Origin of the sequence: Actinoplanes sp. KI2, assembly GCF_025630775.1 — a bacterium.
GTDB lineage: Bacteria > Actinomycetota > Actinomycetes > Mycobacteriales > Micromonosporaceae > Actinoplanes.
Window position 1 is genome coordinate 1 of the sequence record NZ_JAOSZE010000036.1, and the last position, 57,671, is coordinate 57,671.

General features: G+C 71.0%; 48 protein-coding genes and 1 riboswitch (1 of these 49 running past the window's edge). Of the genes, 24 read left to right on the plus strand and 24 right to left on the minus strand.

Features of this window, described 5'->3' with window-relative positions; translation table 11 throughout:
- Positions 1–118: 118 nt before the first annotated feature.
- The 4 genes from ODJ79_RS32825 to ODJ79_RS32840 all read left to right on the plus strand — a co-directional run bounded on the left by ODJ79_RS32825 (position 119) and on the right by ODJ79_RS32840 (position 3,223).
- Complete coding sequence (locus ODJ79_RS32825) at positions 119–508, plus strand: hypothetical protein (protein WP_263027515.1); 390 nt, start codon at positions 119–121, stop codon at positions 506–508.
- A 368-nt stretch (positions 509–876) separates the two neighbouring features.
- A complete protein-coding gene (locus tag ODJ79_RS32830) occupies positions 877–1,302 on the plus strand; it encodes a hypothetical protein (protein WP_263027516.1) in 426 nt (141 codons plus the stop codon).
- A gap of 311 nt (positions 1,303–1,613) precedes the next feature.
- Positions 1,614–2,144, plus strand: a complete 531-nt coding sequence (locus tag ODJ79_RS32835) for a hypothetical protein (protein WP_263027517.1) — start codon at positions 1,614–1,616, stop codon at positions 2,142–2,144.
- A 245-nt stretch (positions 2,145–2,389) separates the two neighbouring features.
- Positions 2,390–3,223: a hypothetical protein gene (locus tag ODJ79_RS32840; RefSeq protein ID WP_263027518.1), complete on the plus strand. Its 834-nt coding sequence runs from the start codon at positions 2,390–2,392 to the stop codon at positions 3,221–3,223.
- A 32-nt stretch (positions 3,224–3,255) separates the two neighbouring features.
- On the opposite strand, the gene ODJ79_RS32845 is transcribed toward ODJ79_RS32840, so the two are convergent.
- Together ODJ79_RS32845 and ODJ79_RS32850 are read right to left on the minus strand one after the other, a co-directional pair.
- Positions 3,256–3,852: a hypothetical protein gene (locus ODJ79_RS32845; RefSeq protein WP_263027519.1), complete on the minus strand. Its 597-nt coding sequence runs from the start codon at positions 3,850–3,852 to the stop codon at positions 3,256–3,258.
- 82 nt (positions 3,853–3,934) lie between these two features.
- Positions 3,935–4,474 (minus strand): hypothetical protein, encoded by a 540-nt coding sequence (locus tag ODJ79_RS32850; RefSeq protein WP_263027520.1) that lies wholly within the window; start codon positions 4,472–4,474, stop codon positions 3,935–3,937.
- Between the two features lie 327 nt (positions 4,475–4,801).
- On the opposite strand from ODJ79_RS32850, the gene ODJ79_RS32855 reads away from it, so the two are divergent.
- Both ODJ79_RS32855 and ODJ79_RS32860 read left to right on the plus strand, forming a co-directional pair.
- On the plus strand, positions 4,802–6,757 hold the full coding sequence (locus ODJ79_RS32855; protein WP_263027521.1) for a protease pro-enzyme activation domain-containing protein: 1,956 nt from the start codon (positions 4,802–4,804) through the stop codon (positions 6,755–6,757).
- A gap of 218 nt (positions 6,758–6,975) precedes the next feature.
- Positions 6,976–7,320, plus strand: a complete 345-nt coding sequence (locus ODJ79_RS32860; protein ID WP_263027522.1) for an Hsp20/alpha crystallin family protein — start codon at positions 6,976–6,978, stop codon at positions 7,318–7,320.
- Here the strand turns inward: ODJ79_RS32860 and ODJ79_RS32865 are convergent.
- The 8 genes from ODJ79_RS32865 to ODJ79_RS32900 all read right to left on the minus strand — a co-directional run bounded on the left by ODJ79_RS32865 (position 7,295) and on the right by ODJ79_RS32900 (position 16,990).
- Positions 7,295–7,918, minus strand: coding sequence for a carbohydrate-binding protein (locus tag ODJ79_RS32865; protein WP_263027523.1), 624 nt, complete (start codon positions 7,916–7,918; stop codon positions 7,295–7,297). The two genes, ODJ79_RS32860 and ODJ79_RS32865, sit on opposite strands and share 26 nt — an antisense overlap.
- Before the next feature lies 1 nt (position 7,919).
- Complete coding sequence (locus ODJ79_RS32870) at positions 7,920–8,978, minus strand: ABC transporter ATP-binding protein (protein WP_263027524.1); 1,059 nt, start codon at positions 8,976–8,978, stop codon at positions 7,920–7,922.
- Positions 8,979–8,992: 14 nt separating this feature from the next.
- A complete protein-coding gene (locus ODJ79_RS32875) occupies positions 8,993–10,078 on the minus strand; it encodes an ABC transporter ATP-binding protein (RefSeq protein WP_263027525.1) in 1,086 nt (361 codons plus the stop codon).
- Positions 10,079–10,149: 71 nt separating this feature from the next.
- Positions 10,150–11,133: an ABC transporter permease gene (locus ODJ79_RS32880; protein WP_263027526.1), complete on the minus strand. Its 984-nt coding sequence runs from the start codon at positions 11,131–11,133 to the stop codon at positions 10,150–10,152.
- Between the two features lie 168 nt (positions 11,134–11,301).
- On the minus strand, positions 11,302–13,041 hold the full coding sequence (locus ODJ79_RS32885) for an ABC transporter substrate-binding protein (RefSeq protein ID WP_263027527.1): 1,740 nt from the start codon (positions 13,039–13,041) through the stop codon (positions 11,302–11,304).
- Between the two features lie 32 nt (positions 13,042–13,073).
- Positions 13,074–14,072: an ABC transporter permease gene (locus ODJ79_RS32890; RefSeq protein ID WP_263027528.1), complete on the minus strand. Its 999-nt coding sequence runs from the start codon at positions 14,070–14,072 to the stop codon at positions 13,074–13,076.
- Between the two features lie 603 nt (positions 14,073–14,675).
- Positions 14,676–15,584: a TIGR03619 family F420-dependent LLM class oxidoreductase gene (locus ODJ79_RS32895; protein WP_263027529.1), complete on the minus strand. Its 909-nt coding sequence runs from the start codon at positions 15,582–15,584 to the stop codon at positions 14,676–14,678.
- A gap of 5 nt (positions 15,585–15,589) precedes the next feature.
- Entirely contained in the window at positions 15,590–16,990 is a 1,401-nt protein-coding gene (locus tag ODJ79_RS32900) for an Hsp70 family protein (protein ID WP_263027530.1), read from the minus strand.
- A 143-nt stretch (positions 16,991–17,133) separates the two neighbouring features.
- On the opposite strand from ODJ79_RS32900, the gene ODJ79_RS32905 reads away from it, so the two are divergent.
- Both ODJ79_RS32905 and cobF read left to right on the plus strand, forming a co-directional pair.
- Positions 17,134–18,069: a GNAT family N-acetyltransferase gene (locus ODJ79_RS32905; protein ID WP_263027531.1), complete on the plus strand. Its 936-nt coding sequence runs from the start codon at positions 17,134–17,136 to the stop codon at positions 18,067–18,069.
- Positions 18,070–18,091: 22 nt separating this feature from the next.
- The gene (cobF, locus tag ODJ79_RS32910) at positions 18,092–18,841 is read left to right on the plus strand and encodes a precorrin-6A synthase (deacetylating) (protein WP_263027532.1); all 750 of its coding nucleotides are present in this window, start codon (positions 18,092–18,094) and stop codon (positions 18,839–18,841) included.
- Here the strand turns inward: cobF and cobN are convergent.
- Positions 18,838–22,368, minus strand: coding sequence for a cobaltochelatase subunit CobN (gene cobN / locus ODJ79_RS32915; protein WP_411267393.1), 3,531 nt, complete (start codon positions 22,366–22,368; stop codon positions 18,838–18,840). The genes cobF and cobN overlap by 4 nt on opposite strands.
- 30 nt (positions 22,369–22,398) lie before the next feature.
- Positions 22,399–22,518, minus strand: a riboswitch (cobalamin riboswitch).
- 102 nt (positions 22,519–22,620) lie between these two features.
- Between cobN and ODJ79_RS32920 the strand changes: the two genes are divergently transcribed.
- The 4 genes from ODJ79_RS32920 (at position 22,621) to ODJ79_RS32935 (ending at position 27,650) form a co-directional block, all read left to right on the plus strand.
- Entirely contained in the window at positions 22,621–23,817 is a 1,197-nt protein-coding gene (locus ODJ79_RS32920; protein WP_263027534.1) for a precorrin-3B synthase, read from the plus strand.
- Entirely contained in the window at positions 23,814–24,434 is a 621-nt protein-coding gene (locus ODJ79_RS32925) for a precorrin-8X methylmutase (protein WP_411267395.1), read from the plus strand. Before ODJ79_RS32920 ends, ODJ79_RS32925 begins: the two co-directional genes overlap by 4 nt.
- Before the next feature lie 5 nt (positions 24,435–24,439).
- Positions 24,440–25,936 carry a precorrin-2 C(20)-methyltransferase gene (locus ODJ79_RS32930; protein ID WP_263027536.1) on the plus strand — a complete coding sequence of 499 codons (1,497 nt, stop codon included), beginning with the start codon at positions 24,440–24,442 and terminating at the stop codon, positions 25,934–25,936.
- 223 nt (positions 25,937–26,159) lie between these two features.
- Positions 26,160–27,650, plus strand: a complete 1,491-nt coding sequence (locus tag ODJ79_RS32935) for a cellulase family glycosylhydrolase (protein WP_263027537.1) — start codon at positions 26,160–26,162, stop codon at positions 27,648–27,650.
- Between the two features lie 61 nt (positions 27,651–27,711).
- Here the strand turns inward: ODJ79_RS32935 and ODJ79_RS32940 are convergent, their stop codons facing one another.
- The 8 genes from ODJ79_RS32940 to ODJ79_RS32975 form a co-directional block, all read right to left on the minus strand.
- Positions 27,712–28,920, minus strand: coding sequence for a glycosyltransferase (locus ODJ79_RS32940; protein WP_263027538.1), 1,209 nt, complete (start codon positions 28,918–28,920; stop codon positions 27,712–27,714).
- Entirely contained in the window at positions 28,904–30,139 is a 1,236-nt protein-coding gene (locus ODJ79_RS32945; RefSeq protein ID WP_263027539.1) for a glycosyltransferase family 4 protein, read from the minus strand. The genes ODJ79_RS32940 and ODJ79_RS32945 overlap by 17 nt, the downstream gene beginning before the upstream one ends.
- A complete protein-coding gene (locus ODJ79_RS32950) occupies positions 30,136–31,548 on the minus strand; it encodes a lipopolysaccharide biosynthesis protein (protein ID WP_263027540.1) in 1,413 nt (470 codons plus the stop codon). The genes ODJ79_RS32945 and ODJ79_RS32950 overlap by 4 nt, the downstream gene beginning before the upstream one ends.
- Positions 31,542–32,411 (minus strand): hypothetical protein, encoded by an 870-nt coding sequence (locus tag ODJ79_RS32955; protein ID WP_263027541.1) that lies wholly within the window; start codon positions 32,409–32,411, stop codon positions 31,542–31,544. The genes ODJ79_RS32950 and ODJ79_RS32955 overlap by 7 nt, the downstream gene beginning before the upstream one ends.
- Positions 32,408–34,204 carry a hypothetical protein gene (locus ODJ79_RS32960; protein WP_263027542.1) on the minus strand — a complete coding sequence of 599 codons (1,797 nt, stop codon included), beginning with the start codon at positions 34,202–34,204 and terminating at the stop codon, positions 32,408–32,410. The genes ODJ79_RS32955 and ODJ79_RS32960 overlap by 4 nt, the downstream gene beginning before the upstream one ends.
- A 65-nt stretch (positions 34,205–34,269) precedes the next feature.
- Positions 34,270–35,385 carry a glycosyltransferase family 4 protein gene (locus tag ODJ79_RS32965; RefSeq protein ID WP_263027543.1) on the minus strand — a complete coding sequence of 372 codons (1,116 nt, stop codon included), beginning with the start codon at positions 35,383–35,385 and terminating at the stop codon, positions 34,270–34,272.
- Entirely contained in the window at positions 35,382–36,119 is a 738-nt protein-coding gene (locus tag ODJ79_RS32970; protein ID WP_263027544.1) for a glycosyltransferase family 2 protein, read from the minus strand. The genes ODJ79_RS32965 and ODJ79_RS32970 overlap by 4 nt, the downstream gene beginning before the upstream one ends.
- A gap of 187 nt (positions 36,120–36,306) precedes the next feature.
- The gene (locus tag ODJ79_RS32975; protein ID WP_263027545.1) at positions 36,307–37,080 is read right to left on the minus strand and encodes an L-type lectin-domain containing protein; all 774 of its coding nucleotides are present in this window, start codon (positions 37,078–37,080) and stop codon (positions 36,307–36,309) included.
- 163 nt (positions 37,081–37,243) lie between these two features.
- On the opposite strand from ODJ79_RS32975, the gene ODJ79_RS32980 reads away from it, so the two are divergent.
- The 4 genes from ODJ79_RS32980 (at position 37,244) to ODJ79_RS32995 (ending at position 42,022) form a co-directional block, all read left to right on the plus strand.
- Entirely contained in the window at positions 37,244–38,011 is a 768-nt protein-coding gene (locus ODJ79_RS32980; protein ID WP_263027546.1) for a glycerophosphodiester phosphodiesterase, read from the plus strand.
- 330 nt (positions 38,012–38,341) lie between these two features.
- The gene (locus tag ODJ79_RS32985) at positions 38,342–39,781 is read left to right on the plus strand and encodes a hypothetical protein (RefSeq protein ID WP_263027547.1); all 1,440 of its coding nucleotides are present in this window, start codon (positions 38,342–38,344) and stop codon (positions 39,779–39,781) included.
- 132 nt (positions 39,782–39,913) lie between these two features.
- Positions 39,914–40,768 carry a siderophore-interacting protein gene (locus ODJ79_RS32990; protein ID WP_263027548.1) on the plus strand — a complete coding sequence of 285 codons (855 nt, stop codon included), beginning with the start codon at positions 39,914–39,916 and terminating at the stop codon, positions 40,766–40,768.
- A 51-nt stretch (positions 40,769–40,819) separates the two neighbouring features.
- Entirely contained in the window at positions 40,820–42,022 is a 1,203-nt protein-coding gene (locus ODJ79_RS32995) for a CynX/NimT family MFS transporter (protein ID WP_263027549.1), read from the plus strand.
- Between the two features lie 114 nt (positions 42,023–42,136).
- Here the strand turns inward: ODJ79_RS32995 and ODJ79_RS33000 are convergent, their stop codons facing one another.
- Positions 42,137–44,743, minus strand: a complete 2,607-nt coding sequence (locus ODJ79_RS33000) for a glycosyl hydrolase (RefSeq protein ID WP_263027550.1) — start codon at positions 44,741–44,743, stop codon at positions 42,137–42,139.
- A 255-nt stretch (positions 44,744–44,998) separates the two neighbouring features.
- On the opposite strand from ODJ79_RS33000, the gene ODJ79_RS33005 reads away from it, so the two are divergent.
- A complete protein-coding gene (locus tag ODJ79_RS33005; protein ID WP_263027551.1) occupies positions 44,999–46,420 on the plus strand; it encodes a sulfatase in 1,422 nt (473 codons plus the stop codon).
- Here ODJ79_RS33005 and ODJ79_RS33010 read toward each other — a convergent pair.
- Complete coding sequence (locus tag ODJ79_RS33010) at positions 46,412–47,239, minus strand: LLM class flavin-dependent oxidoreductase (RefSeq protein ID WP_263027552.1); 828 nt, start codon at positions 47,237–47,239, stop codon at positions 46,412–46,414. The genes ODJ79_RS33005 and ODJ79_RS33010 overlap by 9 nt on opposite strands.
- A gap of 264 nt (positions 47,240–47,503) precedes the next feature.
- Here ODJ79_RS33010 and ODJ79_RS33015 point away from each other — a divergent pair, with 264 nt between their 5' ends.
- Positions 47,504–49,525: a M4 family metallopeptidase gene (locus ODJ79_RS33015; protein ID WP_263027605.1), complete on the plus strand. Its 2,022-nt coding sequence runs from the start codon at positions 47,504–47,506 to the stop codon at positions 49,523–49,525.
- A 69-nt stretch (positions 49,526–49,594) separates the two neighbouring features.
- Here the strand turns inward: ODJ79_RS33015 and ODJ79_RS33020 are convergent, their stop codons facing one another.
- Entirely contained in the window at positions 49,595–51,325 is a 1,731-nt protein-coding gene (locus tag ODJ79_RS33020) for a hypothetical protein (protein ID WP_263027553.1), read from the minus strand.
- Positions 51,326–51,418: 93 nt separating this feature from the next.
- Between ODJ79_RS33020 and ODJ79_RS33025 the strand changes: the two genes are divergently transcribed.
- The 3 genes from ODJ79_RS33025 to ODJ79_RS33035 all read left to right on the plus strand — a co-directional run bounded on the left by ODJ79_RS33025 (position 51,419) and on the right by ODJ79_RS33035 (position 53,687).
- Positions 51,419–51,670, plus strand: coding sequence for a hypothetical protein (locus tag ODJ79_RS33025; RefSeq protein ID WP_263027554.1), 252 nt, complete (start codon positions 51,419–51,421; stop codon positions 51,668–51,670).
- A 17-nt stretch (positions 51,671–51,687) separates the two neighbouring features.
- Complete coding sequence (locus ODJ79_RS33030; protein ID WP_263027555.1) at positions 51,688–52,812, plus strand: flotillin family protein; 1,125 nt, start codon at positions 51,688–51,690, stop codon at positions 52,810–52,812.
- A 92-nt stretch (positions 52,813–52,904) separates the two neighbouring features.
- Entirely contained in the window at positions 52,905–53,687 is a 783-nt protein-coding gene (locus ODJ79_RS33035) for a M23 family metallopeptidase (RefSeq protein ID WP_263027556.1), read from the plus strand.
- 113 nt (positions 53,688–53,800) lie between these two features.
- Here ODJ79_RS33035 and ODJ79_RS33040 read toward each other — a convergent pair whose 3' ends face one another.
- Positions 53,801–55,078 (minus strand): glycosyltransferase, encoded by a 1,278-nt coding sequence (locus ODJ79_RS33040; protein ID WP_263027557.1) that lies wholly within the window; start codon positions 55,076–55,078, stop codon positions 53,801–53,803.
- A gap of 127 nt (positions 55,079–55,205) precedes the next feature.
- Here ODJ79_RS33040 and ODJ79_RS33045 point away from each other — a divergent pair, with 127 nt between their 5' ends.
- From ODJ79_RS33045 to ODJ79_RS33055, 3 genes are all read left to right on the plus strand, one after another.
- Positions 55,206–55,817 (plus strand): TetR/AcrR family transcriptional regulator, encoded by a 612-nt coding sequence (locus tag ODJ79_RS33045; RefSeq protein ID WP_263027558.1) that lies wholly within the window; start codon positions 55,206–55,208, stop codon positions 55,815–55,817.
- The gene (locus tag ODJ79_RS33050) at positions 55,814–56,824 is read left to right on the plus strand and encodes a hypothetical protein (protein ID WP_263027559.1); all 1,011 of its coding nucleotides are present in this window, start codon (positions 55,814–55,816) and stop codon (positions 56,822–56,824) included. The genes ODJ79_RS33045 and ODJ79_RS33050 overlap by 4 nt, the downstream gene beginning before the upstream one ends.
- A 109-nt stretch (positions 56,825–56,933) precedes the next feature.
- Positions 56,934–57,461: a YbhB/YbcL family Raf kinase inhibitor-like protein gene (locus ODJ79_RS33055; RefSeq protein WP_263027560.1), complete on the plus strand. Its 528-nt coding sequence runs from the start codon at positions 56,934–56,936 to the stop codon at positions 57,459–57,461.
- On the opposite strand, the gene ODJ79_RS33060 is transcribed toward ODJ79_RS33055, so the two are convergent.
- A protein-coding gene (locus tag ODJ79_RS33060; RefSeq protein ID WP_263027561.1) for a hypothetical protein crosses the window boundary here: on the minus strand, positions 57,458–57,671 show its final stretch. Its footprint extends 440 nt past the window's final position; the window shows 214 of its 654 coding nt (coding positions 441–654); its start codon lies beyond the right edge, outside the window; it ends in the stop codon at positions 57,458–57,460. The two genes, ODJ79_RS33055 and ODJ79_RS33060, sit on opposite strands and share 4 nt — an antisense overlap.

Consider the following 57,671-nt stretch of genomic DNA (forward strand, 5'->3'; position numbering starts at 1 on the left):
ATATGTGCGGCTCCTCGGCTTTCTGTGGGCAACTTCGGGCGGAGTTGGGGTCTGCCCGCGTGGCGGGCGGAACGTTCCGGGGTCGCGACCGAGGCGGATGGTCCAGCACCATGAAGGCATGCGTAGCGGCTGGTGGCTTCTCGACACAGGGATGTTCGACGGGGCCCTGGCAGGGTTCATCGGCCTGCGCATGCACCGCACGATGGCATCCAGCGCGTTCTGGTCCGCACTCGCCATCCAGGCGCCGGCCGCCGTCTGCTGTATTGCCGGCATGCTCATCAAGGGGTACGACATCCTGCAGATGCTCGTACTGTTCGGGCTCGCCGCAACCGCCGTCGTGCTGTCCACCCTCGGTCGCGTCGAGATCTACTTCAACGCCATCGCCGATACCGACAACTGGCACAGCCGGCACACGACGATGGTCGGCCTCCGGTTCATCGCCGTCGCATTGACCCTGTTCGTCGTAGCGTTACCGCTGCTCTTCAAGATTCACCTAATGCACTCCTGAGATCCAAGCAGCCGGCGATGCCGATGGGCCCAACACGTGAGCTGATCGCTTGGAAGCACAAGGTAACGAGTCCCGGCCGACGGAAGGCCCACGGAAACCCGAGTAGTAGCGACTACGCGACTACTCGGGTTTGCGTGGGCGCTGAATCGCTCTGTTCCCGAGCCCCTGTCGCCGCGGAGTCCCGCTCGACCGGCTTATCAACACCAACCACCAAGTCTGCATCAACGGACCCAGCTACCGACCACAACGACCCGGCTCCGACAGGGTCGACAACCACCCAGACAACCACGTAGAACTACACCCCCAATGTCCACTGGGGATTATGTGAGCCAAACCCCGGGGACTTACCCAAAGCGGGAGGAAACCACGTGCAACGGCGAAAAACACTGATCCGTGCGGTGATGGCAGTGCTGCTGACAGGGGCGCTGGTGGGCCTCGCATCGCCGTCGCCGGCCTCGGCCGCCGCGTCGAGCTTTAACGACGACTGCTTCGGCTACGTCGGCACCTTCAAGGGCGGCACGCAGGTCGTGTGGGCCGACTGGAATAGCGACGACATCACGGACGAGTGCTTCGGCATCGCTCCGAGCCGGACGATCTGGCACGCCTGGCCACAGTCGGGCGGATGGCAGGAAATGCCGAACCACGGCCTGGCCGACAAAGTCGATGGTGCGGGCGTAGACCTGAACGGAACGCACAAGGTCAGGGTCTATGTCAGCGGCAGCCGCCACTACTACGAATCGGAGCTGTGGCCGGGCGTAGGCTGGCAGGGCTGGTACCTCACTGAAGCTGGCTAGCACGATCCGATCGGTACGCCGCAGTCCGTTCCGTGCCGCGGCGTACCGGTCCGCGGGCGCGGCCGAGGAGAGCTCCCTATTCCTTCGAAGATCTCCAGCCTCGTCATGCGCCAGAAGTCGAGCCACCGCGCCGCGGCGGCTGCGGCAATGCCGGCCATCGCCACGGAGCCATTGGGGCATACGGACCACCGCTGCTGGCTCGAAGGTCCATCCACCTACCTCCTGCTCGGTACGCACCCGCGCGGTGAGGGGCCCGCTCGGGATAGTCGGAAGCCCGGGCGGGTGCGACCTGTGCTCCGTAGGGTCATTCCGTGTCCCGGGAATGGCGCGAGGGAATCATCGGGGGTTCGGCCCTCCTGACCCTTCTGAGCGGCTTCTTGCCGTGGTGGGCGATGCGGGTCGGCACCGAGACGTTCGTCGGGTCGGCATGGCGAATGTCCTCTCGATGGACGGTGGCGATCTTGCTTACGGTGGGAGCCGCGGTCGGATGGCTGGCGTGGCGGATGACCCGCGGTCGAGTGCCGGTGGCGATATGGCTCGCGGCCTTGGCTGCGGTTGCGGTCTCGGTGTTGCTGACACTTCAGCAGCGCAGCGATGTTGAGACCTGGCCCCCCGCCGAGGTCAATGCGGCCGGAGTGTCGGAAGTTCACTTGTCGTCAGTAAAGGAGGTGTCCGCTACCGAGTTCGCAGAGTCGCTGATGCCACGTGATCGCCTACGGCGGTACTCCGACCCTGGCATCGAGGCCGGCACGAGTTACGGCTTCTGGGTCGGGCTCGTCGGCATGACCCTGACCGGGCTGTCGTTGGTCGTTGCGGGAAGGGGCGGTCGGAACCCAAGGTGACGCGGACAGCGCCAGATCCGGCGGCCCGGCGAGCGCGAGCATCGACGCAGACACGGACGCAGCCGGCGAGCTACCCATCCTGTGCGAGCTGCTCACCGCCAGCTTCACGACTCGGCCGAGGCCTACACCCACCATCAACCAGGAATAGCGTTTCCAGCCGGGTGGCTGGCGCAGGGCATCGACGAGGGGCCGCGTTCATCGCCACTGATGGTCTGAGATGGACGCCGTCGCCTACCGTGCGACGCATGCTGTGCCGCGACATTTTCCAGGACGGCTGCGATCGGCCCGTAGGAGAACGGCGCTGGGGTTTCGGTCCGTGCGAGTGGATCCACGACAACGAGTGGTATGCCGAAGGCCGGCCGTCGCTGCCGACGTTACGCCCTGACCTGGCCGGCGACCTGTTGCGACAGTTGGCCGAGCAGGGCAACGCCACGGTGCGGCGGATGGTCGCGGAGCATCCGGGAACGCCCCCCGAGGTCGTCGACGCCCTGACCGACGACCCCGAGTCCGAGGTTCGGATGTGGGCGCTTTGGCACACGAGGACGGTGGCGCTGCTACGCGCCGGGTTGCGGGGCGAGGATCGCAAGGGTGCGGCGCACAACCCGCTGTGCCCGCCGCACCTGCTGGCGGAGTGGCGCACCGATCCAGACCCGTCCACTCGATACGCCGTGCTGACCAACCCGGCCACCCCGGCATGGGTGGTGGACGCTGCTGTCAACGACCCGGACGACAGCAATCGAGCCTATGCGGCCGCGAGCGCCCGCAGCCGTGACTCGATCCTCCAGGCGGCGACCAGTCCGGAAACAGTGCTGCGCCGGCGGGCTGCCGTCAACCCGGCCTGTCCACCGGACGTGCTGGAACGGTTGGCGACCGATCCCGACAGCCACGTGCGGTCGGCGCTGGGCCTGAATCAGGTGTGTCCGCCCGACCTGATCCGCCGGCTGGCGACGGACGACGACGCGGACGTTCGACGCACGGTGGCCGGTCGGCCCGACCCGCCGGATGACATCCGCGCCATGCTCAGTCGTGACCCACATCCACAGGTACGGGAGTGGTCGCGCGACCCTTACCGCCGGTAGGCGGGCGACCCAGCGCTACTCCGCCGAGCGGATCACCGTGCCCACCGATCCATTGCCCGAGCCGTCCCGACCAGGCACTCCACCTCGGCCGGGAACCCAGCCAGCGCGAGTGCGGTCAACCGCAGATGGCCCTCCAGGCACACAAGCGTTTCCGGCCGCGTCCCGGCCAGAATGAGCGGGGCGAAGCGCTCTCCCCGCCGAACGGCGCGGGCGGCGGCGATGAACCTGCCGTTCGAGACGCCGAACACTCGTACCCCGGCCCGGATGCGCTCGGCCGCGTCGGCTGGCAACCGGCTGCCGCCGGACAGTTCGTTCCAGTACGAGTACGAGATGTACCGCACCCGGGCCAGTTCGCCCGCTGTCAGCCCCGCCCGGATCCAACGGACCTGGTCGGGAAAGTCCTCGAATACATCACGGTTCTCGCCGTAGCCGCGGGTGGCCGCCAGCAGGGCGCGTCGTGCCCGGTTGTCAGCGGGGTCGGCCAGGTCCGCATCGGTCAGCAGGCGCTCGGACCTCCCCGCCGCGGCCAGCGCACGCCGGAGCCCCGCACCGAACCTTGCACTCGTCAGCTCACCGAGGAGAAAGCACGCGACCATCTCGTCCTCGCTGCAGTCACCGATGATCCGCACGCCGACCATTATCACGGCGGCCTGGAACGGGCTGTCTTCGGCAAACTCTCCACGTAGGACAGCAGTCGTGGTGTAGCCGCGGTCAGGCAAGCAGTGCCGTCACCCGCGCGTCGAGCCGTGTGGTTGCCGCATCGAGCCCCGGGAAGCCGCCGAACGCCACGTCACGTACGTCCCGAGGGAAGATTCGGCGGATGTCCGCCGGATAGACGCCCTCACCGTCCCGGGGCACCTCGAAGCGATCGGGCTGCCCGAGTCGTACCGCGATCGGGACTACTTCCGCCGGCAACTCCTGCGCGGTCCGTCCGGCCCGGTGCTCGGCCGGAGGCAGCCACTTGCAGAAGACCCACGCGTAGACGCTGCGGACCTGACCGACATCGCGGGCGTCGACCGGGTCGAGGCCGAAGACGTCTCCCTCGCAGACCGGCTGATAGCCCGGCTCCATGGTGCTCTCGGTGGCCCATGCCGGGTCAGCTTCCAGGTGTCGGACAACCCGGGCGGTCAGGGCGTCGTGCAGGGCCGCCGGGACCGGCGCGTGCCGCGGGGTCGCGGACCAGACGGCAGCACCGCCGCCCACCGCGACGAGCGCAACGACCGCCGTGGCGGCCCACCATCGCGTACGCATCCTCGCGCCCCCCATCCCACTCGGCCTTGCGCGTCGTCGCCGTCGGCCCGGATGGCGCGAGGCGAGCCTACGGCCTCGAAGCCTCGGCGCCATCGGACATCCGGGCCGCCGGTGGTGGCTCGAAGTTCCCTCGACCTACTGGTTCAGGCCAGACCATCGAGGGCCATCGAACAGATGTCCGATCGATGCCCTCTACCTGCGAAGATATCCATCTAGACAACTACATGAGATCGAGAAAGTTACCTTCGAAGCATTGACCGGCGAACATGTTGGGCGGTTATGTGGGGGCGACCATCCACTTCACTGGCCACTCAATGTGGAGGCAAAGTGATCAAAACGACCATGAGGTCGCGGCTCGCGCTGGTTGTCGCACTCGGCACGGCAGCGGCCTCGGTCCTCGGGGCCGGCCCGGCCACCGCCGCGGCCCGTCCCGGACGGCACGCCCTACCCGGCAGCCAGCCTCGCTGGCTCGGTAAGGCGCGGGCCACCGGCAGCGCTCCCGCCGCCGCCGATCAGATTCAGTTCGGCGTTCTGCTCAAGATGCGCGACTCCGCGGCGGCCGAGGCGAAGCTTGCCTCGATCTCCGACCCGGCCGGCGCCAACTACGGCCGGTGGCTCAGCACCAGCCAGTTCAAGGCGCAGTACGCGCCGGCCTCGGCCGACGTCGACGCGGTCCGCTCCTGGCTCCAGGGCTCGGGCTTCGCGCTGCGCAACACGCTCGGCGGCATGTACGTCGAGGCGTCCGGCACCACCGCCCAGATCGACAAGGTCTTCGGCACCACGCTGAAGAACTACTCATACCAGGGCACCACGGTGCACGCGAACAGCACCGCGCTCTCACTGCCGGAGAACACCCCGGCCTCGGTGATCGGCGTCGTCTCCGGCGTCCTCGGTCTCGATCAGGGACAGGCGCTCAAGAAGCCCGCCGACACCCTCCCCGGCCCGGACACCGGCTTCCGCCCCGGCACGCCGTCCTCGGCGTACTACGGCGAGAAGATCGCGGTGGACCAGCCGGCCGCGAACGGCAAGAAGCAGCCGTACGTGGTCCGCGGTTACGAGCCGAAGCAGTATCAGGCGGCGTACGGGGTCAGCGACCAGCTCCGGCACGGCATCGACGGCCGTGGCGTGACCGTGGCGGTGACCGACGCGTTCGCCTCGCCGACGATCGTGCAGGACACCCGGACCTACAACCGCAAGCACGGCCTGCCGGCTTTCCGGCACAACCAGTTCTCGCAGATCACTCCGGGCCCGGACGGCTACCAGTTCGTCGACGAGTGCGGCGGCGCCGGCTGGTACGGCGAGGAGACGCTGGACATCGAGGCCGTGCACACGATGGCCCCGGGCGCGCGGGTCGTCTACGTGGGCGCCTCGGACTGCGTCACCGGTCTCGACGAGGCCTGGGCGGCGACGATCGACAACCACGTCGCCGACATCGTGACCAACTCCTGGGGCAACGCCACCGACAAGGTGGAGGACCTCGGCCAGGAGGTCATCGACTTCTACCAGCAGTTCTCGCTGGAGGCCGCGCTGACCGGGATCACCGTCGACTTCTCGAGCGGTGACTCGGGCGACGAGACCTCGGGCGGCACCCACCCGGAGAACAAGACGGTCGACTTCCCGGCCGACCTCCCGTACGTGACCGGCGTCGGCGGCACCAGCGTCGGCATCGACAAGCACAACCACCGCGTGTGGGAGCACGGCTGGCAGAACGCCTACTCGGCGCTCTCGGCCGACGGCAAGTCGTGGGGCGCCCCGGCGTACTCGTCCGGTGGCGGCGGCGGCACGAGCATCCTGTTCGCGCAGCCGTTCTACCAGCGCGGCGTCGTTCCGGACTCGATCTCGAAGTACTTCGGGTCGACCCGGATGCGCACCGTGCCGGACATCTCGATGCCGGGCGACCCGAACACGGGCTTCCGGGTCGGGCAGACCCAGGTGTTCCCGGACGGGACGTACTACGACGAGTACCGCATCGGCGGCACGAGCCTGTCGTCCCCGCTGCTGGCCGGCATGCAGGCCGTGCAGAGCCAGAAGCGGCACCACCCGGTCGGCTTCGTCAACCCGTCGTACTACCGCAAGGCGGGCACCGCGGCGATCACCGACATCGTGGCCCCGAAGTCGCCGGTCCTCCAGGTCCGCACCAACTTCGTGAACACGGTGGATGCCTCGGGCGGCCGGTCGTACCAGCTGCAGACGATCGACGTGCAGACGTCGACGATCCACAGCACGCGGGGCTATGACGCCGAGACCGGCGTCGGCGTCCCGGGTCCGGCGTTCTTCAAGTAACACGAGTCCGGCGTTCTTCAAGTAACACCAGTCCGGCATTCGTCAAGTAACACCGGCCCGGCATTCGTCAAGTAACACCAGGTAGTCGCATCGTCTGTGGGGCGGGCCACGATGGCCCGCCCCACGGTCATGTCCAGGGAATTCCCCAGCGAGAATCTCGGTTGTGGACAGAGGTTGAGTCACCCACGCTCAACTCTGATAGCTGGAGGAACCACCCCATGTTGCTACGCAGCGCGCTCGAGGCCCGCGTGTTCGATTCCGCGACCCGCACCTCGGGGGCGCGCCTCGACGCCTACCGGATCGACGAGACCTTCCACATCGATATCGACCTGCCCGGCGTCGACCCGGCCGGCGTCGACATCACCATGGGCGACAAGGCGCTGACCGTACGCGCCGAGCGCAAGCCGGTCACGGGGGAGAAATGCCCGGTCAGCCGCCAGGTGTTCCTCGCCGACCCGCTGGACACCGACCGCTTGGCCGCCAGCTACGAGAACGGCGTACTCACGCTGAGCATCCCGGTCCAGGCAACGGGCGGGCTCAGTGAGCGAACTGCAGCCAGTTGAGGTTGACGAACTCGTCGTCGTCATCGCGGGCGAAGGTCAGGAACACCGTGTGTACGCCGGTGACCGGCCGGAGCGTGACCTCGTCCGTACGCCAGTTCTGCCATCCGCCGGTACGGGTCACCCGCAGCGCACCGATCGGGTCCGCGTCTGGTGAGTCCAGGCGGATGTCCATCCGGCCGCCGTCGGAGTCGGACGCCACCCGCACGTCCAGCTTGGTCGCCGGCACCGGGCCGAAGTCGACGGCGTCGAAGCGCAGCGAGTCGCCGTTGGCGATCCAGCCGACGTTCTGCCCCCCGCCCTCGTCCTCGGTGTCCTGGGTCTGGATGCCGTTCAGCGCGTCGGCCGTCTCGGCCTGCAGCTTGCGGTAGACCGTCGGGGACGGCGGCGGCGTGGTGGTCGGCGGCGCTGACGAGGGCACGGCCGACGCTCCCGCCGTCGCGGCGACCGGCAGCGGGGCGGCCGGGGTGTCCTGCCATCTCCCGATCAGGTAGCCGACCAGCACCAGGCCGACCGCCGCCAGCGCGTACAGGACGCGCCGGCGGGCGGTGTAGGCCCGGGTGCGGTAGACGGACGGACTCGGCGGCGGGGGGACTGCCAAGTCAGACCGCTTCGGCGACGATCGACTCGACCGGCGGCTCGGCGAAGTGGCAGGCCACCGTCTGGTCGGGGGCCTTCTCCAGCAGCTGCGGGTCCTGGGTGGCGCAGATGTCCTGGGCCTTCCAGCAGCGGGTGCGGAACCGGCAGCCGGACGGCGGGTCGACCGGGCTGGGCACGTCGCCGACCAGCCGGATGCGGTTCTTCGGCGGGACGCCGCGGACCACACCGATGTCCGGCACCGCGGAGAGCAGGGCCTGGGTGTACGGGTGCTGCGGCTTCTCGTACAGCGCGTTCCGCGGCGCCTCCTCGACCACCCGTCCCAGGTACATGACCGCGACCCGGTCGCAGAAGTGCCGGACCACGCCGAGGTCGTGCGCGATGAAGACGAACGCGATGCCCAGCTCCTTGCGGAGGTTCTCCAGCAGGTTCATCACCTGGGCCTGGATGGACACGTCGAGCGCGGAGACCGGCTCGTCGGCCACGATGATCTTCGGCCGGGCGGCGAGGGCGCGGGCGATGCCGATGCGCTGACGCTGACCGCCGGAGAACTCGTGCGGGTAGCGGTTGTAGTGCTCCGGGTTGAGGCCGACGAGCTCCAGCAGCTCCTGGACGCGCTTGAGCTCACCGCCCTTGGGCACCATGTCGTGGGTGCGCAGCGCCGTGCCGACGATCGTGCCGACGGTGTGCCGCGGGTTCAGCGACGAGTACGGGTCCTGGAAGATCAGCTGGATCTCCCGGCGGTACGGCCGCAGCTGCCGCTCGGACATGTGGGCGATGTCCACGCCCTGGTACTTGATCGTTCCGGCGGTCGGCTCGAGCAGGCGGGTGATCAGCCGGGCCGTGGTGGACTTGCCACAGCCGGACTCGCCGACCAGGCCGAGGGTCTCGCCCGGGCTGAGGGTGAGGCTCACGCCGTCGACGGCCTGGACCATCACGTTACGGCGGGCCAGCATGCCCTCGCCCTTGATCCGGAAGTGCATCTGCACGTCCTCGAGCTGGAGCAGGGGTGCCCCCTCCACCTTCCGGACGCCCGACTTGGCGGTTGCGCTAGCAGCGGTCATCGTCTTCGTTCCTCTTACAGCCGGGGCAGGACGTCGGTCTCGAACACCTGGTCGGGATTCCGCAGGTGGCACCGGGAGGAGCGGCCCAGGTCGGCCGTCCGCGACACCAGCTCCGGCTTGAGCGTGCGACAGAGGTCGTCGGGCACCCGCTCGCGGAACTCGCAGCGCGGGTGGAAGACGCAGCCGGACGGCACGGCCAGCAGGCTCGGCGGGGTGCCGGGGATCGGGTGCAGCGGGCCCTGCGTGCCGGAGACCGCGGGAATGCTCTCCAGCAGGCCCCAGGTGTACGGATGCAGCGGCGTGCCGAGGATCTTCTCGACCGGGCCGTGCTCGACGGCGTTGCCGGCGTACATGACCATGATGTCGTCGGCGATCTCGGCGACCACGCCCAGGTCGTGCGTGATGAAGACGACCGCCGAGCCGAAGTCGCGCTGCAGGTCGGCGATCAGGTCGAGGATCTGCGCCTGCACGGTGACATCGAGGGCCGTGGTGGGCTCGTCCGCGATCAGCAGCTTCGGGTCGTTCACCAGCGCCATGGCGATCATGGCACGCTGGCGCATGCCGCCGGAGAACTCGTGCGGGTACTGCTCGACCCGGCGCTTGGGGTTGGGGATGCCGACCCGGTTCAGCATGTCGATGGCGCGCTCCTTGGCGGCCCGCTTCGACACCTTGTGATGCGCCCGGTAGCTCTCCATGATCTGGTCGCCGACCGTGAAGAACGGGTGCAGCGAGGACTGCGGATCCTGGAAGATCATGGCGGCCTCGGAACCGCGGACGGCGCGCAGGCCCTCGTCCGACATGCCGATGAGCTCGCGGCCCCCGATCTTGATCGAGCCGGACATCCGGGTGCTCTTGCGGTCGTGCAGACCCATCACGGCCATGCTGGAGACGCTCTTGCCGGAGCCGGACTCGCCGACGATCGCGAGCGTGCGCCCCAGCGGCAGCGAGTAGCTCAGGCCCTGAACCGCCTTGACCAGTCCGTCCGCGGTCGGGAAGTGCACGTGGAGATCGTTGACCTCCAGGTACGCCTCCTCGTTGTCGCCTCGCGGACGGCGGGAGCGCACGACGGTCTGCGGCGCTCGGGTGGTCTGCTCGGTCATATCGCCGCCTTGCTGGTGAAGAGTGCCCGTCTCGATGGTGCTGCCAGTCTCGGTGATGTCGGCCGTCTCGCTCATCCGAGCCGGACTCGCGGATCGAGGAACGTGTAGATGATGTCGACGATCAGGTTCATGCAAACCAGCACGGTCGCACCGACGATCACGCTGCCCAGCAGGACCGGCAGGTCGTACTGGAAGAAGGCGCGCAGCGTCATCACGCCGAGCCCCGGCAACCCGAAGATACTCTCCGTGAACAGCGTGTTCACGAACTGGTACGCGACGTCCAGGCCGAGGATCGTGACGACGGGCGTGAGCGCGGCCCGCACGCCGTGCCGGTAGATGACGCGCCGCTCGCTGATGCCCTTCGAGCGCGCGGTCCGCACGTAGTCCTGGCCCAGCGAATCGATCATGGAGCCCCGCGAGTATCGGGTGTACTGCGCCGCGTTGGTCAGGCCGAGGGTCAGCCAAGCGGCGGTCATGCCCGCCGCCCACATCAACGGATTCTGCAGGAACGGTGTCCATTGCGGGCGCGGCAGGAAGCCGCGGGTGAGATAGAGCGCGACGAGCAGCGCGATCACGAAGTACGGGACCGAGTTGATCAAAAGGCTCGCGCCGACCGTGAAGCGGTCGAGATTCGATGATCTATATCGGGCCGCGACGGTGCCGGCGAAGAGGCCGACGGTGCTGTAGATGATCGCGCCGCCCAGCACGATGGAGAGGGTGACCGGAAGGGCTCGCGCCAGGATGTCGGTGACCGGCTGGCCGGTCGGGAAGGAGTAGCCGAGGCACGGGGCCGCGCAGTGCCGCACCGTGCCGCCGATCTCCATGTCCCGCCCGACGAAGATGCCCTTGAGGTACGCGCCGATCTGCTCGAGCGGCGGGTCGTCGAGGTTGAGGCTCTTGGTGATTTCTTCGATGCGGTCGGGGGTGCACTTGGGTCCGCAGATGGTGGCGGCCGGGTCGGTCGGCGCGAGGAGGAAGAGCGCGTAGCTGGCGACGAGAGTGACGAAGACGACCGAGATCCCACTCGCCAGGCGTCGCAGGATGTAGAACACCACGGCTGTTACTCCTCATGCTTCACGGACCCGGGGCCGGTTGTCCCCGCTTGGAAGGAATGCCCGTGGCGGCGCGATCGCGGCCGGCCCCGGGTGCTGCTGGATGGACGTACCGGGTGGCCCGGCCCGCCGAAACGGACCGGACCACCCGAACGGGAGGTGCGGCGAAAATCAGCTCTTCAGGAACATCGACTGGAAGAGCGGCATGCCCACGGTGGCGTCACCCTGCACGGCGCCGACGTTGGTGCCCTTCACGAGCGCCATCTTCTCGTAGTCCATCGGGATGGCGACGTACATGCCCATGATCTTCTGGTCCAGCGCGCCCCACTTGGCGGACGCCTGGTCGCTCGGCAGTGCGGCGATCGAGTCGATCTCCGCGTCGAGCGCCTTGTCGCTCAGCATGCCCCAGCTCTGGCCGTCGGAGATGCTGTGCGTCTGGAACAGAACCGGGAACCAGCTGTTGCCGGTCGGCCAGTCCGAGCACCAGCCGCGCGGCGACTGGGCGAAGTTCACCGGCGCGTCGTAGTCGCCGGTCTTCTTCCGCAGGTCGGCGGTCGAGACGCCGATCGCCTTGACCTTGAAGCCGGACGCGGTGAGCGAGTTCGAGATCGCCTGGCTGACCTGCTGCGGGATCGGCTTGGTGTTGTCGTAGTAGTAGCTGATCTCGAAGCCCAGCTTGCCGGCGGCCTGCAGCTGCTGCTTGGCGGCAGCCGGGTCGCCCTTGCCGGCACCGGACAGGCCCGGGAGCGCCGGGTACTTGGTGTAGCCCGGGATGCTCGGCGGGATGACCGTGCTCGCGCGCTCGGCGGTGTACGGGTTGAAGCCGTACGCCGTCCACACCGAGTCGTAGTCCCAGCCCGTCGCGAGGGCCTTACGGACCTCCAGCGGGATCTTGCGGGTGTCCATCTGCCAGACCCGGGTGCAGGGGCTCTGGCCCTGGACGAGCTGGTCCTGCTTCGCGGTGATCTGCTGCACCAGCGAGGCGTCGATGTTCATGTAGTTGATCGCGCTGGCGTCCGGGCCCGACGAGTTCAGCACCTGCGTCTGGGTCTTGACGTCGTCCTGGCCCCACTTGAAGTCCCAGGCGTCCACGTACTGGTGCCGAGCCGGGTCGGTGTTCGGGTCCCAGTTCGGGTTCTTCTTGAGCTTGAGCTCGGTACCCGGGGTGAACACGTCGTACATGTACGGACCCGTGATCATCGGGTTGTTCTGGTAGTTCTGCTTGGTGTCCTTCGCCTTGGGAATAGGCGTGAACGCCGGGAAGGTCAGGTAGTACGGCAGGTCCGGGAACGGCTTCGCCAGGTGGATGATCAGGGTGTCGGTGCCCTGGGTCTCCACGCCCGCGTAGGTGTCGCCGCTCTTGTAGGGGCCCTTGTACTTGTCGCCGTCCTTGAAGTAGATCAGCTGGTAGGTCGGGCCGGCGTCGTAGACGTCGTGCGCGAACGACCGCTTCACCGCGTACGCCAGGTCATCGACCGCGACCGGGGTGCCGTCGGCGTACTTGATGTTCGGCTGGAGCTTGAACGTCCAGGTCAGGTTGTCCGAGGACACCGTGCCGAGGTCGGTCAGGTCCGGCACCAGCACCGGCTTGCCCTGGCGCACGTCGTACTGCGTCGGCGTACGGAAGAGCAGCTTGCCGATCTCGTTCGAGTCGACGTAGTAGATGTTGGTGGGGTCGAGGGTGTTCGGCGTCGACTGCGAGTAGACCGTGAGGGTCCCGCCCTTGTGAGCGCCGGCGATCTCGGGAGCCGGTCCCTTGGCGTTTCGGTCGATGCCCTGGACCGCCGTGTTGATGGTCCCGGTGTCGCCCTTGCCTGACTCCTTGTTGTTGGACGACGGGCTGCCACAGCCTGTCAGGCCCAGGGCCACGGCAGCGGTGGCTGCCACAGCCAGTTGAACGCGTCTTGCCATTTCTCCTCTTCTCAATCCGAGATGTACTGCCGTTACCGCCGGGTGCGCGGATCGAATGCGTCGCGGATGGAGTCGCCCAGCAGGGCCAGGGCGAGCACCAGGATGGTGATGCCTGCGACGGGCAGCCACAGATAGAGCGGGTCCGCCCGGTAGTAGTTGGTCGCGGCCGAGATCGTCACACCCCAGGAGGGGGTGGGCTCGGTCAGGCCGACGCCGAGAACGGTGAGCGCGGCCTCGTTGACGATGAAGGCCGGCAGCGCCACCGAGGTCGAGACGACGATCGGCGCGACGAGGTTCGGCAGGAGCTCCTTGAAGAGCACCTTCCTCGTCGGCACGCCGATCACGCGAGCCGCCTGGATGAACTCCCGCTCGCGCAGGGACAGCACCTCGCCGCGGATGAGCCGGGCCAGGTTGGCCCAGCCCAGGAACGACAACACGAAGATCAGCGAGTACAGCCGGACCGTCGCCGTCGTCTGGGCGTCGACGCCCTCGTTGTTGCCGACGAAGATGGTCAGGATCACGGCCGGGACGGCGATCGCGAAGAGGAGGTAGGGCAGGCTCAGGACGAGGTCGATGATCCAGGAGAGGACCCGGTCGATCCATCCGCCGGCGAAGCCCGACACCAGACCGATGACCAGACCGATGAACGTCGAGATGATCGTCGCGATGGTCGCGACGACCAGCGACGGCCGCGCACCGTAGACCCAGCGGGCGAACAGGTCGCGGCCGAGCCGCGGCTCGACGCCGAACCAGTGCTGCGAGTTGGGCCCGATGGTCGGGTAGCCGAAGTCGTCGATCAGATCCTGGTGGAAGGTCGAGACGTCCTGCCCTTCGATCTTGGCCAGCAGGGGCGCGAAGAGCGCGATCAGCACGAAGAAGATCAGGATGCCGAGGCAGATCATCGCCATGCGGTCTTTACGCAGGCGGGCCAGGGCGATACGGGTCGGGGACTTGCCCCGCGTCTCCGCCCTGCGCTTGGGCGAGTCGGCATCGATCTCAGGCTCATCTGAGAGCAGGCCGACTTGAGCCACTTCAGCCTCTTGGGCCAGTGGTTCCACGTGTAGTCACCTCCATCGGACGACACACCTCACATGCGTCGTGCCTGAGAGGTATTTCGGGTGCTGCGTTGGGAAGGTAGTCCGGAACTCGCTCGTAGGAAATGAGTTGACGCATCGAATGAATAACGGCCCGCTGAAAGTCTTGCGTAGGTCAGGTCACCTCCCGTGCACACTCCGTACGTTCTAAACTTGGACTTACGGTGAAAAATCACCCATCTTCGCGAGCCGTGCCGAGCGATATGCCCGAAATCACAACCCAAAGGGCAATCGTACTGTTGCGCAAAGTCATCGAAGTCCTCTTCCCGCGAACCGGATCCGCTGTTTCGCCGACGTTTCGTCGGCGTGTCGATCTTGAACCGCCCCGACCGTCGGATTCTCCGGTGTTGGGCGCTTCCACCGGGAAGATCTACGGCCGAACACCGGCACGGGGGCTGGATCGACGGCGAAGAGGCCCGCGAGGGCATGGTTCTGTGTTGATCTCCGTTACTCTTTGAAGTGGGGGCCCGCGCCATTTCGATTACGAATCGGATGCCATTCCCACGACTTTAGCGACTTCGACGGGCGTCATCCTCGCTGTCAGAAGTCGGCCGGTGCCAGCGCAGTGATGATCTCGTCGGCCCGCTCGGCCGCCGCGGCCGGGTCCGCCTCGGGGTTGCCGATCGCCGGATCCCAGTTCAGGTCGTAGAACAGCTCGGTCACCCCGGCCTCGGCGTAGCGCTGGGCGCCCCCGCGAATCTGCTCCCAGTCCCCCGACAGGGGCACCGCGTCATCCCGCTCGCCGGCCTGCACGTTCCCGCGCACCACGATCCGCGTCAGGTCGGGGTCGCCGCCCGCCTCCTCGGCCGCCCGGCGGACGATCTGCACGCCCCGGGCCACCTCGGCGAGCGAGGTCCGGCTGCTGGTCACCCAGCCCGCGGCGATCCGGCCGGCCCGGCGCAACGCCACGTCCGCGGTGCCGCCCAGCAGCACCGGCGGGCCGCCGGCCTGCACCGGCCGCGGAAGCATCGTGCTGGGCGGCACCCGGTACAGCTCGCCCTCGAACGCCGCCACCTCGTCCGTCCAGAGCGTGCGCAGCACGGCGAGGTACTCCTGCACCCGGCGGCCGCGCGGCTCCGGTGCCGAGCCGGTCGCCTCGAACTCGGGCTCCGACCAGCCGGTGCCCAGGCCGAGGTCGTGCCGGCCGCCGCTGAGCACGTCGAGGGTGGCGGCCTGCTTGGCGAGCAGGGCCGGCGACAGGTACGGCAGGTTGATCACCGAGACGCCGAGCCGGATGCGGGACGTGAGCGCCGCCGCGTAACTCAGCGCGATCATCGGGTCGAGCACGCTGTGGTACACCGGCGCCATCGGCTGTCCCTGGCCGACCAGCAGCCGCTGGAACGACCACAGACCGTGATAGCCGAGCTCCTCGGCGCGGGATGCGAAACGGGCGATCGAGGCGGGGCTCGCCCAGGCGCCGGAGACCGGCAGGCCGCAGCTGATCAGCATAGGGCTCACCCTAGGCGGCCGTACTCGTCGCTCAACTCCTTCCCCAGCTCCGCGAGTCGGCTGTCCGGCGCGGCGGCCTGGATCGCGGCGACAAAGGCCTGGTACGCCGCGCGCAGGCCCGGCCGGGCACCCTCCGGCGTCCTGGCCAGTGCCCGGTGGCTCGCGTCGGCGACCGGCCGGAAGTCGGCCGGCGTCTCGGCGGGCACGCCGGGCAGCAGGTCCGGCGGGCCGCCGTCGGCCGCGGGCGCGGCCGGGCTGGGATCGGCCATCTCGGCGCGCAGCCGCAGATTGGCCCCGAGCAGGCCGGGCCGGGCTCCCTCGAAGATCATCGCCGGCTCGAACTCGCGGGCGATCAGGCCGGCCCCGCGCGCGTTCAGCTCGCCCGGGTCGAGGTCGGCGCGGAGGTCGTCGGGCCCGAGCCCGAAGTACCCGGCCAGCCGGGCCCGCACAGCCGGGATCCGGGTGGCGGCGCCGGCCAGCATCACCCGGTCGACCCCCCGGCGGCCGACACCGTGCTCGGCGCGGGCGGCCGCCAGCGCCGCGGCCAGGTGGCCGAGCGAGGTGGTCACGTCCGGCTCGATCATCGCCTCGAACGCCCGGCGGGACAGCGGCACGCTCGCGCTCACCGTCGCGGTCAGCAGCGGCAGGTCGAGCACGGTGGTCTCGGCGGTGGACAGCTCGCGCTTGCGGCGCTCGGCCTCGCGCCGGATCCGGGTTCGCACGTGCTCGTCCCGGCTGAGGTCGACGTGGTGCCGCTCGCGGATCTGGCGCAGCGCGTACCCCACGATGTGCTCGTCGAAGTCATCGCCGCCCAGCTGGGGATCGCCGGCCGCGCCGAGCACCGCCACCCCCTCCGGCCCGACCCGCACGATCGCCGTGTCGAAGGTGCCGCCGCCGAGGTCGTAGATCGCGTAGGTGCTCTCCTGGTCGTCCGTGCCGAGCGCCACGGCGGCCGCCACCGGGTCGTCGAGCAGCCGGCGCACGTTGAGCTGGGCCAGGCCCGCCGCCTCCCGGATGGCCCGCCGCTGCGGCTCGCCGGCCGAGCCGGAGACGGTGATCACCGCGTCGTGCACCGGCCCGCCGAGGAACGCCTCGGCCCGGCGCTTCAGCTCGATCAGCAGGAAGGCGCAGATCTCCGGCGGCCGGTACTGCCGGCCACGCAGCCGCAGCCGCTCCTCGGAGCCGAGCTCGCGCTTGATGCCGGTGATCACCGGCTGGGCGTCGTCGTCGGGCGGACGGCCGACGACGATCTGACCGGCCGGGTTCTGGGTGACCACCGAGGGCAGCGGGCCGGGGAGGACGACCGGCTCACGGCCGTCCCAGACCGACATCGTGCAGGTGGTCGTGCCGAGGTCGATCCCGATCACGGGGTGATGGGCGGGGGACGCGTCATCATGCTCGGTCAAGGCCACTCCCTGTGACCAGCGGTCTGCGGCCAAAGTACACCGTCCGAACTGACAGGAATCGATCCGTCGGACATCCGACGAACGGTGGACAGTCGAGTCGCCGACCGGCCCGGGACGTGAAAGAGTTCACGACCGTGGGAGTAGTGCTGATCTCCTTGAGCGAGGCCGAGCTCGAGGCCCGGCTGCCCGGCATGGCCGCCGATTTCGCCCACGCCGTCACCCTGGACTTCGGGGTCGAGCCCGAGCTGGCACTGGCGCAGTCCACCGAACAGTTGAACGCGGGACTCCCCGACGGGGTGACGACCCCGGGGCAGTTGTTCTTCAAGGCGATGGACGGCGCCGACGAGGTGGGCTTCCTCTGGCTGTCCCTGCCCGGGACGGTCTTCCCGGACGTGGCCTGGCTGTCCCAGATCACCGTGGTCGCCGACCGGCGTGGCCGCGGCTACGGTCATCAGATCATGGCGGCCGCCGAGGCCGAGCTGACCCGCCGCGGCGTGGGCCGGATCGGGTTGCACGTCTTCGGCCACAACGTCGGCGCCCGGCGTCTCTACCTGCGGCTCGGCTACCGCATCGGCGCCCAGGCGCGGACCCGGCCGATCGACCCCGAGCCGGCGCCGGACGCCACCGGGGACCTCACGCTGGCGCCGATGACCCCGACGAGGTACGCCGAACGCCTCGCCGACCTGATCGAGAACGACCCGTTCGCCGTGGTCCGCCGGCCGGAGGCGACCGCGGCCGGCGCCCGGCGCACGGTGGCCCGGCTGCTACCGGAGGGGCCGGCCACCGCGGGCACCCTGCTGCGGACGGCGCACGCCGGCGGCCGGGAGGTCGGCTGGCTCTGGCTCTCGCTGCCCACCGCCGAGCGCCCCACCACCGGGTTGATCGCGTACGTCGGGGTCGACCCGGCCGAGCGGCGCAAGGGCCACGGCCGCCGGATCTTCGCCGCCGTCGAGGCCGAGCTGGCCCGGTTCGGCGTGCCCCGGATCGGTCTGATGGTTCCCGGCCGCGCCGAGGCGCTGGCCTTCGCCGACACCCTGGATCTCGCGGTCGCGTCGGAGCAGTTGTACAAGGGCCTGTAGGCGCGGACTAACCTGCACAATCGTGCGAAAGATCTACGTGATCGGGATCGGCGCGGGCGACCCGGACCACCTCACCCTGCAAGCCGCGAAGGCGATCGGCCGGACCGACGTGTTCTTCCTGCTCGACAAGGGCGAGGCGAAGGAGAGCATGATCGAGCTGCGGCGGCGCCTGATGAAGGCGTACGGCCGGCCCAGCCGGCGCGTCGCCGAGGGGCGCGACCCCGAGCGCGACCGCACGCCGGCCGATTACCAGGGCACCGTCGCCGACTGGCGCAGCCGCCGCTCGGCGGTCACCGAGGCGCTGATCAGCGAGCACCTGCTCGACGGCGAGACCGGATCGTTCCTGGTCTGGGGCGACCCCTCGCTCTACGACTCGACCATCGCCATCCTCGAGGAGATTCTGGCGCGAGGTCAAACCCTTTTCGAGTACGAGGTGATCCCCGGCATCAGCAGCGTGTCGACGCTGGCCGCCAAGCACCGGATCGGGCTGAACCGGGTCGGGCAGCCGTTCCAGGTGACCACCGGCCGGCGGCTGGCCGAGGGCTGGCCGGCCGGCGTGGACGACGTGGTGGTCATGCTCGACGCCCAGCAGGCGTTCATCGCCCATCCCGACGCGTACGTCTACTGGGGTGCCTACCTCGGCACGGCGGACGAGATCCTGCGCGAGGGCCGCGTCTCCGAGGTCGCGGACGAGATCCTGAAGACCCGGGCCGAGGCGCGCGAGCGGCACGGCTGGATCATGGATACCTACCTGCTGCGCCGCGACTCCTAGCCCTCTTCGAGGTCGCCCTCGGTGGCCAGGTAGATCTGCTGCAGGGCGGTCAGCGTCTCCGGCGCCGGGGACTCCCACAGCTTGCGCTCGGCCGCCTCCAGCAGCCGCTCGGCGATGCCGTGCAGCGCCCACGGGTTGGACTGCTGGAAGAACTTCTGGTTCTCCGGGTCGAGCACGTACGCCCCGGCCAGTTGCTCGTACATCCAGTCGGTGACCACGCCGGCCGTCGCGTCGTACCCGAACAGGTAGTCGACGGTGGCGGCCAGCTCGAACGCGCCCTTGTAGCCGTGCCGGCGCATGGCGGCGATCCAGCGCGGGTTCACCACCCGGGCCCGGAAGATCCGCGCGGTCTCCTCGGTCAGGCTGCGGGTCCGGGCCGCGTCCGGGTTGGTGGAGTCGCCGACGTACGCCGCGGGCGCCTTGCCGGTCAGCGCGCGGACGGTGGCGATCATCCCGCCGTGGTACTGGAAGTAGTCGTCCGAGTCGGCGATGTCGTGCTCGCGGGTGTCGATGTTCTTGGCGGCCACGTCGATCCGGCGGTACGCGTCCTCCATGTCCGGCCGGGCCGGCACGCCGTCCAGCCCCCGGCCGTAGGCGAAGCCGCCCCAGACCGCGTACACCTCGGCCAGGTCGGCGTCGCCGCGCCAGTTCCGGCTGTCGATCAGCGGGAGGATGCCGGCGCCGTACGCACCCGGCCGCGACCCGAAGATCCGCATGGTCGCCCGGCGCCAGTCGCCGTGCCGGTCCCGGTCGGCAAGCGCGTGCTCGCGGACGTAGTTGTCCGGCTCGTCCAGCTCGGCGATCATCCCGAAGGCGTCGTCGAGCAGCGCCACCACGTGCGGGAACGCGTCCCGGAAGAAGCCCGAAATGCGGACCGTGACGTCGATCCGGGGACGGCCCAGCTCGTCCCGCGGGATCGGCTCGAGCCCGGTGACCCGGCGGGAGGCGGGGTCCCAGAGCGGACGCACGCCGATCAGCGCGAGGATCTCGGCGATGTCGTCGCCGGCCGTGCGCATCGCGCTGGTACCCCACGCGGAGAGGCCGACCGAGCGGGGCCAGCCGCCGTGGTCGGCCCGGTAGCGCGCGAGCAGCGAGTCGGCCATCGCCTGGCCGGTCTCCCAGGCCAGCGCGCTGGGGATCGCCTTGGGGTCGACCGAGTAGAAGTTGCGGCCGGTGGGCAGCACGTTGATCAGACCGCGAAGCGGGGAGCCGCTCGGCCCGGCCGGGACGTAGCCGCCGTTCAGCGCGTGCAGCACGTTGCCGATCTCATCGGTGGTCCGCTCCAGCCGCGGCACGATCTCAGTGGCGGCAAAGGCCAACACCTCGCTCACCTTTTCGGGCACTTCAGGAATGTCGGTCGGGGTGGTCGGCCAGCCTGCGGCCTCCATCGCGGTGACCAAGGCGCGAGCTTGCTCTTCGATCCGGTCGGTCTCGGCGGTCGACGCCCCCTCGGACAAACCGAGCGCTTCCCGCAGACCGGGCAGCGCGGCGACCTTCCCCGCCCACATCTGCCGGGCCCGCAACATGGACAGCACCAGGTTGATCCGGGTCTCCCCGACCGGTGCCGCGCCCAGCACGTGCAGCCCGTCCCGGATCTGCGCGTCCTTCACCTCGCACAGCCACCCGTCGATGTGCAGGATGAACTCGTCGAACTCCTCGTCGCCCGGCCGCGCGGCCTGCCCGAGATCATGGTCCATCTTGGCGGCCTGGATCAGCGTCCAGATCTGCGCCCGGATCGCCGGCAGCTTCGCCGGGTCCAGCGTCGCGATCGACGCGTGCTCGTCGAGCAGCTGCTCCAGCCGGGCGATGTCCCCGTACGACTCGGCCCGCGCCATCGGCGGGATCAGGTGGTCGACCAGCGTCGCGTGCGCCCGCCGCTTGGCCTGGGTGCCCTCGCCCGGGTCGTTCACCAGGAACGGGTAGATCAACGGCAGGTCGCCCAGCGCCGCGTCCACGCCGTCCGAGGCGGACATGCCCACGTTCTTGCCCGGCAGCCACTCCAGGTTGCCGTGCTTGCCGACGTGCACCACCGCGTCGGCCCGGAACGAGTCGGCCACCCAGCGGTATGCGGCCAGGTAGTGATGCGAGGGCGGCAGGTCGGGGTCGTGGTAGATGGCGACCGGGTTGGCCCCGAACCCGCGCGGCGGCTGCACCATCACCACCACGTTCTCGTCGCGCAGCGCGGCCAGCACGATGTCGCCGTCGTCCACGTAGAGCTCGCCGGGCGGCGGTCCCCAGTGCTCGGTCACGCTCTCCCGCAGATCGGCGGGCAACCCCGAGAACCACGCGGTGTAGTCAGCGCCCGGGATCCGCACCGGGTTGCCGCTCAACTGCTCCTCGGTCAGCCAGTCCGGATCCTGGCCGCCGGCCGCGATCAGCGCGTGGATCAGCCCGTCCCCGTCGTACTCGCCGAACGACCCGATCCGGTAGCCGGCGTCGGCGAGCGCCGCGAGCAGCGCCACCGTGGACGCCGGTGTGTCCAGCCCGACCGCGTTGCCGATCCGCGAATGCTTGGTGGGATAGGCCGACAGCATCAGCACCACGCGGCGCGAAGCCGGCGGGATGTGCCGCAGCCGGGCGTGCGCCACCGCGATGCCGGCCACCCGGGCCGCCCGCTCGTCGTCGGCGACGTAGACCGACAGCCCGTCCTCGTCGAGCTCCTTGAACGAGAACGGCACCGTGATGAGCCGCCCGTCGAACTCGGGGATCGCCACCTGGGTCGCCGCGTCCAGCGGGGAGAGCCCGTCGTCGCTCGCCTCCCACTGGGCCCGCCCGCTGGTCAGGCACAGCCCCTGCAGGATCGGCACGTCCAGGTCGGCGAGCACGCCCACGTCCCACGCCTCGTCGTCGCCGCCCGCGCCGACCGTGGCCGGCTTGGTGCCGCCGGCCGCGAGCACGGTCACGATCAGCGCGTCCGCCTTGCGCAGCTCGGCGAACAGCTCCGCCGACGCCGTACGCAGGGAGGCCGTGAACAACGGCAGCGGCCGGGCGCCCTTCGCCTCGATCTGCCGGCACAATGCCTCGACGAAGGCCGTGTTGCCGGCCATGTGGTGCGCCCGGTAGTAGAGCACCCCGACCACCGGCCCGTCGGCGTTCGCGGCCGTGCGCGGCAACGGCCCCCAGTCCGGCGAGACCACCGGCGCCGCGAAGCCGTGCCCGGTGAGCAGCACCGTGTCGGAGAGGAAGTCGTGCAGCGCGGCGAGGTTCGCCGAGCCGCCGTGCGCCAGGTATTGATGCGCGTCGGCGGCCACACCGGACGGCACGGTGGAGAGCTTCATCAGGTCGGCGTCGGGCGCCTGCTCGCCGCCGAGCACCACGACCGGCACGCCGGCGGCCAGCAGCACGTCGATCCCCTCGGCCCATGCCCGCCGCCCGCCGAGGATGCGCACCACCACCAGGTCGGCGCCGTCGAGCAGGGCGGGCAGGTCGCCGACGGCCGTGCGGGCCGGGTTGGCCAGGCGCCAGGCGCGGCCACCGGCGCGGGCGCTGAGCAGGTCGGTGTCGGACGTCGACAGCAGCAGGAACACGCGCACTCCCCACCGGGGTCCGCGCCCCGGATAGTGTCGGAAAACGGCGACCGGAGTTCCTGGCTCCCCGGGCGAACCCTGGTGACAGTGGCGGGACCGCGCCGGACTCGCACCGGCTTCCTCCGCGGCGTCGCCGCACATGGCCTTTCGACCTTCCGGCACAGGATAGCGGGCGCCGAGCCGGGGCCGGCGGTGTGACGCTGCCGACCCGAGGCTGCGCGGTCGCCACCCCGCCTCCGTAATATCCGGGCCGTGCCCCGTCCCATTCGGCAGTCCGCGACCGACGCGTGCCCCGGCGCGTTGCGCCTGCACGCCGCGGCCGACGGCCCGCTCGCCCGAGTCCGCCTGCCCGGCGGCCTGCTCACCGGCTCCCAACTGGCCGAACTGTCCGCCATCGCGGCGGAGTGGGGCGACGGCGGCCTGGAGCTGACCTCCCGGGCGAACCTCCAGCTTAGAGCGCTGACCAGGGCGAACCCCGCGACCCTTGCGGCCCGCCTGCACGCCGCCGGCCTGCTGCCGTCCTCAACCCACGAGGTGGTACGCAACATCGCCGCGCCGCCGCTGGCCGACGAGCCACAGCGAGCCCTGGTCCGCTCCCTGGACGAGTCGCTGTGCGCCGACCCCGCCCTGGCGGCGTTGCCGGGTCGCTTCCTGTTCGCGATCGGCCGGGTCCCGCTCGCCGCCGACCTGGCGGCGACGCCGGCCCCCGACGGGTTCGCGATCCTGTTCGCCGGCCGGGACGAGGGCCTGCGGGTCGAGGCCGGCCGGGTCGTCGAGGCCCTGCTGGCCGGCGCGCACGCGTTCCTCGCCGAGCGCGGCACCGGCGGCGCCGACGCCGAAGCCGGCGAGGGCAAGGCCTGGCGTCTCGCGGAGATCACCGACGGCCCGCGCCGGATCGCCGCGCGGGTCGGCACGGCGCTGGGCGTGCCGGTCCGGCCCGGCAGATCCGAAATGTCCGATGAACCGTCGCCGTCGCCGGTCGGGGTGATCGAGCAGGCGGACGGGCGGGTCGCGGTGGGTGCGATCGTTCCGCTGGGGCGGCTCACCGGCGTACCGGCGAAGGTCTTGGTCGAAGCACCCCGGCTGGTGCTGACGACGGCGCGTGGGGTCGTGCTTCCCGATCTGGCGCCGGAGGCGGCGGACGGTTGGCTCGCCGCGCTGGCGGCGGCCGGGCTCGCGGTCGAGGCGGAGTCGCGCTGGACGGGCGTGACCGCGTGCGCCGGGCGGCCCGGGTGCGCCAAGTCCCTCGCCGACGTGCGTGCGGACGCTCTCGCCGCCACCCGGCGCGGCGACGGCCTGCCGGTGCACTGGGTCGGCTGCGGGCGCGGGTGCGGCTCGCCCGCCGGGCCGCACGTCCGGGTCGAGGCGACCGCCGGCGGCTACGTCGTGCACGGCAAGCTCGTCGCCGGCGATCTCGGCGATGCCATCTCAGCAGCGAGGAGACCCTGATGGAGTACGAGCGGGACGGCGCGGAGATCTACCGGCGGTCGTTCGCCACCATCCGGGCCGAGGCGGACCTGTCCGGCCTGCCGAGCGACCTCTCGCGGGTGGTGGTCCGGATGATCCACGCGTGCGGGATGGTCGACCTGGCGGGCGACGTCGGGTTCAGCCCCGCGGTCGCCACGGTGGCGCGCAAGGCGCTGCTGGACGGCGCGCCGATCCTCTGCGACGCCGAGATGGTCGCCTCCGGGATCACCCGCAAGCGGCTCCCGGCGGACAACGAGGTGATCTGCACGCTGCGCGACCCGGCCGTGCCCGCGCTGGCCGCGAAGCTGTCGACCACGCGCAGCGCGGCCGCCCTCGACCTGTGGCTCGACCGGCTGGACGGTGCCGTCGTGGCGATCGGGAACGCGCCGACCGCGCTGTTCCGGCTGCTCGAGATGGTCGCGGCGGGCGCTCCCCGGCCGGCCGCGGTGCTCGGCATCCCGGTCGGCTTCATCGGGGCGGCCGAGTCCAAGGAGGCGCTCGCCGCCTCCGACCTGGAACACCTGATCGTGCGGGGGCGGCGGGGCGGCAGCGCCATCACGGCCGCCGCGGTCAACGCCCTGGCCTCGGAAGCGGAGTGACACGCGTGGCGGGAAGACTCTTCGGTGTTGGCGTAGGCCCCGGCGACCCCGAGTTGGTGACGGTCAAGGCCGCCCGGCTCATCGGGGACGCCGACGTCGTGGCCTATCACGCGGCGCGGCACGGGCGGAGCAACGCGCGGGCGATCGCCGAGGCCTACCTGCGGCCCGGCCAGCTCGAAGAGGCACTGATCTACCCGGTCACCACCGAGACGACCGACCACCCGGGCGGATACCAGGGGGCGATCGACGAGTTCTACGCCGAGTCGGCGGCCCGGCTCGCCGCGCACCTCGACGCCGGCCGGGACGTGGTGGTGCTGGCCGAGGGCGATCCTTTCTTCTACGGGTCGTACATGCACATGCACAAGCGCCTCGCCGACCGCTACGAGACCACCGTCGTCCCGGGCGTCACATCGGTGAGCGCCGCCTCGGCCGCGCTCGGCCGGCCGCTGATGGAGCGCGACGAGGTGCTGACCGTCCTGCCCGGCACCCTGCCCGCGGCCGACCTGACCGCGCGGCTGACCGGCACCGAGTCCGCCGCGATCATGAAGCTGGGCCGCACGTTCCCGCACGTACGCGAGGCGCTGGAGCGGTCAGGCCGGCTCGGCGACGCCTGGTATGTGGAGCGGGCCACCACCGCCGGGGAGCGCACCGCCCCGCTGGCCGAGGTCGACCCGGAGACGGTTCCGTACTTCTCGCTCGCCCTGCTCCCGAGCCCGGCCGCCGCCGCGTTCGGGGAGCAGCCCAGGCCCGCCGACGGCGGCGTCGCCGTGGTCGGGCTCGGCCCGGGCGACCCGCGCTGGCTCACCCCGGAGGCGCGCGCCGCGATCGCCGAGGCCGACGACCTGGTCGGCTACGGCCCGTACCTCGACCGGGTGGCGGCGCGTGCCGGGCAGCGCCGGCACCCCTCGGACAACCGGGTGGAGGCCGAGCGGGCCGCGTTCGCGCTGGACCTGGCCAAGCGCGGCCGGCGGGTCGCGGTGATCTCGGCCGGCGACCCGGGCGTCTTCGCGATGGCCGCCGCCGTGCTGGAGGTGGCCGAGGACCCGGCGTGGAAGGACGTCCCGGTGCGGATCGTCCCGGGGCTCACCGCGGCGCAGGCGGTCGCCGCCCGGGCCGGCGCGCCGCTCGGCCACGACTTCTGCGTGCTGTCGCTCTCCGACCGGCTCAAGCCCTGGTCGGTGATCGAGGGCCGGCTCGCCGCGGCCGCCGCGGCCGACCTGGTCATCGCGATCTACAACCCGGCGTCGAAGTCGCGTACCGAGCAGTTGGTCCGGGCCCGGGCGCTCCTGCTCGAACACCGCGACCCGGGGACGGTGGTGGTCATCGGCCGGGATGTCGGCGGGCCCACCGAGTCGATGCGGGTCACCACCCTCGAGGGGCTGGACCCGGCGGCCGTCGACATGCGCTGCCTGCTGCTGATCGGCTCGACCCAGACCCGCGCGGTGGTCGCCGGCGACGGCAGCACCCGGGTCTTCACGCCCCGAACTTATCCGCACAGCTGAGGCATTTCCCCAGCTCAGAGCCTATTTTTCATCGACCGCCCCGCGCGCTGCGCGGGGCGGCAACCGTCGTGCGACCCAAGGGCACCGCCGATGCAATCGGGATTGTTGAATTCCCGAATGTCGAGCGCCGATAAGTGAGAGCCGGACCGCCCTGTTCAACGACGAAAGGCCACGCCAGGTGAAGTTTTCCCGCCGCCGCGCCGCACTCATCGCTTCGACGATCATGGTTGGTCTAGCACTCCCGACCACCCCCGCGTTCGCCACGACGAAGGCCGGCACGGCAAAGACCGCGGCCGCGAGGAAGACCACCACCGCCAAGAAGACCACGGCCGCGACCGCGACGGTCCCGACCAAGTCGAGCCGACTGGCCGCGGTCAAGGCCGCCAAGGCGATCAACTACTACCCGTCCACGGCCGGCTGGTCGAAGATGTGGAGCAGCTTCGACGCCACCAAGGTCGACGCCGATTTCGCGAAGGCGCAGGCGCTCGGCGCCACCAGCGTCCGGGCGATCGTCTTCCCGACGACCTTCGGCTACCCGACGCCGAACCCGAGCTACACCGCCAAGCTCGACACCTTCGTCAAGCTGGCCAACACGCACGGCATGACCGTGAAGCTCTCCCTCTTCGACTGGTGGGACGGCTACTCGGACGTGGCCGGCAGCAAGGTCTGGGCCACCTCGCTCCTCAAGCCGTACAAGGACGACCCGCGGATCATCTCGGTCGAGCTGCAGAACGAGATCGACCCGACCAACACCACCGCCGTCACCTGGGCGAAGCAGATGATCCCGGCGCTGCGGACCGCGTTCCCGACGATGCCGCTGACCCTCTCGAACGACGGCGAGTCCGGCCCGGCCGGGCTGGCGCGGATCAAGGCGGCGCTGGGCTCGATCCCGCTCGACTACTACGACTACCACTTCTACGGCAACGCCGAGCGGGCGCTGCCGACGATCCGCCAGGCCCAGGCCGCGGTCGCGCCGGCCCCGATCGTGATCGGCGAGACCGGCATGAACACGCTGGAGAACACCGAGGGCGAGCAGGCCGCGTTCCTGGCCCGGGTCTTCGAGGCGGCCAAGGCGGCCGGCGTGAACTCGGTCTCCCCGTGGACGCTGAACGACTTCGCCTCCGGCGCCATCCCGAACTCGATCGTGTCCAAGCGCCCGCCGCAGTACAGCTACGGCATGTACCGCACCAACGGCGTCGCGAAGCCGGCCGCGGCCGTGGTCAAGGCCGAGTTCACCGGTACGGCCCTGCCCGCCTCGCTGACCGACAACGGCTTCGAGAACGCGGCCGGGCAGACCCCGTGGCGCCCGTTCATGCCGGAGCTCGGCATGGCCACCAAGACCACGACGGCGGCGCACACCGGTAAGTGGTCGGTCAGCCTCTCCAACACCGGCAAGACCTCGGCCGGCACGCCGTCCTACCGGGTCGCCCCGATCCAGCCCGTCCAGCCCGGCCAGAAGTGGCACGGCGAGGTGTGGGCCAAGGGCAACGCCACCACCGGCACCACGCAGATCGCGGTCAGCTGGTTCGACGTCAAGGACAAGTGGCTCGGCGGCATCAACTCGGCGTCGCTCCCGACCGGCACGGTCAACTGGACCAAGCTCACGGTCGACGGTGTCGCCCCGGCCGGCACGGCCAGCATGCAGGTCCACCTGAAGTCCGGCGCCAACACCGGCACCGTCTGGTTCGACGACGTGGTGATCCGCCAGGCCTGATCACCGCGGGAACGACGCCGCCGCCTCCGAGTCCGGGGGCGGCGGCGTCGCGTTTCTCCGGCTATTTCGCCGCACCGTCGCGCGCGGGTGCGGCGCCGGGCCACACGGCCTGCGCGGGCACCGCCGGCGAGTGCACGCCGATCTGGGTGAGCAGATCCTCGTACGCCCGGACGGTCTGCTCCCAGGAGGACGGGTCGGCATGCCGGCAACCGATCAGCGGCGCCGCGTCCCGGATCGCGCCGGCCAGCGCGGACGGGTCGGCCGGCGGGGCGAACCGCACCCCCGGGTAGTCGCCGGCCGCCTCGACCAGCCCGCCCACCGCGGTCACCACCACCGGCAGGCCATGGCTCATCGCGATGTGCAGCGGACCGCTCGCCGAGCTGCGCCGATAGGGCAGCACGACCAGGTCGGCGCCGGCGAAGTACTCGTTCACCTCGGCGTCGGTGACGTACCGGTTGACGAACTCGATCCGCTCCCGGGCCGGCGAGGCGGCGATCAGCTCGGCCGGCCGCGTCCAACCCTCCCAGGTCTCCCCCACCACGGTCAGCCGCCAGTCCCCGGGCAGCCGGCCGAACGCCTCGACCAGATCCTCGAGCCCCTTGTACGGCCGGATCGTCCCGAAGAACAGGATCGTGCGGGACTCGCCCGGCACGGCCGGCTGCCGGTCCGCGTCCTGGTGATGGTCGTACGGGCCGTGGCGCGCGACGACCTGGGGAACGGTGCTCAACGCGTACGCCCGCCGCAGCGCCTCCTGATCGAAGCGCGAGTGAACGACGATGCCGGCGGCGGCACCCAGCAGTGGTTTGATGCCGGCGCGCACGTAGCGCGTGGCCCAGCGCAGCCGAGCCTCGCCGGTGTCCTGCACCTCGTGGAACTCGATCACCACCCGCACCCCGGCCATCCGCGCGGCGAGAACGAGGATCAGGTACGAGTGCAGCACCGCGCCGGTCCACCACTGCAACACCAGCACGTCCGGCCGGAAGCGGCGCAGGAAGCGCACGGCCCGGGTCAGGCTGGGCAGCCCCCACCAGTCGATCCCGTCGAACACCTCGACCCCGTCGTGGTAGCGAAGGTCGTTGACCGGCCGGCCGACCCGCTCGCGCCCGGGGTAGAGCCGGGTCGGCAGCAACTGCCGCATGAGGATCGCCCCGACCGCATAATCGCTGTTCAGCGCGTTGGCGAGCCGGCAGGTGTAGTAGCTGATCCCGGAGGTGAACCGCCATCCCGAGCCGACCACCAGAACCCGCTTGCGGTCAGGCGAGACAGTCACGGTAGACCTCCTCGATCTGCGGAACGACCCGGGCCGCCGTGTAGTCGAGCCCCCGCCGATACCCCTGGGTGCGCAGCCGCTCGGCGAGGGCCCGGTCGGCGAGCAGGCGGTCGAGGGCCGCGTGCAGGGCCGGGACGTCGCCCGGCGGCACCAGCAGCCCGTTCTCGCCGTCGGTGATCATGTCGGCCAGGCCGCCGGTGCGCGAGACGATCAGCGGCGTACGGGCCAGCAGCGCCTCGACCGCCACCTGCCCCATCGCCTCCATGATGGACGGCACCACCCCGGCCACCGCGCCGTGCCAGGCGGCCATCACCTCCGGATGCGGCACGTCGTGCCGCACGTGCACGCCCGGCGGGATCGGCGGGGTGTCCGGCCGCGGCGTGCCCACGCAGACCAGATCCGGCGGCGGCTGGCTGCCCCGCCAGCCGTCCACCAGCCTGCGATACGCATCGAACAGCACATCCACCCCCTTGTGCGGCCCGAGCGCCCCGACGAACAGCAGGTACGGCCGGTCGGGCAGCCACTCCGGCCGGGGCGTGTCCCGGGCCAGCGCGTCCAGCCCGTCCGGGACCAGGCTGGACACCACCCGGACCGGAAGCCCGGCCGGCAGCCGCGCGGTGTCGAGCGCCCGGGCGACCGCCGGCGAGATCACGGTGAGCGCGTCGATCCCGCGGTGCCGGTGTGTGCGCAGCGCCGTGGTCAGTGCCAGCGAGCGCGCCCGGCCGTACTGCCGGCTCGCGCAGGGCAGGCAGCGGTTCAGCCGGGGCCCGGTCGGGCAGTGCCGCCCGTCCGCGGAGAAGGTCTTCTTCACACAGGTCAGGCCGTAGTCGTGGGCGGTGTGCACGTGCGGCACACCGTCCCGGCCGTGCCGCAGCGGCAGGTACGAGTACATCAGCCAGTCGTGGCTGTGCACCACGTCGTACCGGCCGGCCCGCAGTTCGGCCCGGATGTCCACGGTGGTCAGCGGGTCGGGCGCGGTCGGGTGGAACGGCTTGGCCGGGTTCTGGTTCATCCGGGGCAGCAGGGTGTTGGCGACGCTGCGGACCCGGCGCACGCGCACCCCGTTGCGGGTCTCCGACCGCGGCGCCTGCGGTGTGGCGAGCGTCAGCACGGTGACCTCGTGCCCGCGGCGTACCAACTCCTCGCTGCTGGTGGCGATGCTGCGCTCCAGCCCGCCGATGACGGGCGCGTAGAGGTTGGCCAACTGCAGAATCCTCACGGTGCTCTCCAGGATCGCGTACGGGGGCGGGAGTGCGGGGAGGGGCGGGTCCGGGCGCGGAACCGCATGGCGGGCCGGGCGCGGACGATCGAGTGCGGCGGCTGCGCGGCCGTCGGCTGCCGGGGATGCGGCGCCGGCCGCGGCGAGGCCGGGCCGGCCGCGGACCGGCTGTGGTACATCGCGTGGACGGCCACGGTCAGCGCCCCCAGTGCCTGCCCGACCAGCCAGGCGTACCCGGTGGCCTCGATGCCGTAGGCGGGCAGCCACAGCCAGGTCAGGGAGAGGCAGCAGGCGGCCATCAGCAGGTTCAGGCGCAGGCAGCGGTGCAGCGCGCCGACCGACCGCCAGTGCGCGACCGCCAGGTTGGTGATCGCGTCCGGGATCGCGGCCAGCACGAGGATCTTCAACAGGGCCGCGCCGGCGACCGCGTAGGCCGGGCTGAACAGGGTGAGGATCCACCCGCCGGCCAGGAACAGCCCGGTCGCCGGGGCGCCGATCACGGCCAGCACCACCAGCGCGGCCCGAGGCAGCGACGCCGAGCGACCGGCCTCGTTGGTGCGCTCGGCGTACAGCGCGGAGGCGACCGCCGGCGAGACCATGAACAGCACCGAGGCGGTCATCCAGGCCATGTAGAAATGGGCGTTCGCGTCGGCCCCGAGGCGCGCGGTGACCAGCACCGGGAGCAGCGCGCTCGGGCCGGCCTGGGCCAGGTTGATCAGGTGGTGCCCGGTCAGCGAGCCGCGCACGTACGGCAGCTCGGCCCCCAGCCCGGCCCCGGCCAGCCGGCAGCCCGGCCGCAGCCGGGGCAGGCTGCGGCGCAGCGTGTACCCGGTGACCGCGATCGACGGCAGCGTCCAGGCCAGCACCACCGTCCACGCCGAGCCGAAGCCGGTCGCGGTCAGCCCGGCCAGCGTCAGCACCTTGCCGCCGGCCAGCGTCAGGCTCCGCCACAGCATGCCCTGGCTCGCCCGGTGCGCGACGAAGACGTAGTCGAGCAACATCGAAGCGGTCTGCGCGACCGCGGTGGCGACCAGCGCGACCACACCGGCCGGCGCGTCGAGGAAGTCGAAGTTGCCGGCCATCCGGGGCAGCACCAGCGCCGCGGCCAGCGCCGCCGCCGCGGTGGCCGCACAGCCGAGCAGCAGGCCGGCGCTGACGATCCGGGACCAGACGCGGGCCGGCGCCCCGGGCAGCCGCTGGATGAACATGTGGCCGAGGCCGAGGTTGGCGACCATGCTGACCACGGTGGCCGCGGAGATCAGCGCGGTCGCCGTGCCGATCGCCGGGCGGGGCAGCTCGCGGGCCGCGACCATCCAGTAGAGATAGCCGAGCCCGCTGGCGCCGACCGTACTCGCCATGATCAGGACGCTGTTGCGGGCCAGCGAGTCGCGGCCGACCCTGGCTAGCACCGGGCCGGCCCACGGCCGTAGAAGACCGTGCTCTTGGTGCCCAGGCTGATCTCGATGCGGTGCAGGCAACCGTTCGGCAGCGCGGGCACGTGCACGTAGACCGAGCTCGTGCTGTCCGCCGCGATCGATACCGGGAGCGGCGGCGCGGCGCGGAAGGAGTCGACGATCACCGACAGCGTCGCGACGGCGGCCGACGTCCCGGAGCTGCTCACCCGGATCGGCACGTTCAGGCCGTCGGCGGGGACCGCGACCGGACCGTTGATGCCCGCGGCCCAGCCGCCGAGGGCCACGCTGGTGTATCCCTGCTGCGGTGGGTGCGGCAGCCGGACGTACGCGAGAACCGCCGTTCCCCCGACGACCAGCGCGACCGTCGCGGGAACGACGATCGCCGCGACCGTGCGCAGCACCCGCCGGTCGGCCTCGGCCGGTCCGACGCGCTCCCACCGCAGCTCGCGGTCGACCTCGTCGGCAGCCTCCGCCTCGGCTTCAGCTTGGCCGGAGCGCTCGTACCGAAGCTCGGAGCGCTCTTTCCGAAGCTGCCGGCCGGAGCGCTCCCGCCGCAGCACCGCTCCGCCGAGCACGAGGGCCAGCAAAAACAGCCCGCCGGCGAGCGAACGCGCCCGAATCAGCACGCCGATCACGTGCAGCACGAGCGCGATCAGCGGCAGGCTGACCAGCCCGCAGACCACGCCCAGCCCGATCCGGCCGGTCGCCGGTTCGAGGTCCAGCCGCAGCGCCCGCAGCCACAACTCGCCCACGGCGAGCAGCGCGACCAGCGCGGCGAGCGGCAGCACCCCGGGCAGGCCGAGGGCGAGCACGGCGATCGCGAGCAGCGCCGCGGCGAGCACCCGGATCGTGGTCATTGCGGACCACCCAGGAAGGTGAAGTCGAAGCGATAGATCGCGATGTCCTCACTGTCGTAGATCTTGATGGTCCCGGGCGTGTGGTCGAACTTGGTCAGCTGGCCGAGCGTGAACGCCGGCCGGCCCTCGTGCGGGATCGGCTCGTCGACCTGGAAGTAGATGCCGATCTCCGGCACCTGCTCGGCCATCCGCCGGTCCACGATCAGGTAGCCGAAGTTCCAGTCGCTGAGCTGCCGGATGAGCGCCGGCCGCGGCGGCCGGCCGGGCTGGGTCAGGTACAGGTCGTAGGTGGGGAAGGCGCCCGACCCGGTGACCGGGAACTGGCCGCCCAGCGAGCCGAAGACCAGCCCGGAGTAGCGGTCGGCGACGATGCGCAGATTGCGGCCCTGGGTGGCGCGCAGCCAGTCCGCGGCGGCGAGCACCTCGGGGGTGACCGAGCGGGTGTCCGAGCCGTACACGGCCGGGCCGGGGAACCGGTACGACGGGTTCATCCCGGCCGCCGTGTTGCCGACCAGCGCCACCGTGAACACGGCGGCCAGCGCCGGGCCGGCCAGCCGGGCCCGCCGATCGAGCATGGCCACCACCAGCGGCGCCACCACCAGGGCGAGGCCCAGATAGGTGAATGCCCAGGTCCGGCGCGCGCCCTCGGCCCCGGACGGTGCGAAGATCAGCAGCGTGGCCGGGAAGTAGCAGCCGCCGATCAGCAGCGCGGCGACGGCGCTGCCGCGGTCGACCGGGTCGGCGCCGCGAGCCGAGCGCATCCGCCAGGCCGCCGCCAGGGTCGCGACGACCGCGAGCGCCGGCGCGACGAACGCGGCCTTCTGCTCGTACCAGGGCGCGATCGACCCGTGGAACAGCGAGCGCGAGCCCTCGCCGTTTTCGTTGACCATCCCGGCCATCTGCGTCAGTGCACTGCCGAGATACGGGTCGAGATAGCCGGCCGTCTTGGGGGCCACCCACCACAACCAAGCGGCGACCAGGGCTGCCGCCGCCAGGGTGAGCAGCCAGGCGGTCGTCGCGGCCGCCCGGCAGCCGCGGCGGCAGGTCAGCGCGGCCGCGAAGACCAGCATGATGGCGAGCATGCCGAGCGCGGTCAGGTGGTGGGTGACGACGGTCGCGCCGGCCAGCAGCACGGTGGCGGCCGACCAGCCGGCCCGTCCCGGTCCGCGGATGGCCCGGTGCATCGCGATGAGCGTCCAGATCATCAGGGCGATGGCCAGCGACTCGTACCCGAACTGCGTGTCGAAGTACAGGAACGAGCTGTTCAGACCGTAGATGAGAGCCGCCACCGCGGCCGTGCGCCCGTCCCGCCAGATCTGCTCGGCGAGCACCGCCACGCCCAGCACGACCAGCAGATGCGCGACGATCAGCACGACCAGCCCGGCGTGCCAGATCGAGACGTCGGTCAGCGCCGAGATCGCGGCGACCGCCGAGTGCAGGCCGGGGAAGTCGCCGATCACCCGGACGATCGGGTTGGCCTCGAAGAGCCGGCCGTCGAGGAGGATCTCGTGGCTCTGCCGCCAGTGCGCGAACTCGTCGTGGTAGAGCGGGCCGGTGGGGTTGCGCAGGAGCTTCGGCAGGTAGGTGAAGCAGCCGTACGCGACCAGCACGGCGACGCGCAGCGTCGGGCCGGTCTCGGCACGGCAAGCCCAATAGGCGGCCGGGAGGGTGAAGACCAGCATGCCCAGCCAGAAAAGGGCGAAGGCGCCCGGGCGCTGCCACTCGGCGGCGCGGTCGGCGGCGACCAGGGCGGTCGCGCCGGCCGCGCCGGCGAGCGTCAGCGTGACGGCCACCTGGACGACTGGTACGGATTGTTTCGGTTTTTCGATATTTCTCAGTGCGACCGGGGTTGTCAGGGTCATCGGTCGGCGGCTCCACTCTGCTGGGTGAGTCGCGCCTGGGGCGCGACGCTCGCATACACCTCCCGGGTGGACAGCACGACGTCGCTCCAGGTGGGCAACGCGTTGCTGCCGTGGGTGACCCGCCGGGTCTCGGCGGCCACCCGGAGCGCCTCGGCCAGCGCCACCTCGTCGTCCGGGTTGACCAGCCACAGCGGAACTCCGTCGCCGGCCATCACGGCCAGCTCGCGGTGCGCCGGGATGAACGACGCGACGGCCGGGATGCCCGCGGTCAGCGCGTCGGCCACCGCCATCCCGAACGCCTCCTGCGTGGACACCGAGACGGCCGCCGAGGCCGCCGCCATCCGGGCCGCGAACGCGTCGTCGGAGAGCCGGCCGTGGAACACCACCCGCCGCCCGGCCAGGCCGAGCCGCCCGGCCAGCTGCTCCAGCTCCTCCCGGGCCGGTCCGGCGCCGATCACGTCGAGCCGGTGGTCGGCGGGCAGGTGGACCATGGCCCGGATGACCCGGTCGACCCGCTTGTACCGCTCGAGCCGGCCCACGCAGAGGATGCTGCGGCCCGGCTCCTCCCCGGTCGCCTCGACGACCCGGATCGGGTCGGTCCCGTTTGGGATGACCACGGTGCGCTCGGCGGCCGCCGGGAAATGCCGGACGACGAGCTCCCGCTCGGCGTGGGTGACACAGATGATCCGATCGGCGCGCGCGACGATTCGCCGGCCCAACGGCCGGTAGATCGGGTGCAGTGCCGAACGCAGCAGGCTGTGTCCCGTGCCGTGGTAGTGCGGCGTGAACACCAGCGGGGTGTCGTTGCTGAGCGCGGCCGCCAACGCCGCGAGCGCGTGATAGCTGTGCGCGTGCAGCAGGTCGTACTGGCCGGCGTGGGTGCGCAGCCAGCGCCAGAGGGCGGCGGAGAAGCGGTAGTTGGCGGCCGGCACGGTGAGCGGGAAGCGCCGGACCAGCACCCCGTCCATCGTCTCCTCGGCCGCGACGGTGTGCTGGGTGAGCACCTCGACCTGGTCGCCGGCCGCGGCCAGCGCCGCGCACAGCCGACGGCAGTGGGTCTCCACCCCGCCGACGTCGGGGTGATAGGCGCTGGTGACGAATCCGACCCTCACCGGGCGTGCTCCGCCACACGCCGGCGCGCCCGGTAGCGGCCCGGCCATTCCCGGGCGATGGTCCGCAGCACGCGTACCCCGTCGGTCATCGCGTTCAGGTTGCTCTCGCCGTGGATGCGGGCCTGCTCGAAGCTCGCCACCTCGACGATCCGCAGCCCGGCCCGGGCCGCGCGCAGGTTGAGCAGGGTCTCGATCTCGAAGCCGTCACCCCACAGCCGCCCGTCGCCACGGGTCGGCGCCGGCGTGGTGCTGTCCAGCCCGAACACGTCGAGGTGCCGGGCCCAGAAGGCGTTGTAGCCGTAGCAGAGGTCGCTGTACCGGGTGCGGAACAGTGTGTTGACCAGCACGCTGAGGCACTTGTTGCCGGCCCGGCGCAGGCGGGTGATGTCCGCGCTGCCGCCGGACCCGCGGAACCGGGAGCCTTTGGCGAAGTCGGCGCCACCCCGCAGCGCCGAGATGAAGCTGGGGATCTCCTTCGGGTCGGTCGACCCGTCGGCGTCGATCATCACCAGGATGTCGCCGGTCGCGGCCGCGAAGCCACAGGCCAGCGCGTTGCCCTTGCCCCGGCGATTCTGGGTGACGACGCGGATGCCGGGCATCAGGCGGCGAGCGACGCCGACCGTGTCGTCGGTGGACCCGCCGTCGACCAGGATCACCTCGTCGACCGCCGGGAGCCGGGCCAGCACGTACGGGAGGTTCCGCGCCTCGTTGAGGGCGGGGACGATGACGCTCACCAGGGGCTGCCCCGACGGGGCAGCCCCTGGTGGCAGTGCGGTCTCCGGGCCGGCCGGCCGGGTCTCCGTTCCGGCGGATCGGCGAACGTAGGGGACCGTGGACATATGAATGTTCTCCAAGGATCGGTTGTGCTGCGGGCGGATGCGGCCGGCCGCCACGAGTACGGCGCCGGCCGCGAACGGGCGATCAGGCGCCGGGCGCCTCGACCATCCAGGAGTAGATGTCCTGCTTCGTGAAGGCGCCGCCGGTCGCGGCGGTGAAGCCGACCCAGGCCGAGCTCGCGCCGACCTCGGCGGCCAGATCGACCGTGGCCTCCAGGGCCAGTTCCTCCTCGGCGCCGGCCTGCAGCGACCGCACGTAGATCCGCACGTCGTGGTTGGCCGCGTCGTAGTTCACCCGAGCCCAGAACGGTTGACCGAAGAGCGGGATCGACGGCTCGCCGATGGCCGCGTGGAAGTCCGGGTTGCCACGCAGCACGACGGCCACGTGGTTGTTGCTCGGGTCGGTGGCGTTGCGGAACGTGTCGAACTCGACCGCGACGCTGTTGCGGATGCCGCGGAAGCCGAGGCCGCCGCCCCAGCCGCCGAGGGCCCGCGGGCCGTCGCTCTGCACGAGGAACGCGATGCCGTCGGCGGTGGGCTCACCGTGGTGCAGGTAGACCTTGAACCGCGACTCGAACGACCGGGTCAGGTCGAGCTTGGGCTTGGCCCAGGCCGAGCCGGCCTGGCGGAACCCGCCCGGGGTCAGCCGCAGGATGCGCTGGCCGTCGGGTGCGGTGATGATGTCGGCGGATCCGTTGCGGTCGAGCATCGTCGAGGCCCCGGCGAACGTCGGGAAGTCGATCAGATTCTCGCCGCCGTCGGCGGAAGCTCGGGTGGGCGTCGCGCCCATGGTTATCGAGAAGGCGAAGGCGGCAACCAGGCCACCGCGCGCCAGACGCGATGAACGTGAGAAGAACACGGTTCTGCGCTCCATTCGGGATAATTCGCCCTACTTGGACGTGCCTCAACGTAGGACAGCGCACAGAGCCGCGTTGGCGAGTCCGGGTTATTTACCCCAAATTGGACTTCGGCGACGATCCAGCATCGTCGCAGCGGTCGTGTTCTCGCCGTACGATCCCCGCGTGTTTCCCTATCTCGACGCGCCCAAGCCGCTGGCCTTCGCCCACCGCGGCGGCGCCGCCACCGGCGACGAGAACACCGCCGAGGCCTTCGAGCGGGCGGTCAAGCTGGGTTTCCGCTACGTGGAGACGGATGTGCACGCCACCTCCGACGGCGTGCCGGTGGTCTTCCACGACGACACCCTGACGCGGCTGACCGGGCAGGCCGGCCGGGTCGCCGACCTGCGCTGGGCCGACCTCGCCACCCTCCGGATCAACGGCGCCGCGGCGATTCCCCGGCTCGACGAGACCCTCGACGCGTGGCCCGAGATCCGGTTCAACATCGACGTCAAGGCGGACAACGGCGCGGCCCCGGCGGTCGAGGCGATCCGGCGGGCCGGCGCGGCCGACCGGGTGCTGCTCGCCTCGTTCAGCGACGCGCGGCTGGCCCGGCTGCGGACGCTGGCCGGCCCCGCCGTCGCCACCTCGCTCGGCATGCGCTCGGTGACGCTGCTGCGCCTGTCCTCGCTGGCCCGGCTGCCGCTACGGCTGCCGCCGACGGCGGTGGCCGCCCAGGTCCCGGTGCGACACGCCGGGCTCACCGTGGTCGACCGCCGGTTCGTCGCGCACTGCCACCGGCTCGGCCTCCAGGTGCACGTGTGGACGGTCGACGACCCGGCCGAGATGGAGCGCCTGCTGGAGCTGGGCGTGGACGGCATCATGACCGACGACCTGCCCGCGCTGCGCGCCGTTTACGAATCGCGCGGCCACTGGCCGGGAAATGGCGCGTAAATAGCATTCCCAGGTGTTTCATAGCTTCCTGCGCCCGATCATGGTTTACCGTTGGTGCGGCGACGATGCGTGCCCGACCCCGCGACAGGCTGTAGATAGGCAGGCATGCATGTCTGCTGGTCAGCGAAATTTTCCGTGATCTTGTTGAACTCCAGACATCGTCCGTTCGGAGGATGCTCGGGGTTCGGGCCTACCGGCATATCTTTTCTTTAAGTTTGGGCCAAGAATTCATCAATTTCGCAGTCTCAATTGCTATTTCGCGGCGCGACTCTTACCGTTCGGGGGCCGGTTGTGGGGCCGGAACGAATTCTTCGAAGGCAGGTATCGCGCATGCGTAGGTCGGCTTACCGCCGTGCGGCCGCACCATCCGGCGGCAACCGGCGGCTTCTCGCGGTCGGTGCGGTCATCGCCGCCCTGGGCGCGGTCGTCGCATTCACCACGATCTCCAACGCCGCCACCAACGACACGCCCGCGGGCAGCGGTGCCGGCAAGGTGGTCAACGGGCAGGTGATCCTCACCGACACCTGCGTGGACAGCAAGCTTCCGCTCCACGACGGCTTCCAGAACGGCAACCGCTGCGTCGCGACCGAGTTCGGCGAGGTCGCCTCCGAGAACAACAACACCACGCTGCTGATCACCTCGGCGCCCCGGCAGGTCACGGTCAACACGCCGTTCACCCTCAAGGTCAGCACCCGCAACCTGATCCGCGACCGCTTCCTCGCGGCCGGCAAGGGCGGGTACTACGTGGAGAGCTCGGTGCTGCAGGACGGCATCGAGCGCGGCCACTTCCACACCGCGTGCCGCATGCTGACCAGCACCAAGGAGGCGCCCGACCCCGCTCCGGTCCCGGCCTTCTTCGTGGCGACCGAGGACCAGAAGGGTGGCAAGACGCCCGACGTCGTGACCATCCAGGTGCCGGGCATGCCGACCATCGGCACCGCGCAGTGCGCCTCGTGGGCCGGTGACGGCTCGCACCGGGTGCCGATGATGCAGCGCGCCAACCAGACCCCGGCCATCGACGCCGTGCGGATCCAGGTGCGGGCGGCCGGCGGCAACAACGGTGGCGGCGGCAACACCGGTGGCGGCAACAACGGTGGCGGCGGCAACACCGGTGGCGGCAACAACGGTGGCGGCGGCAACACCGGTGGCGGCAACACCGGCGGTGGCAACACCGGCGGTGGCAACAACAACGGCGGCGGGGCGACCACGCCGCCCACCACCGCCCCGACCACTGCGGCGACGACCGCACCCGCCAACCCCGCGACGACCAAGCCCACCCAGCCGACGGTGAAGGACGTCATCACGCCGAAGGCGACCCCGACCACCCAGAAGCCGGCCACGACCACCACCAAGAAGGCCGAGACCGCGCCGAAGACCACCGCGCCGAAGGAGACCGAGAAGCCGGCCTCGACGAACACCGAGGACAGCGACTCGACCACGACCGACTCGTCCTCGAGCGACGACGCGACCGACAACACTCAGAGTGACGACACCCCGGCCGCTAAGCCGAAGGCAAGCAAGAGCACGGAGGCCGCCGCCGCGGGCGACTACACCTACACCAACGACGACGGCGTGGTGAACTCCGGCGAAAAGCCGCCGACCAAGGACCAGGTGGCCGCGCAGACCACCAACGAGAAGAGCAGCGGAGTGCTGGCGCTGACCGGCAACAACACGGTCGCCTTCCTCGGCGGCGCGGTGGTGCTGATGCTGGCCGGCCTCGTGGTGATGGCGTTCACCCGCCGACGCCGCCCGGGCACCCCCTGGGAGTAACACGCAGTAGGCACACGAGGGCCGGTCCGCTTGCCAGCGGGCTGGCCCTTCGCATGCGCCATGAATGAACTGGATGAGTGAGGGTAGCCTTACCCGCGGCGAAGCGGATTGTCGAAGCGGAAGAGGATCAGCATGCCGAACAGACCGGCGCGGCCGGCCCACCGGGCGACCGTCACCCGAGTCGAGCAACTCACCCCACACATGGTGCGCGTGGTCGTCGGCGGCGAGGGACTCCGCGCGATCACCGCGGGCGAGTTCACCGACCACTACATCAAGGTGCAGTTCCCGAGGCCGGGCGTGGTCTACCCCGAGCCGTTCGACCTCGGCGTGATCCGCGAGACCATGCCTCCGGAGACCTGGCCGGTCACGCGCACGTACACGGTGCGCAAGTGGCTGCCGGAGATCCCCGAGATGTGGCTCGACTTCGTGGTGCACGGCGATGAGGGCATCGCGGGCCCGTGGGCGGCCACCGCCCAGCCCGGCGACCAGATCCTGTTCATGGGTCCCGGCGGCGCGTACCGGCCGAGCCCCGACGCCGCGTGGCACCTGCTGGCCGGCGACGAGAGCGCGCTGCCGGCGATCGGCGCGGCGCTGGCGGAGATGCCCGCGGGCGCGGTCGTGCGCGCGTACCTGGAGGTCGCCGGCCCCGACGAGGAGCAGAAGCTGGAGGCCCCCGCGGACGCCGAGATCGTCTGGCTGCATCGGGGCGACCGCCGGGTGGGTGAGCTGCTGGCCGAGACCGTACGAGCGAGCCAGTTCCCGCCCGGCAAGGTGCACGCCTTCGTGCACGGCGAGGCGGGCCTCGTGAAGGACCTGCGCGGCTTCCTCCGCAAGGACTGCTCGATCCCGCTCGACCAGCTCTCGATCTCCGGCTACTGGCGGCTCGGGATGAACGAGGACGGCTGGCAGTCCTCGAAGCGCGAGTGGAACCAGCAGGTGGAACGCGAGCAGGAAGCGAGCGTCCAGGCAGCGCCGGCCGGACTGTGAAGGCGGGCACTCCGCCGCACGTTTCGGTCCGGTAACGCCGATGATGTGTAAGTGGTGACTGCCGAAGAGGAGCTGACCAAGACCCGCCCGTCCCGAACCAGGGCGGCGGCTGTCGCCGTGGCCGCGCTGCTTCTCGCCGCGGTCAATCTCCGCCTCGCGGTGACCAGCATCGGCCCGGTGCTCAGCGAGATCCGCTCCGGGCTCGGGATGAGCTCCACGGTCGCCGGCCTGCTCACCTCGATCCCGGCGTTCTGCTTCGCCCTGCTCGGGCTGGCCGCACCCAGGCTGGCCCGCCGCTTCGGCCCCGCCCGGGTCATCATCGTCGGCCTGGCCGTGCTCGCGGGCGGCCTGGCGCTGCGCGCGTACGCCGGCAACACGGTGTTGTTCCTGCTGCTCACCGTGGTGTCCTTGGCCGGCATCGCGGTGGTCAACGTGCTGCTGCCGATGGTCGTCAAGCAGGAGTTCCCCACCCAGGTCGGCACGATGACCGGCCTTTACACGGTGGCGCTGAACCTCGGCGCGACCCTGGCGGCGGCCGCCACCGTCCCGCTGACCAACGCGTTCGGCGGCGACTGGCGGCTCGGCCTGGCCTGCTGGGCGGTGCTCGCGGTGATCGCGCTGCCGGCCTGGATCCCGCTGGCCCGCGAACACCACGACGCCGCCGCCCAGCCGGCCCGCCACACCCTGGTCCGGGTGAGCCGGCACCCGGTGGCGTGGGCGCTGGCCGTGTACTTCGGGCTGCAATCCACCTCGGCGTACGTGATCATCGGCTGGCTCCCGCAGATCTACCGGGACGCGGGCCTCTCCGCCGACGAGGCCGGCCTGCTGTTCGCCTCCACCTCGCTGCTCGGGGTGCCGCTCGGCTTCGCGCTCTCCGCGGTCGCCGGCCGGCTGCGAAGCCAGAGCATGATCGCGGCCGTGCTCGCCGTCTTCGGCGTGGCGGGCTACCTGGGCCTGTGGTGGGATCCGGCCGCCGCGCCGTGGCTGTGGGCCATCCTGCTGGGCGTCGTCAACACGGCGTTCCCGCTGGTCCTGACCATGATCGGCCTGCGCGGCAGCACGCCCGCGACGGTGGTGCGGCTGTCGGCGTTCGCCCAGGGTGTCGGCTATCTGATCGCCATCCCGGGCCCGATCCTGGTCGGCGTCCTGCACGACCACACCGACGGCTGGCGGGCCCCGCTGGCCCTGATGATCGCCCTGATGATCCCCCAGGGCATCGCCGGCGTGGCGGCCGGCCGCAACCGCCAGGTCTGACCCCGCCGTCGACCGGGCCGGCGACCGGGACGCCCGAGACGCCGGCGCGCGGTGACTGAGCCGGGCCGGGTGGCCGGGACGTTCAGCGTCCCGGCCACCGGCCCGGCGGCTACCTCACAGTCGGAAGGACCACTGGCCGCGCCCGTGCGTGGCCACGTACACCTTGCCGTCCGGTCCGACCTTGACCTGGAGGGTGACCGTGGTCGGCAGGCCATGGCCGAGAATCGACCAGCCGGAGCAGCGCGGCGCCCGGTAGAAGACGCCGGTGTCGGTGCCGAGCACCAGCCCGCCGCCGGGCACCATCCGCACCGAGTTGGCCGGCACGTCCGGCAGGTTCGCCGAGATGTCGGTCCAGCTGTTGCCCGCGTTCCAGGACTCGAAGACGTGGCCGACGCCCGCGCCGGGGCCCTCGGTCCACTTCCGGGAGAACCCGTTGACCGCGATGATCACGTGCTGCGGGTTCTTCCGGTCGACGTCCATGCCGCTGATGTAGCGGTTCGGCACCGTGCCGTCGACCGGCAGGTTCAGCTGGTGCCAGCCGGTCCCGTCGGTGCGGCCGACCGCGATGCCGCGCGCGTACCCCTGGTTGTTGCACGGCCCGCACCACGCGGCGTAGACCATGCCGCCCGCGGTGGTCACGGCCGTCGCGACGTGCCCGGCGCCGAGATCGTAGAGGCTGGTCCACTGCTCGCCGCTGCGGATCGCGTAGCCGACCGTGTTGAGCCAGACGTGCCGGCCGCCGGCGATCCAGGTCTTGCTGTCGCGCGGGTCCTGGGTGATCGGCGCGATGAACCGGGCGAGCCCGTTGTCGGAGTCCTCGGGCGCGACCTCGTAGCTGGTGGCCTTGGCCGGGTCGGTGGTCCACGCGCCGTCGTTGACCGCGCAGTTGTTGGTCACCCAGACGTCCAGGTACACGTACTCCTCGGCGATGTTGCAGCCGTTCGCCGGGTCGACGATCGTGTCGCCGCCGTCGCCGCCGAAGTTGGAGCCCATGACCCGGTCGCCCGGCCGCAGCACCGACTGGCCGTTGTCCTGCAGGCCGCCGGAGATGGCCAGCCCGCCGCGGTCCCGGCCGGCATCGACCGAGTAGTACTGCAGCACGTCCATGCTGCCGTCGTTGAGCGAGGACCAGTCGAGGGCGTGCCCGTACTGGTCGAGGTTGCCGCGGACCGGCCGGCGGTACATGCCGCCGTCGTCGCCGACCACCACGTACGACTTGCCGTGGCGGCTGCCGACCGCGATCGAGTGCTGGTCGGCGTGCACGGTCTGGTGACAGTCACCGGTCTGCTTGGACGGGTCGATGCTCCAGCAGGGGAACCCGAAGTTCCAGTACGGTCCGGGCGTGGTCCAGGTGTCGCCGCTGTCGGTCGACTCGAAGACCTCCTCGAGACCGGCCCACACGTGCGTACCGTCGGTCGGGTCGACCTGCAGGAACTGGTTGTACCAGGCCTGGATGCCCGGCATGTAGCCCGGATCGGTCAGCGCCGAGCCGGAGGCGGCCAGCTTGTGGTAGTCGGCCGCGAGCGTCCACGGCCCGAACGGCGAGCCGCTCTTCGAGACGAAGAAGCCGCCGAGCGCGCTGTCCGGGTTGGTGGCGAGCTGGGTCGGCGACTGCTCGATCGCGTAGTAGCGGGAGCCGTCGGCCGCCGCCGCGAAGGTGACCAGTCCGACGTCTCCCGACGTCGAGGGAAGCCCGGCCAGCGTCGTTTGCTGCCAGCTGCCGGTGGCCGTACGCGTGTAGAAGCCGTTGTACGTGTCGCCGCTGCGCCACCCGGCCGCGATGATCACGTTGCCCGGGTTCTTCGGGTCGACCGCGAAGTCGTTGACGATGTTCTTGTACGGCGCGCTCGGGTCGGCGGCGCTCGCCCCGCCGGCCAGGTAGGCGGGGTTCGGCGCGAACACCCGGGTCCACGGCCCTTGCAGGTTGGTCAGCGAGTGGGTCCAGGCGCCGCTGCTGGTCGCGGCCCACACGGTGGTGCCGATGAACCGGAGCTTGCGGATGATCGTGCTCTCCAGCTCGGTCCCGCCGACCCGGTCGGCCGGGGTGAAGGATCCGCTGCGGGGGTTGCCGAGCACGTAGACGCCGGTGCCGACGAACGACGTGGCGCCGGTGTTGGCCTCGCCGGTCGCCAGCCAGAGCCGGCCCCGCGAGTCGAGCCGCAGGTCGCCGGTGGACGGCGTGGGCAGCTTCTCGGAGATCGGCGTCCAGTGGCCGCCGCCGCTGGTCGAGCGCCAGACGCCACCGTTGGCCGCGCCGGCGTACACGTCGCCGTAGTTGTCGGCGGCGAGGCCGGTGACGCGACCGGTGACCAGACCGGCGCCGCCGGAGGAGTTGCTCTCGATGTCGCGGTAGCGCGGGTCGTCCGAGTTGTACGGCCGGTTGGTGACGTGGGTCCAGCTGCCGCCGGTGTGTGGCAGGCTCTGCTGTTGCTGCCAGGCCGCGGAGTATGCGCCCGGCGCGACGATGCCGGGCGCCGACCGCGCCTCGGCCCACTGCTCGGCCTGTTCGGCTATCTCCTCCGGGTCCTCGCCGCCCTCGTCGCTGTCGGCCGCCTGGGCCTTGAACGTCTTGGCGTGTGCCGCCCGTTCGGCGGCCAGCTGTTTGAGGTGGCGGTACTGCATCGGCCGGGCGGATCCGTCGGTTCCGGCGGCGGCCGCGGCGACCGGCGAGATGACCAGGGTCAATGCCGTGGCGGCCACGGCGACGAGACGAAGCTGCATTGCTTCTCCTTGGCTACGCTGCGCTTTGGGCTGTTCACCTCGCGCACGCGCGCATGCTGGTCGATCTCGCCCACGTGATCAATAGCTCCTACGAGATGTAGGGAAAACCCTGCACTCAAATCGCCACGAAGCCTCCGTTACCCGCCTCCACATAGGAGCTCGACGGGCGTGGCGGGTGCTCACGATGTGTAGGCTGACCCAACTCTTACGTCGCCCGAACGCTCGGTCGGATACGCGCGCCCTAGCGTCCGGCACATGATCCGTCGAACCCTGACCGCACTCCTGTCGCTCGCGATGGTCGGCGCGTGCGGCTCGACCGGCGCTCGCTCCACCGTGGACCGGCCGTCGGCCGCCGACCGGCCGAACGTCGTGCTGGTGCTCACCGACGACCTGTCCATGAACCTGCTGCCCTACCTGCCGCAGGTGCAGGCGCTCGCCCGCGAGGGCACCACGTTCGCGAACTACACCGTCACCGACTCGCTCTGCTGCCCGTCCCGCTCGTCGCTGTTCACCGGCGAACTCCCGCACGACACGGGCATCTTCACCAACGGCGGTTCGGACGGCGGGTTCGCCACATTCCACCGGCGCGGCGAGGAGAGCTCCACGTTCGCCACCGACCTGCACGCGGCCGGGTACCGCACCGCGATGCTGGGCAAATATCTCAACGGGTACCTGCCGAAGGACGGGTTCGTGCCGCCGGGCTGGGACGAGTGGGACGTCGCCGGCAACGGATACCCGGAGTACGACTACAACCTGCTGGAGAACGGCAAGGTCGTGCACTACGGCCACCAGTACCTGACCGACGTGCTCAGCGCGAAGGCGACCGGCTTCATCACCGCGTCGGCCAAGGCCGGCAAGCCGTTCCTGGTCGAGGTGGCCACCTTCGCGCCACACGCCCCGTACACCCCCGACGACCAGGACCGGAACGCCTTTCCCGGGCGGCGCGCGCCGCGTACCGCCGGTTACGACACCCTGCCGTCCGCCGCGCCGCCGTGGCTGGCCGCCCGTGCGCCGCTGACCGCCGCCGAGAAGCAGCAGATCGATGTGGACTTCCGCAAGCGGGCGCAGGCCGTGCAGGCGGTGGACCGGATGATCGGCTCGGTGCGCAGGACGGTCGAGGCGGCCGGCGTCGCGAACCGCACAATGATCGTCTTCACCTCGGACAACGGTTACCACATGGGTGAGCACCGGCTGAACCCCGGCAAGATGACCGCCTACGACACCGACGTCCGGGTGCCGCTGGTCGTGGCCGGTCCGGGCGTGCGGGCCGGCGCGACGGTGACCGCGCCGGCCGAGAACATCGACCTGCGTCCCACCGTCGGCGAGCTGGCCGGGGCGGCGACGCCGCCCACCGACGGCCGCAGCCTCGTGCCGCTGCTACGCGGGCAGGCGCCGGCCGGCTGGCGAACCGCCGCGCTGGTCGAGCACCACGGGCCGGACAACGACCCGGCCGACCCGGACCACCCGGCGAAGAACAGCGGCAACCCGCCGACCTACGCGGCAATCCGGACCACGCAGTACACGTACGTCGAATACTCGGACGGCAGCAAGGAATACTACGACCACGGGCACGACCCCGATCAGCTGCACAACACGGTCGCCTCGCTGACGCCGGCCGCCGCGGCGGCGCTGCACGACGCGCTCAGCGCCCTGGTGAACTGCCACCGGTCATGCTGATCTGAGCAGCGCGAGCACCGGGGCGAACTGCTCCATGAACAGGCCGCTCACCCCGATGTAGGAGATGCCGAGCTCGGCCCGGCGCCGGCGGAGCCGCTCGGCGATCTCCGCCGGCGAGCCGATCAGGAAGGCGATGCCGCCGGCCGCCGCCATCGCCCGCGGGTCACCGCCGACCATCCGGGACAACCAGGGCGGCAGATCGTCCGGGGTGGACACCACGGCGGCCGTGTTCAGATGCACCTCGAGCCCGTCGAAGCGATCGCCCGCGGCGGACCGCAGTTGCGACACCGCAGCGGCCAGCTCGGCCTCGGTGGACTGCGGCGGGAGCCCGAGGGCCACGATGTCGGCCTGCTCGGCGGCGAGCCGCAGCATCCGCGGGCGACTGGCGGCGACCAGCACGGGCGGCGCCGGGGTGAGCTTGCGGACCGCGGCGATCGTCTCGGCCACCCGCGCCAGCCGCTGGGCCGGGGTGCCGAAGTCGCCGCCCAGCGCCTCGGCGTCGCGCTCGGCGCCCGGCCGGCCGCCGCCGAGGCCCAGTTCGAAGCGGCCGTCGCTGAGCTGCTGAAGGGTCTCGGCCTCCCACGCGACCAGACCGGGCGGGCGGTTCGGCGCGCTCAGCACGTACGTACCGAGGCGGAGGTCGCGGGTCACCGCGGCGGCCGCGGCCAGCCCCGCGAACGGCGCGTAGGTGTGCACCGTGTCGGGGATCAGCAGGATGTCGTAACCCAGCTCCTCGGCCCGCCGCGCGGTGGCGGCCCACTCCGCGCCCGAAGGCGCCCTACCGGCGACGACACCGAAGCGGAAAGCACGCTGACTCATGACGGACATCCTGCTCGGGCCCCGCGGCGAGCACATCCGACCACGGTGTTACGTCGCTCGTACGACCTAAGTCGTATGCCCGGAAAACGTTCTCTGGGCGGGAGCAAGGGTTTTCCCTATTTCGAAAGACTCTCATCAATGCCTAGCGTCACAGTTCAAGTCGTCCAGGCGTGGCCCATCGTCACACCGGACCTTGAGCCTGCCCAAACCCCCGGGCAGGAAAGGAGCACCCGCGTGAAACGTCGAACCCCCCTGATCATCGCGATGGCGGCCGGCACCGCGGCCGCGTCTGCGCTGGTCGCGATGGCCCAGCCGGCCACCGCCCAACCGGCCGACCCGGCCGCCGCCGCCAAGCTGGCGGCCGCCAAGGCGGACGCGCTCGTCGCGAGCAACCCGGCGCTGCTGAAGGCCAGCAAGTACGACACCTTCCGGCAGCACCCGGTGATCTCGTCGCACGGCCTCAACTACGTCCCCTACACCCGCACCTACAAGGGCCTTCCGGTCCTGGGCGGCGACCTCGTCGTGATGAGCGACGCCAGCGGGGCGACCAAGTACACCTCGGTCGCGCAGTCCAGCCCGATCGGCGAGCTGTCCGTCACCCCGAAGGTGACCGACACCGCGGCCGCGGCCACCGCCAAGAAGCAGCTGAAGTCGGTGTCCCGGGTGGAAGGCACCTCGCTCGTCGTGGTCGCCGCCGAGGGCGCGCCGGCGAGGCTGGCCTGGCAGACGACGGTCGACGGCCGAGGCGCCGAGGGCGCGAGCCGGCTCACCGTGAACGTCGACGCCATCACCGGCAAGGTGCTCAGCACCAAGGAGCACGTGACCGAGGTGACCGGCTCGGGCACCGGCTGGATCAACGGCTCGGTCTCGATCGACACGACCCTCTCCGGTTCGACGTACTCGATGAAGTCCTCGACCCAGCCGACGATGCAGTGCCAGGACGCGTCGAACAACACGACGTTCTCCGGCACCGACAACGTCTGGGGCAACGGCACCGGCACCAACCGGGAGACCGGCTGCGTCGACGCCCTCTACGTGGGTGAGAAGCAGACCGCGATGCTCTCCGCGTGGCTGGGCCGTAGCGGCCAGAACGGCTCCAACGGCGCGTGGCCGCTGCGGGTCGGCCTGAACGACCAGAACGCGTACTACGACGGCACCCAGGTGCAGATCGGCAAGAACACCGCCGGTCAGTGGATCGCCTCGGCGGACGTGGTGGGCCACGAGCTCGGCCACGGCATCGACGACAACACCCCGGGCGGCATCTCCGGCGGCAACACCCAGGAGTTCGTGGCCGACACCTTCGGCGCGGCGACCGAGTGGTACATCAACAACCCGAACGACCCGCCGGACTTCCTGGTCGGCGAGGAGGTCAACCTGGTCGGCAGCGGCCCGATCCGCAACATGTACAACCCGTCGGCGCTGGGTGACGACAACTGCTACTCCTCGAGCATCCCGTCCGAGGAGGTGCACGCCGCGGCCGGCCCCGGCAACCACTGGTTCTACCTGCTGTCCCAGGGCACCAGCGGCAACGGCCAGCCGTCCAGCGCGACCTGCAACAGCAGCACGGTGACCGGCCTGGGCATCCAGAAGGCCATCACGATCATGTACAACGCGATGCTGCTGAAGACGTCGAGCTCGTCGTACCTGAAGTACCGGACCTGGACGCTCACCGCGGCCAAGAGCCTGTACCCGGGCAGCTGCACCGAGTTCAACACGGTCAAGGCGGCCTGGGACGCGGTCAGCGTGCCGGCCCAGTCCGGCGACCCGACGTGCTCCGGCAGCACCACGCCGCCGACCACGCCGCCGACCACCGGTCCGACCACCACCCCGCCGACCGGCTCCAACCTGCTCGGCAACCCGGGCTTCGAGAGCGGCGCCACCACCTGGTCGCAGACCTCGGGCGTCATCTCCACGGCGTCGGGCACCAACACTCCGCGGACCGGCACGTACTTCGCCTGGCTGGACGGCTACGGCTCCTCCCACACCGACACGCTGTCCCAGTCGGTGACGATCCCGTCCTCCGCTTCGAGCGCGACGCTGAGCTTCTACCTGAAGATCACGACCGCGGAGACCACCACGTCGACCGCGTACGACAAGCTGACCGTCAAGGCCGGCTCGACGACCCTGGCGACGTACTCCAACCTCAACAAGGCCGGCTACACGCTGCGGACGTTCGACCTGTCCAGCCTCAAGGGACAGACCGTGTCCATCTCCTTCAGCGGCGTGGAGGACTCCTCCCTCCAGACGTCCTTCCAGATCGACGACACCTCGCTCACCGTGAGCTGAGCTGGTAGCACCAAACGGAGGGCCGGCGCCCGTCGCCGGCCCTCCGCCTGTGAGTCGCCGGCCCTCCGTCTATGAGCCGAGCGGGCTCTTGCCGCCGGTCTTCAGGAACTTGCGTCCCTCGGCCAGCTCGAAGTGCATCGGGTCGGAGCCGCCACGCCAGGCCATCCCGGCCTCGAAGCCGTGGCTCACCATGCTCTTGATGAAGGCCAGCCCGTAGCCGTGCTCGCCGCTGAACTGGCCGGCGTTGGCCTCGGCCGCACCGCCCGCCACGTCCGGCGTGAAGAAGCCGCCGCGGTTCTCCGGCATCAGCCCGAGCAGCTGGTCGATCGCCGGGTCGTCGGTGGCCAGCTTGGTCCGGAAGACGAAGCCGTTCGCGTTGGTGATCAGGCCCTCCTTCAGCCCGCGCAGCGTGATCAGCTTGAACTTCTCGTCGATCAGCGCCTGGACCTTCTTGGCGCCGAGGGCGGTGGTGGTGTCCGCCTTGTACTTGCGGCGCTTCGCGATGTCCTCGTCCATCTCCAGCGCCCGCTGGTGCAGCTGCGCCACCTTCGCCTCGTCCTTGATCTTCGCTTTGGCCAGCGTCGCCTCGTCCTTGCGCACCTGCCGGGCCTTCGACTCCCGGTCCTTGAGGCCGTAGTCGCTGGTGAGCAGCTCCTCGTCGACGTGGGCGTCGGCGAACTCCTGGTCGATGACGGCGATCCGCTCGTCGATCTTCTTGGTCCACGGCTCGAAGAGCTTCGGCAGATCCGGCACGACCGCGGCGACCAGCTTGTCGTAGTGCTCCTGGGCGTCGGCGACCGCCTTCTCCGCGGCCGCGATCTCGTCCGCGGTGGCCGCCTTCGGCTTCTTCCGGGCCTTCAGCCGGGCCAGCGCCTTCCGGGCGGTACCCACCGCGAACCGGGCCTGCTCCACCTCGCCGAGCCGGTCCAGGGTCTCCTTGGGCAGATCGGTCTTGAACGTCTCGGAGGCCTGGGTCAGCCGGGTGTACTCGGCGTCGACGGAGTCCAGCAGCTTCTTGGCCTGCACCGGGTCGGCCTTGCCCTGGCCCATCTTGATCTCGAGGTCGATCCGGGTGTCGCCCTCGACGCTGGTCTTCATGTCCGGCCGGCCACCGGTCACGACGTCGAACAGCGTGATCAGCTTGTCGTCGGTGATCCGCGGCGTCTGGTAGGCCCGCCAGTCCACCGCGAAGCCGACCGCGTGCGTGAACCAGGTGCGCCCCTTGGTGCCCCGGCTCAGGTGGTCGCCGCGCATGCCCAGGCCGACCGTGGTCTGCGGCATCGGGATGCCCTGCGCCTCCAGTTCCGCCTTCACCGCCGCCAGCCGCTCCCGGGTCGACGAGTGCGCCCACAGCTCCTCTCCGCCGCCCACGTCGATCGGCGCGATGGCCTGGAAGTGCTGCTGGATCACCGAGTCGTCGTCGCCCATCGCCCACCGCATGGTGTCCATGAACGTGTGCCGGTTGCGGGTGCGCGCGTCCGCGAGCTTCTCGTTCCCGGTGTCGGCCGCCTTCTCCTGCGCCGCGCTGAAGTTGTCGATCTGCTGCTTGATGTGCGCGGGCAGGCTCTCGATCCAGTCGATCGCCGGGTCACCCGGCCCGGGGCTCAGCAGCTGGGTCACCGCGCGGTTCCCGGCCGGGCCGGCCAGGACCGCGACGTCGCCACGGCGGGCGCCCTCCGGGCCCGGGCCGCCCAGCAGCTCCGCCGACTCCCGGTTGCTCGGCGCCGGGGCCGGCCGGACGATCACCGGCGCGGCCTTCTCCTCGGTGCTCTTCCGCTCCGCACGGACCCGATCTCCCACCAGACGACCCTAGATCGGGGCGTTCCGCCATGGTGTCGGGTACCCGTCCGCCCGGGGCGGCCGGGGCTCGCCAGGCAGGTGCACAATGCAGGCGTGGTGAGTCGGAAGCTGATCGGCAAGGTGGGCACGGTGATCACCGCGATCCGCGGCGGCGAGCGCGCGGGGGAGGTGCGCCTGCTGGTGGAGGGCATAGCGCACTACTACCTGGCGTACGCGATCGAGCCCGTTCCGGCCGGTCGGGAGGTACTCGTCATCAACAACCGTGGCGCGCGCCAGATCGACGTCGAGCCATGGCCCAGTGTGCCGTCCGGCGAGATCGCCGGCGGCGTCGAAGAAGGGCAGTAAAAGTGTTCGGTTATCGGGTGCCCGCCCCCAACGAGGCTCTGTTGATCAGCGGCCGGAAGCAGCGGGGTGCGGACGCGTTACCGTTCAAGATCGTCACCGGGCACGGCGTCTTCGTCGTGCCCGTCTTCTCCCGGGCCACCCGTCTCACGCTGGCGATGCAGGAGGCCGAGGTGATCGAGGACTGCTACACCAAGCAGGGCCTCACCCTCTCGGTCCAGGCGATCATCGCCTTCAAGGTCGGCGACGACCACGAGTCGATCGCCGCGGCGGCCCGCCGCTTCCAGGGCGACCAGGGCCAGATGCCCACCCTGGTCGGCCGGATCTTCTCGGGTCACCTGCGCAGCATCATCGGCAGCATGACCGTCGAGTCGATCATCCGGGAGCAGCAGACCCTCGCCGACGCGATCGTCGATGCCAGCAAGACCGAGATGGCCCGGATCGGTCTCGCCGTCGACTCCCTGCAGATCAGCAGCATCGACGACAAGGGCGTCGGCTACATCCGCGCGCTGGCCGCACCGCACCAGGCCAAGGTCAACCAGGACGCGAAGGTCGCGCAGGCCGCCGCCGACCGGGAGAGCGCGATGGCCCAGCAGGAGAGCATGCGCCACCAGGCCGAGTACGCCCGGCAGACGGCGATCGCCCAGGCGCAGTACCAGGCGGAGATCGACCAGGCCCAGCAGACCGCCGCCCAGGCCGGCCCGCTCGCCGCCGCCCGCGCCGCGCAGGACGTCCTCGCCGAGCAGGCGCTGGTCGCCGCGAAGAACGCGCAGCTGCGCGAGGCCCAGCTGATCGCCGAGGTGATCCGCCCCGCCGAGGCCGAGGCCGAGCGGATCCGGGCCCTGGCCAAGGCCGAGGCGGACGCCACCAAGCTCTCCGCCGAGGCCGCCGCGGCGCAGAACCGGATCGCCCTCGACCAGGCCATCATCGAGAAGCTGCCGGACATGCTGCGGGCCGCCGCCGAGGGCCTGCAGGGCGCGAACGTGACGGTGCTCGACGGCGCCGAGGGCCTCAACAGCGTGGTCGCGTCGCTGGCCGCACAGGGCATGACCATGCTCGACACGCTGCGTAAGGGCCTGCACCCCGAGCCCGTCGGCCAGCCGGGCAACTCGGTCGCGCCGATCGTTCCGAAATCCGTGGCCTGACGATCAGTGGCACACGGCCGGGCCGCAAGATCGCGGCCCGGCCGTTATATTGGCCGTCTGTCCCCCGGCCCCGAACAGGAAAGATCGAGCTTTTGCTGACCTCCATCCGGAAAGTCGTCCTTGTCGGCCTGAGCGTCGCCGCGATCGCGGCCTGCTCCTCCCAGCCGAAGGCCGATCCGGTCTGGGCCGGTTCGACGCAGGGCCTGGACAGCAGCGCGACCCCCACCCCCGAGGCGACCGGCGACGCCGCGGCCGCCGCGCCCCTCGTCACGCCCTCGGCCTCGGCCTCGGCCTCGCCGTCCGCCAAGCGCAGCACGCCGGCCACCGCCCCCACCACCAAGACCGTCACGAACGCGAAGTACACGTTCCCGGTCACCGGCGGCAAGAGCTCGTACGCGCACACCCACCACGACTACCCGGCCACCGATGTGATCACCGCCTGCGGCCACACCTTCGTCGCGGTGACCAACGGCGTGGTTCTGTACACGAAGACCAGCGACACCTGGACCGCCAAGGCCAACCTGGGCGCCACCCGGGGTGGTCTGTCGGTCGCGATCCTCGGCGACGACGGCGTCCGGTACTACGGCTCGCACCTCGCCTCGATCGCCTCCGGCATCAAGCCCGGCGTCCGGGTCAAGGTGGGCCAGACCCTGGCCAAGACCGGCGACACCGGCGACGCGAGCGCCTGCCACCTGCACTTCGGCATCTCGCCGCCGTGCGCCAAGGGCAGCGACTGGTGGAACCAGCGCGGCACCGTCTACCCGTGGCCCTACCTCGACTCGTGGAAGGCCGGCGGCAACAAGTCCCCTGTCGCCGCGGTCAAGGCGTGGAAGGCGGCGCACGGCTGCCCCACCGCCCCGACCGTCGACAAGTAGCCGGCAAACCCGCCAAAGGCCTCGCGAGGTCGGAAACCGGCTTTCGCTACGTCCGCGACGCGCTGTCGGTGACCATATTCAGCCGTACGCCGGTGGCCGGGCTCACCGCTCGGTCACTTGGCGGCCGAGCCGAGCCGTTCGATGGCGTCCGCCGCGACGCGCAGCCCGTCGGCCGCCCGGATCTCCGCGGCGTCCTTGGCCAGCCGGTCGCGCAGCCCCGCATCACCGAGGAGCCGCTCGATCGCCGCGTGCAGCTGCTCGTCGGTGAACCCGTACGCGTCCAGCCGCACCCCGTAACCCCGCTCGTGCACCCGCTGCGCGTTGTCGTACTGGTCCCAGAACAGCGGCAGCACGATCATCGGCTTGCCGAAGTGCATGGCCTCGGTGGTGGTGTTGTTCCCGCCGTGCGTGATCACCAGATCGACCAGCGGCATGATCGTGGTCTGCGGCAGGAACTCCGCCCCGATCATGTTGTCGGGCAGCGTGATCTCCTCGTGCAGCGGCCCCTTCGAGACGATGTACCGGTGGTCGGTCCTGGCCAGGGCCGCGATCACCCGGCGCATCAGCTCGACGTCGGCCGAGCCGAGCGAGCCGAGGCTGAAATAGATGAGGCGGCGGCCGTCGGCGAACCCCGACGGCGGCTCCCACTTGGCGTCGGTCTCGCGCACCGACGACTCCAGCCGCTTCCAGGCCGGCGCGAGGCGGCGCCGATCGGTGTAGTCGAGCACCCGCGGGTAGACGTACAGGTTGAGCGCGCCCTCGTGGATGAACTCCAGGTCGGGCAGCGCGGCCGCGCCCTGCGCCACCACCCAGTCGTTGAACTGCTCCCACATCGGCCGGTGTGTCCGGTCGTACTCGGCCAGGAAGTCCGCCCAGCCCTCCCGCGAGGCGGCCGGGTAGCCGGAGAAGACCGGCGGGATGTCCGGGCCCTTCATCTCGAGCGGGTTGCACGAGGCGATCCGCACGAACGGCACGCCGGCCGTGGTCAGCGCCGGGAAGGCGACCACATTGTCCTCGACGATCACGTCCGGCCGGACCCGCTCGATGATCTCCAGCAGCTGAGGCTGGCAGAACTTGGCGCCGTCGATCAGCTCCTGCCAGACCGGCTTCACCCAGGTCTCGAGCTGCTCGACGGTCGGCTTGCGGAACTCCGGCGCGGTGTCCCGAATGAAGTCCTTCCAGAACTGCCCGGCAGTTTGCGGCTCGTCCGGTGCCGGGGCGAGGGTGACCAGGTCTTCCTCGAAGCCGAGCGCGGTCAGCTTGCCGGCCCAGGACGCCTCGGCCGCGAACGCCACCCGATGCCCGCGCCGGCGCAGCACGTCACCGATGCCGATGCAGTTGTTGGTCGGCCCGTAGGCGCTCTCCGGCATGAACAGAACCGTCAGCGACATCGACTCTCCCGCGGGGAAGGCTTGTTACTGAGCCAGCTTGTTGAAGGCAAATTCAACAAGCGCCCTTGCGGACAGTCAATATGCAGAGCCTATGGTTAGGCCGCCGATGTTGACGGGGAGGTGAACGATGGCAACCCGGAAGTCGCGGACCGAGCGACGAGCCGACCTGATCGAGGCGGCCCGGCGCGCGATGCTCCGGCACGGCCCCGACGGCGTGCTGCTCAACCAGGTCGCCGAGCAGGCCGGGCTCACCTCGGGCGCGGTCCTCTACCACTACCCCGACCTCTCCGACCTGCTGCTGGAGGCGAACCAGGCCGGGATGGAGCGCTTCTACGCGGCGCGGATGCGCCGGGTCGCCGGGCTCGCCGACCCGGTGGAGAAGCTGGTGGTCACGATTCGCTCGGGCCTGCCGGTCGACGCCGACGACGCGGACGTGCGCCTGCTCTGCGAGCTGGGCGGCTCGGCCGGCCGCAACCGGGTCTACGCCGCCCTGCTGACCTCGCTCTACGACCGCCAGGTGTCGATGTACCAAATCATCCTGGAGACCGGCGCGGCGCACGGCGCCTTCACCCTGGCCGGCGATTCCCTCACCATCGCGCGGAACCTGGTGGCGCTTGAGGACGCATACGGCTACCGCATAGTCGCCCGCCATCCCTCCCTGACCACCGACACCGCGGCGGAACTGATCCTCGCGTATGCCCGCCAGGCGACCGCCAACCCGCTGCGAGTGCCCGCGTGAGGGTTGACCCCGGGTCGTCCGCCGCCCTGGTGGACGCGATCGTCGCCGGCCGCTCGCCGGACGACCTCGACCTGCGGGTCTTCGTCCCGCTCGCGGCCGGCGACCGCACCGAGCGGCCGATCACCGTCGACCAGACCAACGTGTCGGTGGTCGTCGGCGAGCGCGCGGTCGTCAAGTGGATGCGCACGCCCGGCGACGCCCGTGCCCCGCGCCTGCTCGCCCACCTGGCCGCCGCCGGCTTCGCCCGGACGCCCACCCCGCACGCCGCCGCTTTCCGCGACGGCCGGCTGGTCGCGCTGGTCACCGCGTTCCTCCCGGAGGCGCAGGACGGCTGGGACTGGTGCACCGACGACCTCCTGTCCTGGCTGGACGGCGGCCCGCCGGCCGACTTCGCCCCCGCCCTCGGCACGCTCGCCGCCGACCTGCACGCGGCCCTCGCCGACTACGAACCCACGGCGTCGGTGCCGCCATCGACCGCCGCCGACACCCTCGCGGAGGCGCTGGCCTGCGACGACGATGCCTGGGTCCGCTCGATAGCCCCGCTCATCGAAGCCGATGTCGCCGTCCTGTCGGCCTACCGCTCGCCGTCGCCGTCCCTTCATCTGCACGGCGACCTGCACGTCGGCCAGATCCTGCGCTACCGCGGTGGCCGGCTGGCCGTGACCGACTTCGACGGCAATCCGACCGCCACCGCCCGCCCCGAACCGGCCGCCCGCGACCTGGCCCAGCTCCGCACGAGCGTGCTGCACGTGGCCGAGATCGCCAATCGCCGCACCGAGGGCCGCCATCGGCCGGCCCTGCTCGAGTGGGGTCGCCGGGCCGCCGACGACCTCCTCGCCGCCTACCGCGCCGGCCTGGCCGGGCACGGCGTCCCCCAGCTGCTCGACGAGAAACTCCTGCGCCCCTTCGAGGTCGAGCAGGAGTGCCGCGAACTGATCTACGCGGCCCGTTTCCTTCCCCGCTGGCGATACGCGCCGTTGGGCGTCCTCCGCTCCTGGTACGGGTGATCGCTGTGCGACGATCTTCGCGTGCGCCTGCTGACCGAAACGCTGCTCGCCGAACTGGTGGCCGCCGAGTGGTGGAGCCGGGGCACCGGGTGAGCCCTAGAATCCGTCCGTGAACCGACGCGGATGGCTGCCGGCCCTCGTCCTGCCCCTGGCCCTGCTCGCCGGCTGCGGCGGCGACGAGCCGGCCCCGCCCGCGCCGGCCGCGTCCGAGCCGATGACCGTCACCAGCACGGCGTTCCCGGAGGGCGGCACGATCCCGGCCGAGTTCACCTGTTCCGGGGCGGGGCACCGGCCGCCGCTGGCCTGGACCGGCGGGGAGGGCGCCCGGGCGTACGCCATCGTGGTGGTTGATCCGGACGCCCCGAGCGGCAACTTCTACCACTGGGTCGTCCTCGACCTGCCGGCCGGCACGAAGTCGGTCGCCGGGCAGCTGCCCGAGGGCGCCCACGAGCTGAAGAACAGCAAGGGCGAGAGGGGCTGGACGCCGCCCTGCCCGCCGTCCGGCACCCATCACTACCACTTCACCGTGTACGCCCTGAGCAAGGTGGTGAACGCCGGCTCCGTCGAGGGCGCCTTCGCCGCGATCGAGAAGTCCACGATCGCCCAGGGCAGCCTGACCGGCCTGGTCAGCCACTAGGACGGGCTCTCCAGGAAGGTCCGCATCCGCCGCCGGGCATGCTCGTTGTCCAGCAGGACGATCTCCTCCTCGGCGCGCTCGCGAAGCTCGACCTCCGACCCGCCGGCGATTCGCTCCTCGGTCGCCCAGTACACATAGGTCTTGATCTGATGGATTCGGGCGGTGTCGTCGGCCGACCCGATCGCCTTGAGCCCCATCCGCATCTGCTCG

Bases quoted from the DNA above. Each gene is read 5' to 3' on its own strand.
- ODJ79_RS32935 (WP_263027537.1), top strand. From the start codon at position 26,160: ATGGTTGGTCTAGCACTCCCGACCACCCCCGCGTTCGCCACGACGAAG.
- ODJ79_RS32875 (WP_263027525.1), bottom strand. From the start codon at position 10,078: ATGACCGAGCAGACCACCCGAGCGCCGCAGACCGTCGTGCGCTCCCGC.
- ODJ79_RS32860 (WP_263027522.1), top strand. From the start codon at position 6,976: ATGTTGCTACGCAGCGCGCTCGAGGCCCGCGTGTTCGATTCCGCGACC.
- ODJ79_RS32825 (WP_263027515.1), top strand. From the start codon at position 119: ATGCGTAGCGGCTGGTGGCTTCTCGACACAGGGATGTTCGACGGGGCC.
- ODJ79_RS33010 (WP_263027552.1), bottom strand. From the start codon at position 47,239: ATGAGTCAGCGTGCTTTCCGCTTCGGTGTCGTCGCCGGTAGGGCGCCT.
- ODJ79_RS32985 (WP_263027547.1), top strand. From the start codon at position 38,342: ATGCGTAGGTCGGCTTACCGCCGTGCGGCCGCACCATCCGGCGGCAAC.
- ODJ79_RS33005 (WP_263027551.1), top strand. From the start codon at position 44,999: ATGATCCGTCGAACCCTGACCGCACTCCTGTCGCTCGCGATGGTCGGC.
- ODJ79_RS32955 (WP_263027541.1), bottom strand. From the start codon at position 32,411: ATGACCACGATCCGGGTGCTCGCCGCGGCGCTGCTCGCGATCGCCGTG.
- ODJ79_RS33000 (WP_263027550.1), bottom strand. From the start codon at position 44,743: ATGCAGCTTCGTCTCGTCGCCGTGGCCGCCACGGCATTGACCCTGGTC.
- ODJ79_RS32895 (WP_263027529.1), bottom strand. From the start codon at position 15,584: ATGCTGATCAGCTGCGGCCTGCCGGTCTCCGGCGCCTGGGCGAGCCCC.
- ODJ79_RS33040 (WP_263027557.1), bottom strand. From the start codon at position 55,078: ATGTCGCTGACGGTTCTGTTCATGCCGGAGAGCGCCTACGGGCCGACC.
- ODJ79_RS32990 (WP_263027548.1), top strand. From the start codon at position 39,914: ATGCCGAACAGACCGGCGCGGCCGGCCCACCGGGCGACCGTCACCCGA.
- ODJ79_RS33015 (WP_263027605.1), top strand. From the start codon at position 47,504: ATGGCGGCCGGCACCGCGGCCGCGTCTGCGCTGGTCGCGATGGCCCAG.
- ODJ79_RS32850 (WP_263027520.1), bottom strand. From the start codon at position 4,474: ATGCGTACGCGATGGTGGGCCGCCACGGCGGTCGTTGCGCTCGTCGCG.
- ODJ79_RS32885 (WP_263027527.1), bottom strand. From the start codon at position 13,041: ATGGCAAGACGCGTTCAACTGGCTGTGGCAGCCACCGCTGCCGTGGCC.
- ODJ79_RS32870 (WP_263027524.1), bottom strand. From the start codon at position 8,978: ATGACCGCTGCTAGCGCAACCGCCAAGTCGGGCGTCCGGAAGGTGGAG.
- ODJ79_RS33045 (WP_263027558.1), top strand. From the start codon at position 55,206: ATGGCAACCCGGAAGTCGCGGACCGAGCGACGAGCCGACCTGATCGAG.
- ODJ79_RS32840 (WP_263027518.1), top strand. From the start codon at position 2,390: ATGCTGTGCCGCGACATTTTCCAGGACGGCTGCGATCGGCCCGTAGGA.